46 protein-coding genes are annotated in these 48898 nt (G+C 45.9%); 34 read left to right on the top strand and 12 right to left on the bottom strand.

The window, feature by feature from the left end; genetic code table 11:
• Positions 1-696: 696 nt before the first annotated feature.
• Positions 697-1824, bottom strand: coding sequence for a tRNA epoxyqueuosine(34) reductase QueG (queG, locus tag R7O13_RS22615; protein ID WP_213868912.1), 1128 nt, complete (start codon positions 1822-1824; stop codon positions 697-699).
• Positions 1825-2100: 276 nt separating this feature from the next.
• Between queG and tsaE the strand changes: the two genes are divergently transcribed.
• The 8 genes from tsaE (at position 2101) to hflC (ending at position 11248) form a co-directional block, all read left to right on the top strand.
• The gene (gene tsaE, locus R7O13_RS22610; RefSeq protein ID WP_005381372.1) at positions 2101-2565 is read left to right on the top strand and encodes a tRNA (adenosine(37)-N6)-threonylcarbamoyltransferase complex ATPase subunit type 1 TsaE; all 465 of its coding nucleotides are present in this window, start codon (positions 2101-2103) and stop codon (positions 2563-2565) included.
• Complete coding sequence (locus tag R7O13_RS22605; RefSeq protein ID WP_318304740.1) at positions 2559-4268, top strand: N-acetylmuramoyl-L-alanine amidase; 1710 nt, start codon at positions 2559-2561, stop codon at positions 4266-4268. The genes tsaE and R7O13_RS22605 overlap by 7 nt, the downstream gene beginning before the upstream one ends.
• Before the next feature lie 18 nt (positions 4269-4286).
• Positions 4287-6299 carry a DNA mismatch repair endonuclease MutL gene (mutL, locus tag R7O13_RS22600; protein ID WP_213904072.1) on the top strand — a complete coding sequence of 671 codons (2013 nt, stop codon included), beginning with the start codon at positions 4287-4289 and terminating at the stop codon, positions 6297-6299.
• Positions 6296-7228, top strand: coding sequence for a tRNA (adenosine(37)-N6)-dimethylallyltransferase MiaA (miaA, locus tag R7O13_RS22595; RefSeq protein WP_005395375.1), 933 nt, complete (start codon positions 6296-6298; stop codon positions 7226-7228). Before mutL ends, miaA begins: the two co-directional genes overlap by 4 nt.
• 194 nt (positions 7229-7422) lie before the next feature.
• The gene (gene hfq / locus R7O13_RS22590; protein WP_005381379.1) at positions 7423-7686 is read left to right on the top strand and encodes an RNA chaperone Hfq; all 264 of its coding nucleotides are present in this window, start codon (positions 7423-7425) and stop codon (positions 7684-7686) included.
• A gap of 38 nt (positions 7687-7724) precedes the next feature.
• Positions 7725-9014: a ribosome rescue GTPase HflX gene (hflX, locus tag R7O13_RS22585; protein ID WP_005381380.1), complete on the top strand. Its 1290-nt coding sequence runs from the start codon at positions 7725-7727 to the stop codon at positions 9012-9014.
• Between the two features lie 45 nt (positions 9015-9059).
• The gene (gene hflK / locus R7O13_RS22580; RefSeq protein WP_005381381.1) at positions 9060-10265 is read left to right on the top strand and encodes an FtsH protease activity modulator HflK; all 1206 of its coding nucleotides are present in this window, start codon (positions 9060-9062) and stop codon (positions 10263-10265) included.
• 2 nt (positions 10266-10267) lie between these two features.
• Complete coding sequence (hflC, locus tag R7O13_RS22575; RefSeq protein WP_005381382.1) at positions 10268-11248, top strand: protease modulator HflC; 981 nt, start codon at positions 10268-10270, stop codon at positions 11246-11248.
• 63 nt (positions 11249-11311) lie between these two features.
• On the opposite strand, the gene R7O13_RS22570 is transcribed toward hflC, so the two are convergent.
• Positions 11312-11497, bottom strand: coding sequence for a DUF2065 domain-containing protein (locus R7O13_RS22570; RefSeq protein ID WP_005381383.1), 186 nt, complete (start codon positions 11495-11497; stop codon positions 11312-11314).
• Positions 11498-11669: 172 nt separating this feature from the next.
• Here R7O13_RS22570 and R7O13_RS22565 point away from each other — a divergent pair, with 172 nt between their 5' ends.
• Positions 11670-12986 (top strand): adenylosuccinate synthase, encoded by a 1317-nt coding sequence (locus tag R7O13_RS22565; protein WP_005381385.1) that lies wholly within the window; start codon positions 11670-11672, stop codon positions 12984-12986.
• 216 nt (positions 12987-13202) lie between these two features.
• Positions 13203-13838, top strand: a complete 636-nt coding sequence (motX, locus tag R7O13_RS22560) for a flagellar protein MotX (protein WP_005381388.1) — start codon at positions 13203-13205, stop codon at positions 13836-13838.
• A gap of 80 nt (positions 13839-13918) precedes the next feature.
• Here the strand turns inward: motX and hmpA are convergent, their stop codons facing one another.
• Positions 13919-15103, bottom strand: a complete 1185-nt coding sequence (gene hmpA / locus R7O13_RS22555; protein WP_318304738.1) for an NO-inducible flavohemoprotein — start codon at positions 15101-15103, stop codon at positions 13919-13921.
• A 157-nt stretch (positions 15104-15260) separates the two neighbouring features.
• Here hmpA and nsrR point away from each other — a divergent pair, with 157 nt between their 5' ends.
• From nsrR to trpS, 5 genes are all read left to right on the top strand, one after another.
• Positions 15261-15686 (top strand): nitric oxide-sensing transcriptional repressor NsrR, encoded by a 426-nt coding sequence (gene nsrR / locus R7O13_RS22550; protein ID WP_213870389.1) that lies wholly within the window; start codon positions 15261-15263, stop codon positions 15684-15686.
• A gap of 115 nt (positions 15687-15801) precedes the next feature.
• Positions 15802-18309, top strand: a complete 2508-nt coding sequence (gene rnr, locus R7O13_RS22545; protein ID WP_017821742.1) for a ribonuclease R — start codon at positions 15802-15804, stop codon at positions 18307-18309.
• A 67-nt stretch (positions 18310-18376) separates the two neighbouring features.
• Positions 18377-19120, top strand: a complete 744-nt coding sequence (gene rlmB, locus R7O13_RS22540) for a 23S rRNA (guanosine(2251)-2'-O)-methyltransferase RlmB (protein WP_047103967.1) — start codon at positions 18377-18379, stop codon at positions 19118-19120.
• 110 nt (positions 19121-19230) lie between these two features.
• On the top strand, positions 19231-19917 hold the full coding sequence (locus R7O13_RS22535; protein WP_005382834.1) for a phosphoglycolate phosphatase: 687 nt from the start codon (positions 19231-19233) through the stop codon (positions 19915-19917).
• Between the two features lie 116 nt (positions 19918-20033).
• On the top strand, positions 20034-21050 hold the full coding sequence (trpS, locus tag R7O13_RS22530) for a tryptophan--tRNA ligase (protein ID WP_005381398.1): 1017 nt from the start codon (positions 20034-20036) through the stop codon (positions 21048-21050).
• A 56-nt stretch (positions 21051-21106) separates the two neighbouring features.
• Here trpS and R7O13_RS22525 read toward each other — a convergent pair whose 3' ends face one another.
• A complete protein-coding gene (locus R7O13_RS22525) occupies positions 21107-21481 on the bottom strand; it encodes a hypothetical protein (protein WP_064354374.1) in 375 nt (124 codons plus the stop codon).
• Between the two features lie 544 nt (positions 21482-22025).
• Here R7O13_RS22525 and R7O13_RS22520 point away from each other — a divergent pair.
• From R7O13_RS22520 to R7O13_RS22495, 6 genes are all read left to right on the top strand, one after another.
• The gene (locus R7O13_RS22520) at positions 22026-24980 is read left to right on the top strand and encodes an ExeM/NucH family extracellular endonuclease (RefSeq protein WP_262592680.1); all 2955 of its coding nucleotides are present in this window, start codon (positions 22026-22028) and stop codon (positions 24978-24980) included.
• 189 nt (positions 24981-25169) lie between these two features.
• Positions 25170-25757: an aminodeoxychorismate/anthranilate synthase component II gene (locus R7O13_RS22515; protein ID WP_318304741.1), complete on the top strand. Its 588-nt coding sequence runs from the start codon at positions 25170-25172 to the stop codon at positions 25755-25757.
• 361 nt (positions 25758-26118) lie between these two features.
• Positions 26119-27330: an aspartate aminotransferase family protein gene (locus R7O13_RS22510; protein WP_005381420.1), complete on the top strand. Its 1212-nt coding sequence runs from the start codon at positions 26119-26121 to the stop codon at positions 27328-27330.
• 109 nt (positions 27331-27439) lie between these two features.
• A complete protein-coding gene (astA, locus tag R7O13_RS22505; RefSeq protein WP_005381422.1) occupies positions 27440-28459 on the top strand; it encodes an arginine N-succinyltransferase in 1020 nt (339 codons plus the stop codon).
• A 28-nt stretch (positions 28460-28487) separates the two neighbouring features.
• Positions 28488-29945 (top strand): succinylglutamate-semialdehyde dehydrogenase, encoded by a 1458-nt coding sequence (astD, locus tag R7O13_RS22500; protein ID WP_025768787.1) that lies wholly within the window; start codon positions 28488-28490, stop codon positions 29943-29945.
• A 248-nt stretch (positions 29946-30193) separates the two neighbouring features.
• Positions 30194-30985, top strand: coding sequence for a DUF1338 domain-containing protein (locus R7O13_RS22495; RefSeq protein ID WP_318304732.1), 792 nt, complete (start codon positions 30194-30196; stop codon positions 30983-30985).
• Positions 30986-31121: 136 nt separating this feature from the next.
• Here the strand turns inward: R7O13_RS22495 and crp are convergent, their stop codons facing one another.
• The 6 genes from crp to R7O13_RS22465 form a co-directional block, all read right to left on the bottom strand.
• Positions 31122-31754, bottom strand: a complete 633-nt coding sequence (gene crp / locus R7O13_RS22490) for a cAMP-activated global transcriptional regulator CRP (RefSeq protein ID WP_005381432.1) — start codon at positions 31752-31754, stop codon at positions 31122-31124.
• A gap of 240 nt (positions 31755-31994) precedes the next feature.
• Entirely contained in the window at positions 31995-32864 is an 870-nt protein-coding gene (locus tag R7O13_RS22485; RefSeq protein ID WP_005381434.1) for a phosphoribulokinase, read from the bottom strand.
• 125 nt (positions 32865-32989) lie between these two features.
• Positions 32990-33202, bottom strand: a complete 213-nt coding sequence (locus R7O13_RS22480; RefSeq protein ID WP_005382815.1) for a YheU family protein — start codon at positions 33200-33202, stop codon at positions 32990-32992.
• Between the two features lie 33 nt (positions 33203-33235).
• Complete coding sequence (locus R7O13_RS22475) at positions 33236-34243, bottom strand: hydrolase (protein WP_318304730.1); 1008 nt, start codon at positions 34241-34243, stop codon at positions 33236-33238.
• An 87-nt stretch (positions 34244-34330) separates the two neighbouring features.
• Complete coding sequence (locus R7O13_RS22470; RefSeq protein WP_005382813.1) at positions 34331-34819, bottom strand: TIGR02444 family protein; 489 nt, start codon at positions 34817-34819, stop codon at positions 34331-34333.
• Complete coding sequence (locus R7O13_RS22465; RefSeq protein ID WP_053307381.1) at positions 34816-36735, bottom strand: ABC transporter ATP-binding protein; 1920 nt, start codon at positions 36733-36735, stop codon at positions 34816-34818. The genes R7O13_RS22470 and R7O13_RS22465 overlap by 4 nt, the downstream gene beginning before the upstream one ends.
• A gap of 209 nt (positions 36736-36944) precedes the next feature.
• On the opposite strand from R7O13_RS22465, the gene kefG reads away from it, so the two are divergent.
• The 5 genes from kefG to R7O13_RS22440 all read left to right on the top strand — a co-directional run bounded on the left by kefG (position 36945) and on the right by R7O13_RS22440 (position 41269).
• Complete coding sequence (gene kefG, locus R7O13_RS22460; protein ID WP_005381444.1) at positions 36945-37538, top strand: glutathione-regulated potassium-efflux system ancillary protein KefG; 594 nt, start codon at positions 36945-36947, stop codon at positions 37536-37538.
• Positions 37522-39318, top strand: coding sequence for a glutathione-regulated potassium-efflux system protein KefB (kefB, locus tag R7O13_RS22455; RefSeq protein ID WP_017633740.1), 1797 nt, complete (start codon positions 37522-37524; stop codon positions 39316-39318). Before kefG ends, kefB begins: the two co-directional genes overlap by 17 nt.
• A gap of 33 nt (positions 39319-39351) precedes the next feature.
• Complete coding sequence (locus R7O13_RS22450) at positions 39352-39552, top strand: YheV family putative zinc ribbon protein (protein ID WP_005381449.1); 201 nt, start codon at positions 39352-39354, stop codon at positions 39550-39552.
• 92 nt (positions 39553-39644) lie between these two features.
• The gene (gene slyD, locus R7O13_RS22445) at positions 39645-40196 is read left to right on the top strand and encodes a peptidylprolyl isomerase (RefSeq protein WP_005381451.1); all 552 of its coding nucleotides are present in this window, start codon (positions 39645-39647) and stop codon (positions 40194-40196) included.
• 131 nt (positions 40197-40327) lie between these two features.
• Positions 40328-41269: an isoaspartyl peptidase/L-asparaginase family protein gene (locus tag R7O13_RS22440; RefSeq protein ID WP_031812779.1), complete on the top strand. Its 942-nt coding sequence runs from the start codon at positions 40328-40330 to the stop codon at positions 41267-41269.
• An 83-nt stretch (positions 41270-41352) separates the two neighbouring features.
• Here the strand turns inward: R7O13_RS22440 and R7O13_RS22435 are convergent, their stop codons facing one another.
• Positions 41353-41580 (bottom strand): SlyX family protein, encoded by a 228-nt coding sequence (locus R7O13_RS22435; RefSeq protein ID WP_005381455.1) that lies wholly within the window; start codon positions 41578-41580, stop codon positions 41353-41355.
• A complete protein-coding gene (locus R7O13_RS22430) occupies positions 41577-42563 on the bottom strand; it encodes a WD40 repeat domain-containing protein (protein ID WP_017633742.1) in 987 nt (328 codons plus the stop codon). Before R7O13_RS22430 ends, R7O13_RS22435 begins: the two co-directional genes overlap by 4 nt.
• A gap of 128 nt (positions 42564-42691) precedes the next feature.
• Here R7O13_RS22430 and fkpA point away from each other — a divergent pair, with 128 nt between their 5' ends.
• From fkpA to fusA, 8 genes are all read left to right on the top strand, one after another.
• Positions 42692-43474 (top strand): FKBP-type peptidyl-prolyl cis-trans isomerase, encoded by a 783-nt coding sequence (fkpA, locus tag R7O13_RS22425; RefSeq protein ID WP_017821751.1) that lies wholly within the window; start codon positions 42692-42694, stop codon positions 43472-43474.
• Positions 43475-43617: 143 nt separating this feature from the next.
• Positions 43618-44340, top strand: a complete 723-nt coding sequence (locus R7O13_RS22420) for a transcriptional regulator (RefSeq protein ID WP_005382804.1) — start codon at positions 43618-43620, stop codon at positions 44338-44340.
• The gene (tusD, locus tag R7O13_RS22415; protein WP_017821752.1) at positions 44337-44732 is read left to right on the top strand and encodes a sulfurtransferase complex subunit TusD; all 396 of its coding nucleotides are present in this window, start codon (positions 44337-44339) and stop codon (positions 44730-44732) included. The genes R7O13_RS22420 and tusD overlap by 4 nt, the downstream gene beginning before the upstream one ends.
• On the top strand, positions 44729-45085 hold the full coding sequence (gene tusC / locus R7O13_RS22410; protein WP_206958490.1) for a sulfurtransferase complex subunit TusC: 357 nt from the start codon (positions 44729-44731) through the stop codon (positions 45083-45085). Before tusD ends, tusC begins: the two co-directional genes overlap by 4 nt.
• 7 nt (positions 45086-45092) lie before the next feature.
• Positions 45093-45368 (top strand): sulfurtransferase complex subunit TusB, encoded by a 276-nt coding sequence (gene tusB / locus R7O13_RS22405; RefSeq protein ID WP_005382799.1) that lies wholly within the window; start codon positions 45093-45095, stop codon positions 45366-45368.
• A gap of 177 nt (positions 45369-45545) precedes the next feature.
• Positions 45546-45920, top strand: a complete 375-nt coding sequence (gene rpsL / locus R7O13_RS22400; RefSeq protein ID WP_004399892.1) for a 30S ribosomal protein S12 — start codon at positions 45546-45548, stop codon at positions 45918-45920.
• Between the two features lie 101 nt (positions 45921-46021).
• Complete coding sequence (gene rpsG / locus R7O13_RS22395) at positions 46022-46492, top strand: 30S ribosomal protein S7 (RefSeq protein ID WP_005382796.1); 471 nt, start codon at positions 46022-46024, stop codon at positions 46490-46492.
• A 75-nt stretch (positions 46493-46567) separates the two neighbouring features.
• The gene (gene fusA, locus R7O13_RS22390) at positions 46568-48667 is read left to right on the top strand and encodes an elongation factor G (RefSeq protein ID WP_005382794.1); all 2100 of its coding nucleotides are present in this window, start codon (positions 46568-46570) and stop codon (positions 48665-48667) included.
• Positions 48668-48898: the final 231 nt, after the last annotated feature.

Genomic DNA, 48898 nt, shown 5'->3' with positions numbered 1-48898 from the left:
GCGGGGTGGAGCAGCTTGGTAGCTCGTCGGGCTCATAACCCGAAGGTCGTCGGTTCAAATCCGGCCCCCGCAACCAAATACAAGACGATAGATTGAGTACTTATTTAGTATACAATTGTTAAGTCGTCTACGGATGCGCCGCTTGATTCAACGCCTGCTTCTCGCAACCAATCACATCGCTCTTTTCATAATGCTGCGAAGCATGAATCCCCAAAAGCTAAACTTTTATCCGCATCATATGATGTCGGACGATTTCGTTTGTGTTTAAAACACGATATGAATCGGCTGACGTACAAGTATGATGAGGCTTCGCGTGTTTTATCTACTTTAATTAACAGAGTTATCCACATACGTCGTTCTGTGGATAAGTTGGTTGATAAAGTGTTTTTAGCTTGACTTTTTATGATGGGGAAGAAAGATCTTTTCTCTAAAGTGAAGTTGAAACAACAAAGAAATATCAATTAAATCGTTGTTATATAAAGAAAAAATAAGTTTTTTGTCGGATCGAGTACGTTAAAATACGATCATTAACTGGTATTTTTTTGATCCTAGTCATTTCTCCGAGCTGTGTTTAACTTTTTTCTGCTAGCTTGTTTTTCTTGAATCTCAAATTTTTTTCCACATTACAAAATTGAGAACAAGGTCATGAATTGAACATGCAAAAGTACTTTCAATCTCTTGCATATAGACTACGCTCTATGCGTCTCTCGGCAGTCCCTTCTCGACTATCCTTATTAAGCGTTGCTTTTTCGTCTCTATAGATGAATTACTCTCAGTGGGGAGTTGATTCAGTTGCTCTGTCAAAGCCCATTTAATGTGCTCATCAAGTAATTTATTTTCACCTTGCCGACTTTCCAGCGCATCTATGATTCGCTGACTATATTCTGCATTACCAAGTGCGACAGCGATGTTACGTAGCCACTGTATATGACCAATACGACGGATAGCGGAGCCTTCCATATTTTTTAGAAAAGTCGCTTCATCCCAGTTAAACATGTCGACGAGGTCAGGGTTTTTGAAACTGTCACGACGGTGGAAATCATCTTGCTCCGTTATGTCGGCGTAGCGGTTCCATGGGCAAACCAATTGACAGTCGTCACAACCATAAATGCGGTTACCCATTGGCTTTCGAAACTCTTCAGGAATCACGCCATCGAACTCGATGGTGAGATAAGAGATACAACGCCTGGCATCGACAATTTTGTCTTCAACGATGGCTTGTGTTGGGCATGATGTAATGCATGCTTTGCATTTACCGCACTGATCAACACTTGGCTCATCTACGGGTAGTGGTAAGTCGATAAGTAGTTCACCTAAAAAGAACCACGATCCACAGTCTTGATCTAAAATCAGGGAATGTTTCCCGGTCCAACCTAAGCCCGCTTTTTGGGCGAGAGGTCGCTCTAATATTGGTGCGGAATCAACGAAAGGTCGGTAACCATATTGACCAACCTCTTGTTCAATAAGTTTGCCGAGCTTATTTAGCTGCTTTCTGACGAGCTTGTGATAATCGCGCCCTAGTGCGTAGCGGCTAATATAGGCATGACTTTTATTCGCGAGGTTCGAAGCGAATTGAGCCTCTGGTGGCAGATAGTCCATCCGGACGCTGATAACACGAACGGTTCCCGGGAGTAGCTCATGGGGTCTAGCACGCATCATACCGTGACGAGCCATCCAATCCATGGAGCCGTGATAGCCTGCATCAAGCCATTTTTGTAGTGCTGCTTCATGTTCACTCAGATCAACGTCGCAGATCCCAACTTTTTGGAAGCCGAGTTCTTTTCCCCAAACTTTGATTTGTTGTGCGAGTTGTTCGTAGTTCATGTTAACCACCGGAATAAAGGGGGGCGGATCTTAACGGATCTCTGGCTTTGGTGCTACCCAGTTAGGTACGTTTTTGATGTTGTGAATACTGCTTATTGAAGTCATTTGCATATATTCTAAATCTAGGTCGATACTAAGATGATTAAGATACCGTTTATTGGATACTTTTTTCGCACATATGACATTTGAAAGCTTGTCTCTCAAAACCAACACGGTTTACTATTCCTGTTCTTTTGATTTTTATATAGTCAACGATCATTAGTTAGAGAAGCATCAATGAGCACGAAACAATTCAATTTAAAAGATGAGCATGAAACGGTTGCACTAGGCACCGCTTTGGCTCAGCTTTGTTCCCAGCAAACCACAATTTATCTGCATGGTGATTTGGGTGCAGGTAAAACAACCTTTAGTCGTGGTTTTGTCCGTGCTCTTGGTCATCAAGGTAACGTGAAAAGTCCAACTTATACTCTAGTCGAACCGTACCAGTTGGATCAGTGGCAAGTATATCACTTCGACCTTTATCGTCTTGCGGATCCTGAAGAGCTTGAGTTTATGGGGATTCGAGACTATTTCACAGACGATGCGATTTGCTTGGTTGAATGGCCTGAAAAAGGGCATGGCTTACTGCCACAACCGGATCTTGATGTAAACATTCGCTACCAAGGTGAGCAACGTGTAGCCGAACTAACAGCTAATAATGATTATGGTGTGCAGTTACTCAGTCGATTGGAGCTATGTTGAGTTTTTCAAATTTTAGAGTAGTGGCGACGTTTGTCGCCGCTTTTCTCCTTCTCATCCCCAATTTAGCATTTGCTAACGTCGTTAAGAGTTTTCGAGTTTGGCCTTCACCTGATGAAACACGTGTTGTCATCGATTTAGGCTCGGAAGCTGACTATTCCTATTTCTCTTTATCAGGGCCGGATCGCCTTGTCGTGGATTTAAAAAGCACGACGATGCAGGCCAAACTGCCTGTTACTGTTACGGATAGCCCTGTTTTAAAACTGGTACGAAAAAGCTCGCCTCCAGAGAAGGGCACTTATCGTTTGGTGTTTGAACTAAAAAAGAGCGTTCAAGCGGAATTATTTAAATTAAGCCCAACACCAGGTGGGCAGTATGGTCACCGCTTGGTGATTGATTTACCGCACGGTAAGAAGGCATCGACCTCTAAACCGAGTAAGCCAGCGGCGGCCAGCAAAGACATGAGTTCAGTTCAACGAGCTCAAGAAGTGTTAATTGTTATCGATCCTGGTCACGGTGGGGAAGACCCTGGCTCTATTGGCCCTTCACGTCGTAAGTACGAGAAAGATGCGGTATTGAGTATCTCAAGAAAAATTGCTGCTCAGCTCGATGCGACTCCTGGTATTAAAACGCGCATGACTCGTACGGGAGATTATTTTGTAAACTTAAACCGTCGTGTCGCGATTGCTCGTGAAAATGATGCGCACTTGCTGATTTCCATTCACGCAGATGCGTTTACTTCACCGAAGCCTCGCGGTGGATCGGTCTTCGTACTAAATACTCGTCGTGCAAATACCGAAATTGCTCGTTGGGTCGAGAACCATGAGAAACAGTCTGAGTTATTGGGCGGCTCGGGTAATGCGTTCTTCACGAAGACAAAAGATCGTAACGTGAACCAAACTTTGTTGGACTTGCAGTTTAGTCATTCACAAAAAGAAGGCTATAAGTTGGCAACAGAAATCCTAGGTGAGATGGGACGTGTTGCGCACCTGCATAACACCAAACCGATCAACACCAGCCTTGCGGTTTTACGCTCTCCACAGATTCCGTCTGTGCTAGTGGAAACGGGCTTTATTTCTAACCCAACAGAAGAGCGTTTACTGTTTCAACGAGCGCACCAAGATAAGTTAGCTCAGGCTATCACTAAGGCGGTCGTCAAGTACTTAAAAGATAACCCACCAGAGGGTACGGTGTTCTCGCCTTCAGCGAAGCCAATGGTACATATTGTAAAGCGTGGCGAGTCATTATCGGTGATCGCGAACAAATATGGGCTTAGCTCTAAAGCGCTGATGTCGGCAAACAACTTGAAGTCGACAGGCTTGGCAATTGGTCAGAAGCTCAACATTCCTTCTGCTGGTACGATTAAAGTGCCAAGTAAACCGATTACTGTTGAGACAGAAACCATTACGCACAAGGTTAAGTCTGGTGAGTTCTTAGGTAAGATTGCGAATCACTATAAAGTGAAGGTTTCAGATATCCGCCGAGAGAATAACTTGAAGTCAGATACCTTGTGGGTAGGGCAAAAGTTGAAGATAACGGTCGCGGTAAAAGATAAACCGATTCGTAAGCACAAGGTTTCTCGGGGTGAGTTCCTTGGCAAAATAGCGTCCAAATACGGCGTTAGCGTATCGAGCATTCGTAAAGCGAATAACTTACGCTCTGATCAGCTAGCGGTTGGGCAAGTCCTGATCATTCCAAACAAGTAGGTGAGCTTCTAACTCATTATGACGATTAAAATTTTGCCAGCCAGACTTGCAAACCAAATCGCCGCAGGGGAAGTGGTCGAAAGACCTGCTTCTGTGATTAAAGAGCTGGTTGAAAATAGTCTTGATTCTGGCGCAACTCGAATCGATATCGATATCGAGAAAGGAGGCGCAAAGCTGATTCGTGTTCGTGATAACGGAAAAGGTATCGCGAAAGATGAACTCGGCTTAGCGCTCAGTCGTCATGCGACATCTAAGATACATACCTTAGATGATCTCGAAGCCATTATGAGTCTAGGTTTTCGCGGTGAAGCGTTAGCCAGTATTAGCTCAGTCTCGCGTTTGACGCTCACGTCGCGTCCTGCGGCACAAGAAGAAGCCTGGAGTGCCTACTCCGAAGGGCGTGATATGCAGGTGAAGCTTAAGCCAGCAGCGCACCCGATTGGCACTACCGTTGAGGTGTTGGACTTATTTTTTAATACTCCAGCGCGTCGCAAGTTTCTTCGTACGGAGAAAACCGAATTTGCTCATATTGATGAGTTATTGAAACGCATTGCGTTAAGCCGCTTTGATGTCACCATCAATGTGCGTCATAACGGCAAGATCATCCGTCAATATCGCGCGGCGAAAAATCAGCTTCAAACCGAAAAGCGTATTGCTGCTGTCTGCGGTAATGCGTTTGTGCGGCATATGCTCAGAATCGAGCTTGAGCATCAAGGGTTAAAGTTACATGGGTGGATTACCACACCAGAGGGAGCAAGGCAGCAAAGCGATTTACAATATTGCTATGTGAATGGCCGAATGATGCGTGACAAATTAATCAATCACGCGATTCGTCAAAGTTATGAAATGAGCTTAAAGCCAGATCAGTTTGCTGCGTATGTGCTCTTTATTGAGCTAGATCCGCACCAAGTAGATGTGAATGTTCACCCTGCTAAGCATGAAGTGCGTTTCCACCAAGCTCGTTTGGTGCATGATTTCATCTATCAAGCTTTGACGGATGCACTTTCACAAAGCGCCGTGATTGATAAACCACAGGTGAATGAATCGGCATTTCATCGCGTGGAACCGACTGAGTCCGAAGAGATTGAGCATTCGCCAGAGCCTGAAAAAGTACAAGAGCCAGCATCTTCACCAGTACCAGAACGGGTTTATCAAGCGATAGAGAGTACACCGGCTTATCCTGGACGCAGTGATTATGAAGTGAAGCCTCGTAATAGCGGTCCTAGTGAAACCTCCGTGCGAGAGGCGCGCGTAGTGGAGTCATTCAAACGTAATGATTGGGTGGAATCCAAACCTGCACCAAAGCCAAGTCACAGTAAAGAGCGCCACGTAGAACCAGCGCCAACTAAACAAGAAGTACGCGCTTATCACGAGCTGTTGAAAACGCCAGAGTTTGAGGCTCAGGCAGTCACTCCAATAGCGCCCCAAACGATAACTTCGCACACATCAATGCCATCGATTACTGCATTAGGCAAAGCGCTGATGGTGGTCGATGAACAATTTGTTTTGATGAGCAGTGACAGTGGGGCGGCGTTAGTCTCGTTACCTAGAGCAGAATTTTATCGTATAAAAGGCCAGCTCACTCCAAGCGATGGTGCACTTAAGGCACAACCTCTGCTTGTTCCTCTATCTATTAAGTTAGAGGCCGAATTAGTGAGACTGGCCCAAGATTATCAACAAGATTTGGCATTGCTTGGTATTCAATTGAAAGCGAGAAACGAGCACGCCTTAATGGTGATGGGCGTCCCAGCTCCGCTGCGTCAACAAAACTTACAAAATTTAGTACCAGATCTGTTATCTTACGCGCAATCTTGTGTGAACGAAGGTATAGCAGCGGCTCAGATGCTGTCTGAGTTGATAGATTGGCTCGCATTACAGGTCACGACAGTGAAGAGTCACTATACTTTTTCTGAAGCCATTCAAATTATTGCGGAACTTGAACAGCTAAGACATGGTCAATTGCCATTAGAAGATACAAAATTCGTATCCGCTGTTGATTTCTCTGCCACGATAGCCAAATTAAAACCATGACAGATAAACTACCTTTGGCGCTATTTTTAATGGGGCCAACTGCATCAGGCAAAACTGAGCTGGCGATTCGTCTTCGTCAAAAATTTCCGGTTGAGATCATCAGTGTTGATTCTGCTTTGATCTACAAAGGGATGGATATCGGTACGGCGAAACCGGATGAAAAAGAGTTAAGTTTGGCGCCTCATCGCTTGATAGATATTTTGGATCCAAGTGAATCTTACTCTGTCGCCGACTTTCGTCGAGATGCATTGAAAGCGATGGATGATATTGTTGCAGAAGGAAAAATCCCACTTCTTGTGGGTGGAACAATGCTGTATTACAAGGCGTTACTTGAAGGTTTATCACCACTTCCTGCTGCAAATCCTGAAATTCGTCAGCAAATTGAACAAGAGGCATTGACTAAAGGTTGGTCAGTGTTGCACGATGAACTCAAAGAGGTTGATCCTGTGTCAGCTGCGAGAATCCATCCCAATGATCCCCAACGTTTATCTCGGGCATTGGAAGTTTTTCGCATTTCAGGTAAAACTTTGACTGAATTGACTCAAACGAAAGGTGAAAGCCTACCATACCGAGTCAAGCAGTTTGCAATAGCTCCCAAGGATAGGGCAGAACTTCACCGTCGGATTGAACTCCGTTTCGAGAAGATGATGGAAGCGGGCTTTGAAGAAGAAATGAAAGCGTTACATTCGCGAAAAGATCTTCACCCCGATCTTCCTTCCATACGATGCGTCGGTTACCGACAGATGTGGGAGTATTTAGATGGGGAGTGTACACGTGACGAAGCGGTATTTCGTGGCGTATGCGCGACTCGTCAATTGGCCAAGCGTCAAATCACCTGGTTACGCAGCTGGGATGATTTAACTTGGTTGGATAGCGAGAACATTGAACAGGCATTAGAAACGATGTCGGAAGCAATAGCATCTGATTGACATAGCTGTGTATAATGTGATCGTTTTTGCGTGAACGCACTCTCAAAGGATCTGTTGTTGGCAGTTTTTATACTATGCTGCTAATTACTTAGAGTGCATTTTTGATTCGTTTAGCTCAGATGCAAAAGCCGTATCTTTTGCATTGCACCACTAGCTAAATAATTACAACTACAAATTAAATAAGGAAAATAAAAATGGCTAAGGGGCAATCTCTACAAGACCCATTTCTAAACGCGCTACGTCGTGAGCGTATCCCGGTATCTATCTACCTTGTGAATGGTATTAAACTACAAGGTCAGATCGAATCATTCGATCAATTTGTGATCCTGCTGAAGAATACTGTTAACCAAATGGTGTACAAGCACGCGATCTCAACAGTTGTGCCGGCTCGTCCAGTGAGCCATCACAGCGGTGAACGTCCACAAGGTGAGCGTCCACAAGAGAAATCAGAAGATTAATTCTTCATCGAGTATTTTTAAAATAAGGAGTTGATTGCTTGTTTGACCGTTATGAATCCGGTGAGCGAGCCGTACTTGTTCATATCAACTTCACGCAAGAAGGTGAATGGGAAGATCTGGCTGAGTTCGAAATGCTGGTTTCTTCTGCTGGGGTAGAGGCGCTACAAGTGGTAACTGGTAGTCGTCAATCCCCACACCCGAAATACTATGTCGGAGAGGGTAAGGCCCAAGAGATTGCTACAGCGGTACAATCAACGGGTGCCGAAATTGTGATTTTTAATCACGCCCTCTCTCCTGCCCAAGAACGTAACCTCGAAGCACTGTGCCAATGTCGAGTTCTCGACCGCACTGGTCTTATTCTCGATATCTTTGCTCAACGAGCTCGAACACACGAAGGTAAGCTACAGGTAGAGCTGGCTCAACTTCGTCATATCTCTACTCGTTTGATTCGTGGTTGGACGCACCTTGAAAGGCAGAAAGGTGGTATCGGTTTACGTGGCCCGGGTGAAACCCAGCTGGAAACCGACCGTCGCTTATTGCGTGACAGAATCAAAGCCATCCTGCGACGCTTAGACAAAGTAGCGAAGCAGCGTGAACAAGGGCGCCGCGCCCGAAATCGAGCTGAAATCCCAACGGTTTCACTTGTGGGTTACACCAACGCGGGTAAGTCGACACTCTTCAACCGTATTACAGAAGCTGGCGTGTACGCGGCTGATCAATTATTTGCTACTTTGGACCCGACTTTACGTAAGATAGAGTTAGCAGATGTTGGTCCTGCCATCTTGGCAGACACGGTTGGTTTTATTCGACATTTGCCACACGACTTGGTTGCGGCCTTCAAGGCAACCTTGCAGGAAACGCAAGAAGCTGACATTTTGTTACATGTTGTTGATGCCAGTGATGAGCGTTTTCGTGAGAATATTCAAGCTGTTCATGAAGTACTAGAAGAGATCGACGCGCATGAAGTGCCGACTCTGGTTGTCATGAACAAAATCGACAATCTAGATTCGCAGAAACCACGCATAGAACGAGACGAGGAAGGCGTACCTCGCGCAGTTTGGGTTTCAGCAATGGATGGGTTGGGCATTGATGTCCTGTTTGAGGCGCTGACGGAACGTCTGGCGTCACAAATGGTCGAGCATCAGTTGCGAATTCCTCCACAGTATCAAGGACGATTCCGTAGTACCTTCTTCCAAATGAAGTGTATTCAACGTGAGGAATATGACCAGGATGGTAACTTGTTGATCGATATTCGAATGCAGCAAGTAGATTGGTCTAGACTTGAAAAAAGAGAAGGGGCAGTTTTGACTGGCTTTATAGTCACTTAAAGGACTGCTACAGTATAACGTCATATCAAATGATGGAGCTTTCTAATGGCGTGGAATGAGCCTGGAAATAACAACGGCAACAATGGCCGCGATAATGACCCTTGGGGTAATAATAATCGTGGTGGCCAGCGTCCTGGTGGCCGAGATCAAGGTCCGCCAGATTTAGATGAAGTGTTCAACAAACTGAGTCAAAAGCTGGGCGGCAAGTTTGGTAAAAAAGGCGGCGGTGGTTCTCCAATCGGCGGCGGTGGTGGTAGTGCAATTGGCTTTGGCGTGATTGCTCTGATTGCTGTTGCAGTTTGGTTCTTCGCTGGTTTTTACACCATCGGTGAAGCAGAGCGTGGTGTTGTACTGCGTTTAGGTAAATACGATCGTATCGTAGACCCAGGTCTTAACTGGCGTCCTCGCTTTATTGATGAGTACGAAGCGGTAAACGTACAAGCGATTCGTTCACTACGTGCATCTGGTCTAATGCTGACTAAAGATGAAAACGTTGTAACAGTTGCGATGGATGTTCAGTACCGAGTGACTGACCCATACAAATACTTGTACCGTGTAACCAATGCAGACGACAGCTTGCGTCAAGCAACGGATTCTGCACTACGTGCAGTAATTGGTGACTCATTGATGGATAGCATTCTAACCAGTGGTCGTCAGCAAATTCGTCAAACTACGCAAGAAACACTGAACCAAATCATTGATAGCTATGATATGGGTCTGGTACTTGTTGATGTGAACTTCCAGTCTGCTCGTCCACCAGAGCAAGTGAAAGATGCGTTTGATGATGCAATCGCAGCACGTGAGGATGAAGAGCGTTTCATTCGTGAAGCTGAAGCATACAAGAACGAAATCTTGCCTAAGGCAACGGGTCGTGCAGAGCGTTTGAAGAAAGAAGCACAAGGTTACAATGAGCGTGTCACTAACGAGGCTCTTGGTCAGGTAGCACAGTTCGAAAAACTACTACCAGAATACCAGGCAGCGCCTGGTGTAACGCGTGATCGTCTGTACATTGACGCAATGGAAGAGGTGTACTCAAGCACTTCGAAAGTGTTGATTGACTCGGAATCAAGCGGCAATCTTCTTTACCTTCCAATCGATAAGTTGGCGGGACAAGAGGGCAAAGCAGATACCAAACGTAAATCGAAGTCATCTTCAACCTATGATCAAATTCAACTTGAGTCTGATCGTACACAAGAAGACACTTCGAACTCGCAGTCTCGTTCAACAGGTTCACGTCAAGGGAGATACTAAGAATGCGTAAGTTAATGATCCCTGTACTGGTAATCGCACTGGCATTAATGTTGATGTCTTTGTTTGTGATTCCTGAAGGTGAGCGCGGTATCGTGGTTCGATTTGGTCGTGTCTTGAAAGACAATAACGACATCACTCGAATTTACGAGCCTGGTCTGCATTTCAAGATGCCTTTGTTTGACCGTGTGAAACAACTTGATGCACGTATCCAAACAATGGATGGTCGTGCAGACCGTTTCGTAACGTCTGAGAAAAAAGACGTTATCATTGATACCTACGTGAAGTGGCGTATTGAAGATTTTGGTCGCTACTACCTCGCGACAGGCGGTGGTAACTCGCTAACGGCAGAGGCACTACTTGAGCGTAAAGTGACGGACGTGCTTCGTTCTGAAATCGGTGCTCGTGAAATCAAACAGATCGTATCTGGTCCACGTAACGATGATGTGCTACCAGAAGACGCAAGTGCTGATGTTGTCGCAACTGAAGCGGCTCGTGAAGCGCTTGAGATTGATGGTGAACGCGACCTAATCATGTCTGAAGTATTGAAAGACACGCGTGAAAGCGCAATGAAAGACTTGGGTGTTCGTGTCGTTGATTTCCGAATGAAGAAAATCAACCTGCCTGATGAAATCAGTGAGTCTATCTACCGTCGCATGCGTGCGGAGCGTGAGTCCGTTGCTCGTAAGCACCGTTCTCAAGGTCGTGAAAAAGCGGAAGTTATTCGTGCTCAAGCAGAACTAGAAGTAGCAACTATTCTAGCTGAAGCTGATAAAACTGCGCGTGTGACACGAGGTGAGGCGGATGCTGAAGCTGCGAAGATTTATGCTGAAGCATACAACAAAGACCCTGAGTTCTTTAGCTTCCTACGTTCGCTACGTGCGTATGAGAAGTCCTTCAGCTCTAAGAGCGATATTCTGGTGCTTGATCCGAAGAGTGAGTTCTTCCAATACATGAACCAGTCGAAGGGCAGCATGGAGAAATAATCTCCGCGTCTCATTGAAATAAAAGGCTCCTTAGGGAGCCTTTTTTGTATCTGATGCTAAGTGCTAGCTCATCATGATGGCGATGACGGCTCCAGCAACTACTAGGCAGCCACCGATGCGTCGTAGCTGATTGTTGGGTTGTTCACTTAATTGAGCCACCATATTCCGCCAACCGTTAGGAGCAATCAGTGGCCCAATGCCTTCCACGATCAAGACGAGCCCAATCGCCAACCATATGGATTCAGACATAGCGCTTTCCAGTCGAATAGAGAAAGCTAAATACTATCAGTGATATGCTGATTTCAAAATGAACAAAGCGGCAAGATGACATTCTGGTAGCAACTCTGTGAACAAAAAATGACTGCAAGAAGCGTGATTCGGTGCTAGAATCCATTTTTAACTAGCAATCAGACTTGGAAAGATGGGAAATAACGTAGTCGTTCTAGGCACCCAATGGGGTGACGAAGGTAAAGGTAAAATCGTAGACCTTTTAACTGAAGATGCAAAATACGTGGTACGCTACCAAGGCGGTCACAACGCAGGTCACACTCTCGTAATTGACGGTGAAAAAACCGTTCTTCACTTAATTCCATCAGGTATCCTTCGCGATAACGTAAAATGTGTTATCGGTAACGGTGTTGTACTATCACCTGAAGCTCTACTTAAAGAAATGAAGCCTCTTGAAGAGCGCGGTATTCCAGTACGCGAGCGTCTTTTCATTTCTGAAGCATGTCCGCTAATTCTTCCTTACCACGTTGCAATGGACCAAGCTCGCGAAATCGCTCGCGGTAAAAAAGCTATCGGTACTACTGGTCGTGGTATCGGTCCAGCATACGAAGATAAAGTTGCTCGTCGCGGTCTACGCGTTGGCGACCTATTCGATATGGCGACTTTCGCAGAGAAGCTAAAAGAAGTCATGGAGTTCCATAACTTCCAACTAGTTAACTTCTACAAAGCGGAACCAGTAAGCTACGAAGAAGTACTTGAGCAAGCTAAAGGCTACGCTGAACTACTAACGTCAATGGTTATCGACGTAACTGACGAACTAGACGCAGCACGTAAGCGCGGCGACAAGATCATGTTCGAAGGTGCACAAGGTACACTACTTGATATCGACCACGGTACTTACCCGTACGTAACGTCTTCTAACACGACTGCTGGTGGTGTTGCTGCAGGTTCTGGTTTTGGTCCTCGTCACATCGGTTACATCTTGGGTATCGCAAAAGCGTACTGTACTCGCGTTGGTGCTGGTCCATTCCCGACTGAACTATACGACGGTTTAGATAAGCAAGATCCAATTGGTAAGCACTTAGGTGAAGTTGGCCACGAGTTCGGTGCGACAACTGGTCGTCTACGTCGTACAGGTTGGTTCGATGCTGTTGCTATGCGTCGTGCAATCCAAATCAACTCTGTATCTGGTTTCTGTCTAACTAAACTAGACGTACTAGATGGTCTAGAAGAGCTAAAAATCTGTACTGGTTACAAGATGGAAGATGGCTCCGTGCTAGAAGTTTCTCCGATGGCTGCTGAAGCATTCGAAAAAGCAACGCCAATCTACGAAACAATGCCTGGTTGGTCTGAGAACACATTTGGTGCTAAGTCACTAGATGCTCTACCACAAGCCGCTCTTGACTACATCAAGCGTATTGAAGAGCTAACTGGCGTTCCAGTAGACATCATCTCTACAGGTCCTGACCGTAACGAAACTATCATCAAAGTTCACCCATTCGAAGCTTAATTGATAGCCGTTAAAGATTGCAAAAGCCGACCTTATGGTCGGCTTTTTTGTATCTGAACAAAAACAGCGTGACTCTCATATGGCAAGCTTTTGCCGCTGAGCCTAAATCAGAGGCAAAAATTGTCTAAAGCTTAGCTGTTTTTTGCCGATAAGGTTATCAAGCAGAGGAGATCCTTCACCGATCTTTGGTTTCTTAGATACCTTAAGGGTACGTTTATGAAGTTACGAACAGTGGCTGCTTCACTGTTGTTGACCTTGGTTGCTACCACAGTGAAAGCCAATGTTGCTGATGTGGGGGCACCAGTTCCGATCTATACCGAAGCAGAGCTGATAAAGCTTATTGAGCAAAATAAGCACTTACAACGTGTGCGCGCTGATAACTGCCAGCTGGTGGAGGATATCGTAGCTCGTGCGACTCGAATTAACTTACCCGCTTATGAGTTTCTATACGGAGATATGTTGGCTTGGGGTGTGTGTGTCGAGCAAGATGTCGAACTGGGTCTTTACTACATCGAAAATGCAGCACATCAGGGGTTACCTGCTGCACTAGAGCAGATTGGCCGATACTATTCGCGTGGCACTTTAGTACAGCAAGATAAAGAACGTGCAATTCCATATTTGCGAGAAGCTGCGTCAATGGGAAACCTAAACGCGCGTATTCATCTGGCCGAGTTGCTTTTACGTGATTATGGCAGTCCACTCGATTACGAAGATGCGTATCGTTGGTTATATAACTCTGTCACAGCAGATAAGCGGCAGCATAAGCGCATAACTGTATTGAGAAACGGCCTTGAACAGCGCATGCCACAAAACGTTATTGCTCGAGCTAAACGGCGAGACACCTTTTGGTAACGCTTCAATATTGCAAACAACTGCATACAACAAAGCCCACGTCACGTGGGCTTTGTTGTTTTCCCGATAGCTGATAGCGCTTAAACCACTTTGTGTGGACCGAAGCATTCGTAATGGAATTGCTCTTGTGGTACGCCAAGTTCTAATAGCTGTTTCGCTACGTGCTGCATAAATCCTACAGGGCCACAGAAGTACACCTGCACGTTATCTTGCTTTAATGCTGCTTCAATTTCATACAGATTGACAAAGCCCGTGAAGTGGAAGTCTTCACCTAGCTTGTCTTCTGTCGTTGGTTGGTTATACCAAACGAGCGCGTTCATATTTTCTTTTTCTGCAACGAGTTGGTTTACGTGTTGCTTGAAAGCATGCTGTTGGCCATTTTCGGTTGCATGAACCCAAGTTACAGGTGCTTGATGTGCTGAGAGACTTTCTAGCATTGACAGCGTTGGAGTAAGTCCCACACCCGCAGAAATTAGAACAACGGGTGTTTGTGGTTCGGCATCCATAAAGAAGTCACCGGCAGGGGCCGCAAGCTGCACTTTTTCGCCAATGTTCAGGCTATCGTGCAGGTAGTTCGACACTTTTCCGCCTTCTTCACGTTTTACCGAGATACGGTAAGTGTTCTCTTGGACCGCAGAAGACAGACTATATTGGCGAATTTCTTGGTTTTCTAACTGGTCACTGTTGATGTAGATGCCAAGGTATTGTCCCGGTTTATACGGCGCCACTTTTTGACCATCGGTTGGCTTGAGCACAAAGCTGCAAATGTGTTCGCTCTCAATCTTTTTATCGACTAATTCAAATTCGCGTAGACCGCGCCAGCCGCCTTCCAAAGCTTCATTTTGTTGGTAAATTTGTTCTTCGCGCTGAATAAATACATTCGCAAGTACGCCGTAAGCCTCAGCCCAAGCATCCAACACCTCTTGACCTGGATTAAAAAGCTCATCGATTGTCGCAAGTAAATGCTTACCAACGATTTGGTACTGATCTTCTGTGATCAAAAAGCTCGTGTGCTTATGCGCAATTTTCTCTACTGCGCCAAGCAGAGCTGGCAAATTTTCAATATTGGCAGCATAGGCACAGATAGCGTTGAATAATGCTTCACGCTGATCGCCGTTACGCTGGTTACTCATGTTAAAAATATCTTTCAACTCAGGGTTATGAGTAAACATACGCTCGTAAAAGTGCGCGGTCAGTTTTGGTCCTGTTTCGGCGATGAGTGGTGCGGTCGCTTTGACGATCTCGATAGTTTGATTGCTGAGCATAAGGGCTTCCTACTTTAAGTTGTATTTATAATGCATGTTTAAAGTTGTATCTCAAATGTATCTTTCGATCAAGAAAAGATTTACACTTTTATCGATAGCTCAAGTTTGGGGTTTTAGCATCACCAGCGGGTTATTGAGTCGCACTTTGGGAGAGAATATGCAGTTAACTAGTTTCACTGATTATGCGTTGAGAACCTTAATTTTCTTGGCTTCGTTGCCGGAAGATGAGTTAACCAGCATTACCGAAGTGACGGATTTATTTGGTGTGTCGCGCAACCATATGGTTAAAGTTATCAATCGGTTAGGACAGTTGGGTTATGTCCATACCGTGCGCGGAAAAAACGGTGGTATCCGGCTGATGAAGCCAGCATCTGAAATCACAGTCGGTGGTGTTGTGCGCGATTTAGAGCCGTTAGATTTAGTCAACTGTGGTGTGGATTTTTGCCATATTACCCCTGCTTGCCGCCTCAAAGATAAATTGGCGAAAGCAAAAAATGCCTTTCTGGCGGAGTTGGATAACTGCACGATTGAATCCTTGCTCAGTGACAATTCTGAACTTTTGATCTTGCTGGCTCGTCCTTAACTCATTTGCATGCCTAGAGTCGATCTCGATCATTCTTTTTTCAAAGCAATTCTGTAGCTTATCGAGAGACTCAGATATACTAGCCATATACCTTCCTTGCTAGATAGGCGTGCCTATGTCAGACAATATTCCAAACGATCCTTTTGCAGATCGTGAATCCAAAAATTACGAAAATCCAATTCCAAGCCGAGAGTTTATCATCGAGTTTCTAGAGCAAGCGGGCGTTCCAATGAATCGTAACGACTTGTTTGAGGCACTAAAGCTTGAGGGCGAAGAGCAATACGAAGGGTTGCGTCGTCGGCTACGTGCGATGGAGCGAGATGGCCAACTGGTGTTTACCCGCCGTCAGTGCTATGCATTGCCTGAAAAACTTGAAATGGTGAAAGGTTACGTGATTGGTCATCGTGATGGCCATGGTTGGGTACGTCCAGAAGGCAGCGTCGGCAAGGATGATGATATTCTGTTACCGCACCATCAGATGAAGAACATCATCCACGGTGATTTTGTCTTAGTGCAACCTACAGACAACAGCAAGCGCGGCCGCCGTGAAGGACGTTTGGTGCGTGTGCTAGAGGAGCGTAATGATCAAATCGTCGGTCGTTTCTTCCTTGAATATGGATACTCCTACGTTGTCCCAGATGACTCGCGTATCAGCCAAGATATCCTGATCCCAAATGAGCACAAAGCGGGTGCACGCATGGGTAACGTAGTCGTAATTGAAATTACTGATCGTGGCTCACGCTCACGCGGCATGATGGGTAAAGTGGTTGAAGTCCTTGGTGAAAACATGGCACCAGGTATGGAAACACAAATTGCGATTCGTACACACCAAATCCCTCACGAATGGCCAGAAGCCGTCGATAAACAAATCGAAAACTTAGGCGAAGAAGTACCAGAAGAAGCGAAAGTTGGTCGTGTGGATCTACGTGATTTGCCACTAGTGACCATTGACGGCGAAGACGCACGAGACTTTGATGATGCCGTTTACTGTGAAAAGAACAAAGAAGGTGGTTGGCGTTTATGGGTAGCGATTGCTGACGTCAGTTACTACGTTCGTCCTGACTCTGCGTTGGATAAAGAAGCGATCAATCGTGGTAACTCAGTATATTTCCCTTCGCAAGTTGTGCCAATGTTGCCAGAAGTACTGTCGAACGGTCTATGTTCGCTTAACCCGCAAGTAGATCGCTTGTGTATGGTGTGCGAAATGACCATTTCCGATACAGGTAAGCTGTCTGGTTACAAGCATTACGAGGCGGTGATGAACTCGCACGCTCGTCTCACATATAGCAAAGTGAGCGCGATTCTAGAAGGGGATGAAGAACTACGTGAGCGCTACCAGCCGCTTGTTTCTCATCTAGAAGAGTTGCACAAGATGTACAAAGTGCTGAAAGAAGCACGAGATCAACGCGGTGCAATCGAATTTGAAACCGTTGAAACCAAATTTATTTTCAATGCGGAACGTAAAATCGAAAGCATTGAGCCAGTAATTCGTAATGACGCGCATAAGATCATCGAAGAATGTATGATTTTAGCCAACATTGCTTCGGCATCGCTGGTAGAAAAAGCGAAAGAGCCCGCGCTTTATCGTATCCACGAATCTCCAGGTGAATTACGTCTGCAAGGTTTCCGTGACTTCTTAAGTGAACTTGGTCTTGAGCTAAAAGGTGGTTTAGAGCCTTCACCAACGGACTATGCTGATCTCGCACGTCAAATCTCCGGGCGTCAAGATCAAGAGTTGATTCAGACCATGCTGCTACGCTCAATGAAGCAAGCGGTATACAACGCAGATAACGCGGGGCACTTTGGGTTGGCATTGAAACGCTATGCACACTTTACGTCGCCAATTCGTCGTTACCCTGACTTGTTACTTCACCGTGCAATCAAGTATCTGATTGCTAAAGAAGAAGGTCGTAATCAAGATCGCTGGACACCAACAGGTGGCTATCATTACTCGTTTGACGACATGGATTTTTACGGCGAACAATGTTCGATGACAGAGCGCCGTGCTGATGATGCAACACGTGATGTTGCGGATTGGCTGAAGTGTGAATATATGCAAGACCACGTCGGTGACGAACTAGACGGTGTTATTGCTAATGTCACTAGCTTTGGCTTCTTTGTACGTTTAACGGATTTGCACATCGATGGTTTGGTACATATTTCTACCCTTGCGAACGACTACTATCAATTTGACCCGATTGGTCAACGACTTATTGGTGAAAGTTTCGGTAACATCTACCGCTTAGGTGATGCAGTAAAAGTAAAAGTACTGGCTGTTAACCTCGATGATAAGCAAATTGACTTTGAATTGGTCGAAACAAGTCGTAAGCTACGCGGCGAAGGTAAGACTGCGAAGAAACGCGCAGCGGAAGCAAAACGCAAAGCGAAAGATAAAAAACGCGCTGCGACTCGCTCTTCATCGAAGGAAGGTGGCGCGGCTCGTGCAGTTCCTGCGATAGAGCCAACTAAACGCCCAGAAGAAACGGGCGCAACGAGTAAGCGTAATGGCCCAAAACGTGGTGACGCCGAAGGCAACGAGAAGCCTAAAGTGAAAAAAGCACGTAAAAAGAAGCCGCACAGTAAGCCGAAGAAAACCAAGCGCACTAAAAAAGAAGCGCAGTAGGTTGAAGCGCCAACTTAGTTCAAACTTGGTTGGCGCAGGCAATACGACCAGAACAACAGGTTAAACAATGAGTAACGAATTTATCTACGGCATTCACGCAGTGAAGGCGGTATTGGAGCGCGAACCAGAGCGTTTTATCGAGGCGTACGTTTTAAAAGGTCGTCAAGATGATCGCCTAATGCCAATCCTAAATGATCTTCAGGTTTGTGGTGTTTCTATTCAGCAGATGACACGTAAAACCTTGGATGACAAAGCACGCGGTGCAAATCACCAAGGCATCATCGCTCGTGTGAAACCAGCGAAGCAGCTGAATGAGAACGATATAGATGACATCCTTGCAAAGCACGAATCACCACTGCTATTAGTGTTAGACGGAGTGACCGATCCACACAATCTTGGTGCGTGTTTACGTAACGCAGATGCGGCAGGTGCTGCGGCGATCATCGTACCGAAAGATCGTTCTGCGCCAATGAATGCGACGGTAAGTAAAGTCGCTTGTGGTGCAGCTGAAGTCGTACCATTGATCCGAGTGACTAACTTGGCTCGTACTATGCGTACATTGCAAGAGAAAGGCATCTGGTTTGTTGGTACTGCGGGTGAAGCAACGCATGACATCTACCAAGCCAAACTGACTGGACCCCTTGCTATCGTAATGGGGGCAGAAGGTGACGGTATGCGTCGTCTGACTCGTGAAACCTGCGACGATTTGATTAAGATCCCAATGGCTGGTAGCGTTTCAAGCTTGAACGTATCTGTGGCATCCGGCATCTGTTTGTTTGAGGCAGTTCGTCAGCGTATTGCTGCAAAGTAACGACGAAACAAACAGTTACTGTAGAATCAGACATAATGATAAAAACAAAGGATGGGGTGCCATCCTTTGTCGTTTTCACCGATTTATAAATAAAAATCCTCAGGGAAGTTATGACTCAACAAGACATTAAATTCATCGCCTTCGATCTAGATGGCACTTTGCTTGATAGCGTGCCAGATCTAGCTGTCGCGGCAGACCAAGCAGTACAGGCGCTTGGCTTTCCATCGGTTTCAGAAGAACAAGTTCGTGATTACGTGGGTAACGGCGCAGACGTGCTTATTGGTCGCTCATTAAGCCAAAGCCTGACCATCAACCCAGAGCTGAGTGAAGAGCTTCGTGCTAAAGCGCGTGTATTGTTTGATGATTACTACGAGCAAAGCGGTCACAAGCTAAGTCATCTTTACCCAACGGTAAAAGAGACACTAGCAGAGCTGCACAAAGCGGGCTTTGTTATGGCGTTGGTGACTAACAAACCTTCAAAGTTTGTGCCTGACGTTTTGGAAAAGCACGACATCGCAAAATACTTCGTTGATGTCCTTGGCGGTGATGCATTCCCAGAGAAAAAACCAAACCCAGTAGCATTGAACTGGCTAATGGAAAAGCACCAAATCCAACCAAGTGAAATGCTGATGGTTGGCGACTCGAAAAACGACATTCTCGCAGCAAAGAATGCAGGCTGTGCCTCATTTGGTCTGACATATGGTTACAACCACGGTGAACCTATTTCAGCATCAAATCCAGATTTCGTCGCTGACAGTTTGGCAGAATTATTGGACGTTGTAGCGGTTTCTGCATAACGGCTACAAAAGAGCTTCCAAAATACTCGTTAATGAGTACACTGAGTAAACCGTGCACCTATTACTGCACGGTTTTTTTCATTTAATTAGATTAAGAAGTCAAAGGAATCATTCTAATGAGCAAACCCATTGTATTGAGTGGTGTTCAACCTTCAGGTGAACTAAGTATCGGTAACTACTTGGGTGCTCTACGTCAATGGCAGCAGATGCAAGACGATTATGATTGCCAATATTGTGTGGTAGACCTTCACGCGATTACGGTTCGTCAGGACCCTAAAGCGCTGCATGAAGCAACTCTAGACGCACTGGCAATTTGTCTGGCAGTTGGTGTTGACCCGAAGAAGAGCACGCTATTTGTTCAGTCACATGTACCAGAGCATGCTCAATTAGGTTGGCTTCTTAACTGCTACACTCAAATGGGTGAGCTGAGCCGTATGACTCAGTTTAAAGACAAATCGGCACGTTACGCGAATGACGTAAACGTCGGTCTATTTGACTACCCGGTGTTGATGGCGGCTGACATTTTGCTTTACGGTGCACACCAAGTACCTGTAGGCAGTGACCAGAAGCAACATCTAGAATTAGCGCGCGATATCGCAACGCGTTTCAACAATATTTACTCGCCAGAGCAGCCAATCTTCCAAGTTCCAGAGCCTTACATTCCGACAGTAAATGCGCGTGTAATGAGCCTTCAAGACGCAACGAAGAAGATGTCTAAATCTGATGACAACCGTAAGAACGTTATCACGCTGCTGGAAGAGCCTAAGTCGATCCTTAAGAAGATCAACAAAGCGCAAACCGATACCGAAACGCCACCAAGTATCCGTCATGATATCGAGAACAAGGCGGGCATTGCTAACCTAATGGGTCTGTACTCTGCGGCGACAGGCATGAGCTTCGAAGAGATTGAAGCGAAGTACCAAGGCGTAGAAATGTATGGCCCATTTAAGAAAGATGTTGGTGAGGCAGTTGTAGCAATGCTTGAGCCAATTCAAGCAGAATATCACCGTATTCGCGCTGATCGTGCTTACATGGACGAGGTAATGCAGCAAGGCGCTGAGAAAGCCTCGGCACGAGCGGCTGAAACGCTTAAGAAAGCATACGAAGCAGTAGGTTTTGTAGCTCGCCCATAGTTGCTAAGAACGAATACGAAAAGCTCCACTTTGGTGGAGCTTTTTTTATGCCTGTATTACTGAAATGGTGTGTCTTTCATACAGCGTTCCATGTCGTAATATTCAACACGTCCTCGAGCTCCTAGAAAGGCAGACTTCACAACCATGCCTCTATCAATGAAGTAACTAAGCTGTACGCATGATATATCGTAGCTGAGTTCTTTAATTCTCGCTGGAATCCAGTAGGTTCCTGGCGTTCTTAGACGCTGAGTAAAGGTAATAACACCCTCGTCACTGACTTCTAGCTCTTCAATACCATCCAGTTCATTTTTGGCTGATTCGATGATGTCTTGATTCGCCGTAGGTTGAAGTGGCTCACTGGCGGTCAACTGACACCCCGCTATCAAGCCAAGTAGGGAGAGAGCTAGCACACTGCGTTGAATTGTTTTCATTTGTCGTTCCTGGGTTTACAGCTAATGAGATCTTATTGTCTCGCGCAGGTGTTATATCTTTTGTGTATGTTTTTGGCTAGTGAGTAATGAAAAGTTATTGAATAAATCATGAAAACTTTGAAGTATGAGGGGCCTGTATAAGAGAGAACGAAGCGAGTAATAGATTCTTGGGCTTGAACAGTGATACAAGTGAAAATTAAAGCATTCTAAATTAGTGACTAATTATATTTTTTATTTGTAACAGGAACGGTTGGGTTAATAAGCCACTCAACAAGTGATGTATTTTCTACTCCTTAACATGAAGTGAAAAAGTAAACTGAGTAATCAATCTAAATTCTGACTTGTTTATCAATAGCGCTCTGTATTTATTACAAAAAATGTTTGAATGGGATGCTCTGGCATATTTTCTTATATTCACATGTGATTCATTTCACGGCTTTAATTACTCATTCTTATTTATTTCATAAATAAACCTGATAGTAGACGCAAATGGCAGGCTCTAACCAGAGCTAAGTTTGCATTTACATAAATATCAGGTATGACAATGGACACGTTAATCAAACCCTCAATACTCGCATTAACCATCGCCAGTGCACTTAGTGCAAACGCGAACGCAGAGATTATTATTTCCCAATACGTAGAAGGCGGCGCTTATAATAAAGCGGTAGAGATCGCTAATACGGGTGATACTGCGGTGACACTCACTGGCTACGAGTTGGCGAAATCATCAAACGGTGGTGGTACTTGGGGTAGCACATTCGACCTTAGCCAAGTGACGCTACAAGCTAACCAAGTGTATGTACTGGCGCATGGTGACGCGAGCGATACCATCAAAGCTGTCTCGGATATCACAGATAAAAGCGTTGCGAACTTTAACGGTGACGACCCGATCGCACTGCTTAAAGATGGTGAAGTGCACGACATCATCGGTGTGATGGGTGACGTAGATTTTGGTAAAGACACCACATTAGTTCGTAACAGTGATGCACTAACCCCTTCTGCTACTTATGATGCATCTCAGTGGACGGCATTTGAGAAAGACAACATTGACGGCCTTGGTGAGCTAAATGCGACTGAGCCACCAGCACCATTCGCTTGTGAAGTCGACGGTCAGCAACCTAACTTCACTACCATCCAAGATATTCAAGGTGAAGGCGATACGTCTCCATTCATTGATGGTTACCCATACATTACTGACGAAGATCATTTCGTAACGGGTGTCGTGACTGCTGTTACCACTGGCCTAACCAAAGGTTTCTACCTACAAGCATTAGAAAGCGACAACAACGACAAGACCTCAGAAGGCTTGTTCATTCATACTGACGCGGCAGACACGGCGCTGAAAGCTGGTGACGTTGTTTGTGTGAAAGGTAAAGTTCAAGAGTATTACAGCAATACTCAGCTTGCTTCTGATGCTAACAGCTATGTGAAAACAGGCACCTCTGAAGCCCCTCGAGTTACCGATCTTGTTATCAAAGAAGGTGAGAGACTACGTGATGCGCTTGAGCGTCATGAAGGGATGCAAGTTGAGTTAACCTCGGCAAGTGACTTGTTTGTAACTCGAAACTTCTCTTACGACTACGATTCACGTCGTAACAATATGATGCTCTCTCATGAAGCGCCATTGTTAAAGCCGACTCAATTACACGCAGCAGAGAGCGATGCGGCCGTTGAGCTAGCAAAAGACAACGCAGCAAACCGCGTATACCTAGAATCAGATGGCAAAGCACCAAACGGACAAATCCCATACTACCCAGATTTTGCTAAAGATGCAGACCAAGATGGCTCTTCAGAGCAGCACATTCGCCTTGGTTCTCGAGTAGAAGGTCTACAGGGTGTCGTGGCTTACAGCTACAACGAATACCGCCTGATTGCGACGAATGAAGTCAATAACATCAACTTCGTGACTTCAGGTGAAGGCTTCGACGTGGCTCGTAAAGATGCCCCAGCGATTGCGGACTCAGATTTGCGTATTGCAAGCTTCAACGTACTGAACTACTTCAACTCCGTGGCTGACAGTGGTCATGAAAACCCAACCGGACAAAACCGTGGTGCGACTAATCTAGACGAATTCCTGATCCAGCAAGCGAAAATCGTTGCGGCGATGAACAAGATGGACGCAGACGTTATTGGTTTGATGGAAGTGGAAAACAACGGCTTTGGTGATGGCAGTGCTATCCAAAACTTAGTTGATGCCCTAAATGCTGAGATTGATGACGCTGAAGATCATTACACGTATGTCGAAATCGAAGAGCAAGACAAATACCAAGACGAATACTTTGGCAGTGATGCGATCATGGTGGCGATTTTATATCGTGCTAACGCAGTAACGCCAAAAGACGCTGCAAAAGTGATCATCACGCCAGAGCAGCACATTGCAGAAAACACAATTACTCGTAAAGAGGGCACAGAAAGTAACCCTGCTTACGATAAGTACCAACGCCACAGTCTACTTCAGACCTTTACGGTGAAAGAGACGGGTGAAGATTTGTCTATTGTCGTAAACCACTTTAAGTCGAAAGGCTCTGAGTGTATTGAAGAGTGGATTGCCGGTGTAGAAGATTCTGAGCCAGCGGATCTGCAAGGCAACTGTAACAACTTCCGCGTTTCTGCTGCGCACGCAGTGGGTGAAGCGTTGAAAGAGGTGAAAGGCGATGTATTGCTCATGGGCGACCTCAATGCTTATGGCATGGAAGACCCACTTCTGACACTGACTGATTACTCGAAAGAGAAATACGGCCGTGACATTTATACTGCTGCTTACACAACCATTGGTGATGGTGAACTTCAAGTAGAGAAGACCAAAATTGAAAAAGGTTACGGTCTGCACAATTTAAACACGTTGCTGCACGGCACTGATACGTTTTCTTACACCTATTCGGGCGAGCTGGGTAATTTGGATCACGCATTGGCAAGCAGCAGCCTAGCGCAAAAAGTGGTAGCAATTGAAGATTGGCACATCAACTCACTAGAGAGTAACTTGTTCGAATACAGCAGCAAGTACACCGGTGATATGCCGAAGTACAAAGATGCGTTCTCTGCCTCTGACCACGATCCAGTGATCATCGCGATTGATTTACCAGATGATGACATCGATTTACCGAAAGCAGGTGACAACTTAGCTGTCGATGTCCGTTTACCACCAACGGCGGTTGTGGGCGATATTGTTACGGTGAACTTAACGCCATCCACACAAGCGGCTGCGGCAAGCAGCGATACGAAAGCTTACTCGGCTAGCCAAACTTTAGTTCAAGCTGATATTGATGCGCGTAGCGTGAATATTGAGTTTGAACAAACGCCAGAGCAAGGTAATTATCAGTTAGAAGAGAAAGTGACTGACTCGACAGGTAATATCGTGAAGTTTAGCTCTGTTCGTGATGTTTCAATGACGCAAACTGAAGCTGGAACAGAAGGGTCGAAGGATTCAGATGGTGGTTCGTTTGGTTTTGGTGCTCTATTTGCGCTGCTAGGTCTCGGTTTATTCCGCCGTCGCCGCTAAGCGAATTTACTTCCTGACAAACAGTTCCTAAATAGCTGTAAAGACCAAAGGCCAGCCTATGCTGGCCTTTTTATTCAGCAAAAACTTGCCTTTCTTGCTTGGTATAGCAAAATACCGCCCTTGATTGTCACGAACGTGGCGATTCACTACGTAAGCATTGCCAAAACGGATTGGAGCAACCGACCCTTTATGTTGTTGATCATCGATAACTACGACTCTTTTACCTACAACCTTTACCAATACTTCTGCGAGCTTGGTGCAGACGTAAAGGTGGTGCGTAACGATGGAATCGATATCCAAGGCATTGAGGCGATCAACCCAACTCATTTGGTGATCTCGCCAGGGCCATGTACGCCGAACGAAGCAGGTATTTCACTGAAAGCGATAGAACACTTCGCTGGTAAGTTGCCGATCCTAGGAGTTTGTCTTGGTCATCAGGCGATTGCACAAGTGTTTGGAGGGGAAGTGGTACGTGCTCGACAAGTGATGCACGGTAAGACCTCGCCGATTCATCACAACGGTCGTAGTGTGTTTAAAAATCTGAATAACCCACTCACGGTAACCCGTTATCACTCTCTTGTGGTGAAAAACGGTACTTTACCCGACGTGTTTGAACTGACTGCATGGACAGAACTGCCTGACGGAAGCATGGATGAAATAATGGGTTACCAACATAAAACCTTGCCAATTGATGCGGTGCAGTTCCACCCAGAATCAATCAAAACTGAGCAAGGTCACGAGTTGCTTGCGAACTTTTTAGCACGCAAAGCGATCTGATCGCGATCACTTTTCTTAACAAATCATTCATCTTTTTGCTGAGGTGAGCGGATTGCAAAACTATGCGGTTCTCTCGAGTCTCTTTGTCTATTCATGTCTTTTTAAACCTTCTATCCCCTGTATTACATAACATTTATAAAAAATCACTTCTCTATTTTACTTTCTTGATGCATAAATAGTCATAAGCAGTGATTAATGGAAGTTACTTTCGAGAACGAAAAGAATAAATCACTATTGAAATGGTTAATTAAATGTAAATACAATGCCGCAATAGCTTAAATGCAAAACATTATTTGCTGGCAAAGAGAGCCGGTTAAATTCGCTTATCTGCTACGCATGCGGTATCAAGAAGGAATGTGCAATGACAACGGAAATTAAAGTAGAGCGCGGTTTATTCGATGAGGTAATGGTACCTTGCTATAACCCGATGGAAATGATCCCTGTTAAAGGTGAAGGTTCACGTGTTTGGGATCAGGAAGGTAATGAATACATCGACTTTGCTGGTGGTATTGCAGTGAGCTGTCTTGGCCATTGTCATCCAGTAATGGTAAACGCACTAACAGAGCAAGCTAACAAGCTTTGGCACTTAAGTAACGTTATGACGAACGAACCAGCCCTTCGTCTGGCGAAAAAGCTAACAGAAGTGAGTTTTGCTGAGCGAGTGTTCTTTGCTAACTCTGGCGCAGAAGCAAACGAAGCCGCTTTGAAGCTGGCACGTCGTTATGCAGCAGACGTTCATGGCACTGAGAAATCTGAAATCATTGCATTCAAACAAGGTTTCCACGGTCGTACATTCTTTACCGTAACGGTTGGTGGTCAAGCGGCATACTCTGACGGCTTCGGTCCTAAGCCAGGCGACGTGACACACCTTCCTTACAACGATATCGAAGCTTTACAAGCACACATGTCTGATCGTACTTGTGCGGTCATGATGGAGCCACTACAAGGTGAAGGCGGCATCGTGCCACCAACGCCTGAGTTCGCTCAAGCGGTTCGCGAGCTGTGTGACAAACACAACGCCTTACTGATCTTCGATGAAGTGCAAACTGGTAATGGCCGTACAGGTAACTTCTACGCTTACCAAGGTTTAGGTATCACGCCAGATATTCTAAGTACTGCGAAATCACTTGGTGGCGGTTTCCCGATCGGTGCAATGCTAACGACAGCAAAATTGGCAGAGCACATGAAAGTGGGCACTCACGGTTCTACATATGGCGGTAACCCACTAGCGTGTGCGGTTGCAGAAGCGGTTGTAAATGAAGTTACTAAGCCAGAGGTGTTGGCTGGTGTGCTAGAACGCGAAGCAATGTTCCGTGAAGGTCTAGAGAAGATCAACGCGAAGTACAACATCTTCTCAGAAGTGCGCGGTCAAGGCCTATTACTTGGCGCTGCACTAAATGAAGAATGGCAAGGCCGTGCGCGTGACGTGCTGGTTGCTGCAGGTAAACAAGGTCTCATGGTATTGGTTGCGGGTGCCAATGTCGTACGTTTCACACCATCACTCGTTATCACACAACAAGAAATTGAAGAAGGCTTGGCGAAACTGGATAAAGCGATCGCGACTTTAGTTTAAGCGCGATATCAGTTTAAACGTCAACGCAGACACCCCCGTCAAGGATCTCTGATGGGGGAATTGTTCCTACAATATAGTTAGGATCTTCTTGCATCTGGAGGGAGTATTGATGCTAGTAGTTCGCCCTATCGCGATGTCGGATTACGACGCACTGCACACTTGTGCGGTGGAGTCTGGTCACGGATTTACATCTCTACCGGTTAACGAAGAACTGTTAACCAATCGAATCAAACATTCAGAGTACAGCTTTGGTAAGCCAGATGTGGCAGAACCAGGCGATGAAGGCTACCTGATGGTTGGCTTTGACTCTGAAACGGGTGAGGTTGCGGGTACCACCGGAATCGAAGCATCTATCGGCTGGGATGTCCCATTTTACTCATATCACATTAGTAAAGTTGTGCACTCGTCGCCAAAGCTTGGCGTTAACAACGTCGTTAAACTGCTTACTTTTGGTAATAACTACACGGGTAACAGCGAAATTTGTACCTTGTTCTTGCGTGAGAAATTCCGCCAAGGTCTGAATGGTCGTCTAATGTCGAAGTGTCGTTTCCTAATGATGGCAGAGCACCCAGAGCGCTTCTCTGAAACGATCTTTGCGGAGATGCGTGGCGTTTCAGACGACGAGGGTAATTCACCATTCTGGCAATGGCTTCAAGAGCATTTCTTCTCTATCGATTTCACTCTTGCAGATTACCTGACAGGTATCGGCAAGAAAGGCTTTATCGCCGACTTGATGCCGAAACTGCCTATTTACATCAATCTGCTCAGCCCAGAAGCGCAAGCCGTGATTGGTCAAGTACATGACAACACGCGTCCAGCGCTGAAGCTGCTTGAGCGTGAAGGTTTTACCAACCGAGGCTACGTCGACATCTTCGACGGTGGCCCAACGGTTGAGTGTGATCTGCGTAATATTGAGTCGGTACGTCATTCATTCCGCGCGCAAGTCAAAATCTCTGAACATTCCAGCACACAAGACTTCTTGATGTGTAATTCATCTTTCGAGAACTTCCGTGCGACAGTCACTAAAGCGGCGTATGACGCAGAAACACAAAGCGTGATGATTGCACCAGACGTTGCGGATGCACTTTCGGTTGAAGAAGGGGATTTCGTCCGCCTTCTTCCGCAGTAACAGACGACAGAATTTAAGGATAGAAACAATGACACATTGGATTGCAGGTGAATGGGTACAAGGTCAGGGTGAAGCATTTACGTCTCTGTCGCCGTACAACCAAGAAGTGATCTGGCAAGGCAAAGGTGCAACGGCAGAGCAGGTGAACCAGGCGGTATCTGCAGCGCGTGAAGCGTTTATTGACTGGAAAAAGCGCCCATTTTCAGAGCGTGAGGCAATCGTGTTGGCTTTTGCGGAGAAAGTAAAAGAGAACAGCGAAAAAATCGCCGAAGTCATTGCCAAAGAAACTGGTAAGCCAATTTGGGAAACGCGCACTGAAGCAGCGGCAATGGCAGGTAAAATTGCCATTTCGATTCGCGCTTATCATGACCGCACTGGTGAGGCGAGCCGTGAAGCAGCAGGCAACCAAATCGTATTGCGCCACCGCCCATTGGGCGTGATGGCGGTGTTTGGTCCTTACAACTTCCCAGGCCACCTACCAAATGGTCACATTGTGCCTGCGCTACTGGCTGGTAACACGGTAGTCTTCAAACCGTCTGAGCAAACGCCATGGACGGGTGAATTGGCAATGAAGCTATGGGAAGAAGCCGGTCTGCCGAAAGGCGTGATTAACCTTGTTCAAGGCGCGAAAGAAACTGGTATCGCGCTCGCTGACGCAAAAGGCATCGATGGCGTACTGTTTACGGGTAGCGCAAATACGGGGCATGTATTACACCGTCAATTTGCGGGTCAACCGGGCAAGATGCTCGCACTAGAAATGGGTGGTAATAACCCGATGGTGATCTCTGATAAATATGGTGATTTGGATGCCACGGTTTACACCATCATCCAGTCAGCGTTTATCAGTGCTGGGCAGCGTTGTACGTGTGCTCGTCGTTTGTATGTGCCATTGGGTGAAAAAGGCGATGCGCTTATCACCAAACTCGTTGAAGCGACACGCAATATTCGCGTAGACCAACCATTTGCAGAACCTGCGCCATTTATGGGACCGCAAATTTCGGTCGCGGCAGCCAAGTTTATTCTTGATGCACAAGCTAATCTACAGTCTCTTGGCGGTGAAAGCTTGATTGAAGCGAAAGCAGGAGAGGCGGCGTTTGTTTCTCCAGGCATCATTGATGTAACGAACATTGCTGAGTTACCAGATGAAGAGTACTTCGGCCCACTTCTGCAAGTGGTGCGCTACGAAGGATTAGACAAAGCCGTGGCGCTAGCAAACGATACGCGCTTTGGCTTATCTGCTGGTTTGGTTTCAACCGACGACCAAGAATGGGAATACTTCGTTGACCACATTCGTGCAGGAATCGTGAACCGTAACCGCCAGCTTACTGGGGCAAGCGGTGATGCGCCATTTGGTGGTCCGGGGGCGTCGGGTAACTTGCGCCCAAGCGCTTACTACGCAGCAGATTACTGTGCGTACCCAATGGCATCAATGGAAGGTCAAGAAACTGTCTTGCCTGCAACATTGAGTCCAGGTGTAGTGCTATAAGTTTTAATAATAGAGTCGCAACTATGCATTGCGGCTCACCTTGCCGGCGCATCATTTAGGTATGGGTTGTAGTGATCGTTGGCAGAACACGAAAAGTGAGCAAAGACTCGGAAAAGCGTGTTGACTGACTGGCATTTACCGTCACAGGTTGATGGTTGCTCGTTCATTATTCTGGACAACTTTTGTTGTGAACGAGCAGCCAACTTCCGCTTACCTTTAAACTCTACATCTCGTAACAAGGAGTCGTTATGACGCCCGATGTGTTATTTGAATCGCTATGGCAAGATTACATTCAACGTCTTTGCCCTTCGGCGGCTAAAGTGCATCAGCTGCTTCAAGAAGATGAGCCTCTGATTAATGATCATATAGCTTTACGTACCTTCAATATCGCGCCTCTTGGTATTGAAACTCTAGCTAAGCCATTTGTAGCTATTGGTTACAAGGCGTGTGGTGATTACGTTTTCGAAAGCAAAAAGCTGGTTGCTAAGCACTATGAGCACCCAGATCCGAAGCAACCTAAAGTATTTATTAGTGAGCTAAAAGTTGAAGAGTGCTCGCCTGAGCTACAAGAGATTGTGAAAAATTTGGTGGCACAAATCGATGCTGACAAGCTGAAAGATAGCGCATTCTTACATGGTGGGCGCTTGTGGGATTTAAGCTTTGCTGATTACCAAACGTTGGCTAAAGAAAGTGAGTACGCATCTTGGCTTGCGGCGCATGGTTACGGAGCAAACCACTTCACGGTGAGCGTTAACCAGCTCAATGAATATGAAGAAGTGAAGCAGGTAAACGATCATCTGCGTACCGCTGGGTTTACCATTAATGAAAATGGTGGTGAAGTGAAGGGCACTCCTGAGGTGTTGCTAGAGCAGTCATCGACCATGGCAGATAAAGTAGCGGTTCGTTTTAGCGAAGGCACTGAAATTATCCCTGGCGGGTTTTATGAATTTGCTAAGCGCTATCCGATGGAAAATGGTGATTTGTACCCAGGTTTCGTGGCCGCTTCAGCTGACAAAATCTTTGAAAGTACGAATGGCTAAGTTTTAGGGTTAACCTGTTAAGCTTACTCATTAGTGTTCGCTGCACCCTATCTCATTTGGTCATGAGTAAATAAAAAGCCACCAATGTTGCCATTGGTGGCTTTTATAATTTTGTTCGTGTCACTCTAGTTCGAGATTAACGAGTACCGTAAACCACGATGGTTTTACCGTGAGCAGAGATTAGGTTCTGCTCTTCTAGCATCTTCAAGATACGACCTACTGTCTCACGAGAACAGCCAACAATTTGACCGATTTCTTGACGAGTGATCTTGATTTGCATGCCGTCTGGGTGAGTCATTGCGTCTGGTTGTTTTGCAAGGTTCAGAAGCGTCTGAGCGATACGACCAGTTACGTCTAGGAACGCCAGGTCACCCACTTTTTGGCTAGTTACTTGAAGACGACGAGCCATCTGCGCAGAAAGACGCATTAGGATGTCTGGGTTTACTTGGATAAGCTGACGGAACTTCTTGAAAGAAATTTCAGCAACTTCACAAGGAGATTTAGCACGAACCCAAGCTGTGCGCTCTTGGTCTTCCTCGAATAGACCAAGTTCACCAATAAAGTCTCCTTGGTTTAGGTAAGAAAGGATCATCTCCTTACCTTCTTCGTCTTTGATAAGAACCGCAACAGAACCTTTAACGATGTAGTACAAAGTTTCTGCCTTTTCGCCCGCGTGAATTAGCGTGCTCTTTGAAGGGTACTTATGAATATGACAGTGTGAAAGAAACCACTCTAATGTTGGGTCGGTTTGAGGTTTACCTAGAACCATAATATCTCACTTCCTCTGCAGGGTACGCTTGCGCTATCCATATTTTAGCTAAGCCTGAATTAGGCCTACTAGAATAAGAGCACTTTTTATATGCTGCAAGCTCTCTTGTGTTTCGGTAAGAAATAGTATCCTTTTTCGAAAACGATTTCTTGATTTTAATCGTGCCATGATTGAGATTTTGTAAGCAAAACTGTGCACATGATCACGGTATGAAAAGTAAACATCTTCGCAGGCAGGTTTTTAGCCAATTTTCCCTGTTTCGATGAGCTGTTGTAGGATAGGCCGAACTATGAGCTCCATTGCAAAGCTCATCTTACCGCCGGGTACGACAATCGTGTTGTGGCGTGACATGAATGAGCCATCAATCATGGCCAGCAGATATGGGAAGTCGACATTCTTGATACCGCGTAGGCGAATCACCACAAAACTCTCATCCAAACTAGGGATGCCTTTTGCATTAAGTGGGTTGGAAGTATCAACGGTCGGTACGCGCTGGAAGTTGATGTGAGTACGAGAAAACTGCGGAGTGATATAGTTGAGGTAATCGTCCATGGATCGCACGATTGAGTCCATTACCGCTTCACGCGAATGGCCGCGATCGCGAGTGTCACGTACGAATTTTTGTATCCACTCTAAGTTCACAATCGGCACCATGCCGATTAAGAAATCCACATGTTGAGCAACATTAACATCGCCATCGACCACGCCACCATGTAACCCTTCATAAAACAGCACGTCGCTGTTTTCGGGTAAGTCTTGCCACGGTGTAAACGTGCCTGGCATTTGATTGTAGGGAACCGCTTCGTCAAACGTGTGCAGATAACGGCGCACGCTGCCAGTGCCGTCATGCCCGAACTTACGGAAAAACTCTTCTAATCCCGGGAAGTCATTAGCTTGTGGGCCAAAGTAGCTAATGTGTCGACCTTGCTCGCGGGCTTTGCGAATTTCGATGTCCATTTCTGGGCGAGTAAAGCGATGGAAGCTATCGCCTTCAACCCATGCGGGTTTAACGTTCATCATATTGAACATTTTACGGAAGGCTTCAGATGTAGTGGTCGTGCCGGCACCGGACGAACCAGTAACCGCAATAATTGGGTGTTTAGCTGACATGACAAACCTTGTCGAAAATTACTTACCTGTAATGTGCAGTAGAGTTACTACTGCACGGTCGATATCCCACTATAGCACGTAACAATACCTTGTCATCGAGTGGGATACGGTAAAATGTGAAGGGTCTAAAATTTTGTTTTATGTTGAATATCGACGGTTTCGTGTAGCTCAGAGAACACGATAACCGCTTCACCTTTTTCCAATTGAGCTTTAACTTGATCAATTTTGTCTTGCAAAGAAACCTCGACGGTTCCGTAATCCGTTCCTTCGCGTAAGACGAATTCACGAATTAAGTTTTCCAATGTTTCCGGCGCAATGTCTTGCCATGGAATGATCATAAATACCTCTAACTTTTATGATGAGCGGCTAGTTTACTGCGTTCGTTGCTTGGATACAGCAGAAAGGTAATCTGCGGCGATACTTTCGTAATACCCGGGCAGCGCTTCCTCCAACCAAAACTTAGGTTTTAACGCCGTTCCTGTTAGGAAGCCAACATGGCCACCGTGTTCAAAGAGACGGTAATCAATGTTATCTGGCAAAACAAACTTCGGTATCACATCATCGGTCATGAACGGATCGTCTTTGGCATGGATGATCAGTGTGGGTAGCGTGATTTGCTGTAGTTTACTTAAGCCAGAACATTGATCGTAATAATCTTGTGCGTCTTTAAAACCGTGCAGTGGTGCCGTGATCAAATCATCGAATTCATACAATCTTGTGACACGTTTTATTGAGTTGTAGGACAGCGCAAGCTCGCCGTGCAATAGATGATGCTTTTGTAACGCGTTACGTTTCAGTGAAGAAAGCAGATAACGGCGATACACTTTCGAAAAGCCTTGTTCAATACGGTTCGCACACGCCGCTAGGTCTAAAGGCGCTGAGATAATAGTCGCTGCATTCAAAATAGGGTGGTCTTTATATTGGGCTAAATAATTCGCCAACATGTTACCGCCAAGAGAAATACCAACTGCAACTTTGGGATTATCAGGAAAACGTTGTTCAAGGTGCTCTAGGAAGTAACGAGCATCCGTCACTTCACCCGAGTGGTAAGCTCGTGCTTTTTTGTTTGGTTTACCGCTGCAGCCACGAAAATGCATCATCACCGACAGCCATCCAGATTGAGCAAATGCATTCATTAGCCCATTGGCATAAGGGCTATAGAAGCACCCCTCTAACCCATGAAATAAAACAAAAATCGGCTTTTTTTGTGCAGGCTCTTGGGTTGGGTCCTCGCTCCACGCGAGATCGAGAAAGTCGCCATCGGATGTATCGAGGGTTTGCCAAATCGGCGTAAACAACGCTTTTTTGCGAATAAAACGCGGCAAAAGCGTTTGGAGATGCGGGTTTTTGATCCCGGCGGCTGCGAAAAATTGTGTCATACCTAACTGCTCTTATGCGGTCCTTCGGTGTCCGTTGAAGAACTTATTAATATAATCCTTTATAAAGATTATAGGTATTCTACAGATTTATGGGCGTTTTGGTGGTTGAATGTTTGGCACCGGCATAGCAAAGGCTTGCTGCAAATGCTCCCCACCGAGTTGACGACAGTATCTCAACGTCAGTGGGTCACCATCATTTTTGAGTAGTGCAAGTGAGTTAATGCAGTCCACCAAATCCGCTTGTTGCTGCTTTTCTAGTTGCAGCTCAAACTGCAAGGTCTCACGATACAAAGCGTCATTGACTTGAGACTTAAGGTGGCGACGAAGGTCGCGAAAGGAGTGAAGTAAAGTTTCGCTTCTACCTAGACAGTCTTGCACCAAGGGCCAGTCTTTTTCTTGGAAAATGAGTTGCTGCTCATCGAGCCATCTGAGCAGCAGGAGTAGGTTCACGTTACCGTGGTAGTTGTTTTGCAATGATAAGCACGCCTCTTTCACTTCTCGCACACCATAAAACTGCAGACTAAACTGCCAAAGGTGTTCTAGGGTGAGTGTGTATTCAGCGTGTTGATTACTCATTGATTAAACTCTAGCTCCATCTGCTCCAACGTTTCTTGAGCAGACATCCATTCCATTTCAATTTCTTCGAGCTCAGCCTTACTAGAAGCTTGAAGTGCCAGCACTTGGTTAAGTTTAGCTTTATTTTCGGCCGCATACAGTGAGTTGTCCGCCAATTGTTCTTCAGCTTCGGCCAGTGCAGCACCTAACTTATCCATTTTATTTTCTAGTTGTGTCAGCGTTTTGCGAATTGGCGCAGTCTGCTTACGAAATTCTGCATCGCGACGTTTTTGCTCTTTTTTCGCTGCCGCGCTGTTGGCGCTATCTTTGGCTGGCTGTGCGGCTTGTGCTTCTTTGCGTTCCGCTCTTTGTTGCTCGGTTAACCACTTGTAGTAGTCGTTTAAGTCACCATCGAACGGCGCAACTTGACGATCATGCACCAAGTACAAGTCATCGGTTGTAGCACGCAATAGGTAACGGTCGTGCGAAACAATCACCATTGCACCTTCGAACGTTTGCAGTGCCATCGTCAATGCTTGGCGCATGTCCAAGTCTAAGTGGTTGGTCGGTTCATCAAGTAGCAACAGGTTTGGCTTTTGCCACACAATTAAAGCCAATACCAAACGGGCTTTTTCGCCACCAGAAAACGGCGCAACTTTTTCTAGTGCTTTGTCACCTTGGAAGCCAAAGCTACCTAGGTAATCACGTAGCTGCTGTTCGGTTTGATCGGGTGCGATTTGCATCATGTGTTGCAGCGGCGTTTCTTCAGGGTGAAGCGTTTCTAACTGGTGCTGAGCGAAGTAACCAATTTTCACGCCTTGTGAGTAAGTTAGGTCACCACCTTGCGCGTTAAGTTCACCAGAGAGCAGCTTGATTAAGGTCGATTTACCCGCACCATTACGGCCGAGTAGACCAATACGACTGCCAGGAACCAAGTTCAAGCGGATCTTCTCTAAGATGAGGTTGTCACCGTAACCTGCAGATACTTCATCCATCATCATGATTGGGTTTGGCAGCGCAGCTGGCTCACGGAATTGAAAGCTAAATGGGTTATCGAATTGAGCTGGCAGTACTTTTTCCATGCGCTCCAAAGCTTTGATACGGCTTTGGGCTTGGCGTGCTTTTGATGCTTTATAACGGAAGCGGTCGATGTAGCTTTGCATGTGCGACATCTGCTTCTGTTGCTTTTCAAACATCGCTTGTTGTAACACCATCTTTTGTGCGCGTTGGTTTTCGAATGACGAGTAGTTACCCGTGTATTCGTTCAGCTGCTGATTCTCGATGTGAATGATGCGACCAACAATTGGATCAAGGAAGTCTCGGTCGTGCGAGATCAGAATCAGCGTGCCAGGGTAGTTTTGTAGCCAACGCTCTAACCACATTACCGCGTCCAAATCCAAGTGGTTGGTTGGTTCGTCGAGTAGCAGTAGATCAGAACGACACAATAGCGCTTGAGCCAAGTTAAGACGCATACGCCAACCACCCGAGAATTGGGTCAAACTCCAACTCATTTGCTCTTGGCTGAACCCTAAACCATCGAGCAGTTCTGCCGCGCGAGCGCGAATGCTGTAACCACCAATGGTTTCAATTTTACCGTGTATCTCGGCAACTAGGGTTCCGTTGTCCTGCGTTTCTGCTTCTGCTAACTGCTTTTCGAGAGCGCGGTATTCGCGATCACCATCAATGACGTATTCCAGTGCAGTGCGCTCTAGCGCAGGCGTTTCCTGTGCGACCCAGGCCAACTCCCAGTGTTGAGGCTGGCTAAATGAGCCAGCATCAATTGACAGTTCATCTTTCAGTAGGGCAAACAGCGTTGATTTACCGCAGCCGTTTTTGCCCACAAGACCGACTTTATCGCCAGGGTGAATAGTCGCAGAAGCTTGGTCTAAAAGAGGTTTACCGCCACGCAGTAACTGAATATCAGAGAAGGTAATCATAAAGTTTTCATTCACTTTGCGCAGTGCGCGTTGCTTGGTTACATAGCGAAGTGGTTTCAATCGTTTTTAAAGCCACTTGGGTATATATCTAGCGGTGAATAGTAGGGGTATTGGCCGGAAAAGTCGATTGATTCGCTTTAATTGCATTATGCTGTACAAAAAAGTATAACAATTTGATAACGGATAAAAATAACCACAAGGACGACCATTTGGCTGTTGCACCGTCTATTCTCCCAAAAGTTCTGGTCATTTATGCTCATCCAGAGCCACATAACTCGATTGCCAATCAAGTGATGATAAAAAAAGCTCAGTCGCTTGATCACGTCACTGTGCACGATCTTTACGGTGTTTACCCTGATTTCTTTATTGATGTGAATTACGAACATGAGTTGTTGCTCGCTCACGATGTGATTGTATTTCACCACCCACTTTATATGTATTCATGTCCAGCCCTATTAAAAGAGTGGCTAGACCGAGTGTTAGGTAAAGGCTTTGCGTTTGGCGGAGGTGCGGCGCTAGAAGGAAAATACTGGCGCAGTGTCATTACAACAGGTGGTAAAGAAGAAGCCTTCAGCGCGAAGGGGTACAACAAATACCCACTTGAGCAAATCTTGCAACCGTTTGAACTGACGGCAGCCCTATGCCAAATGCACTGGATTGAACCTCTGGTGTTGTATTGGTCAAGAAATGTTTCGGATATTGAACGCTACGAACATGCTGAGTTATACCGTGGATGGCTGAGTAACCCACTTGAAAACTGGCAAGCGGCAGATCGAGGAGGTCAGTATGGCGATCACCAGTGAGTTTCTTCAAAGCAGTGTGGTCTTTCTTTCGGCTGCGGTTATTGCGGTGCCGATTGCTCAGCGGCTTGGGCTTGGCTCGGTTTTAGGTTATTTACTCGCTGGTGTGTTGATTGGCCCATGGGGGCTTGGCTTAATTAGCGACGTTGATGCCATTTTGCATTTTGCCGAGCTTGGGGTTGTGTTGTTACTGTTTTTGATAGGGCTGGAATTAAACCCTAAAAAATTGTGGCAGATGCGAGGGCCGATTTTAGGTTTAGGCGGTGCGCAGGTTGTGGTCACGACCGCCGTGATTGGTAGTGTCGTCAGTATGTTTGGCGTAAGCATGCAAGTGAGTTTAGTGATCGGGATGGGGTTGGCGCTGTCCTCGACGGCGATTGCACTTAAAGTCATTGAAGAGCAAGGGCTTAATGGTACCGAAACGGGGCAATCTGGTTTTGCGGTGCTGCTCTTTCAAGATATTGCAGTGATCCCGATGCTGGCGATGTTGCCCTTGCTAGCAGGCGGGCATAGTGGTGGAAGTTGGTTGGATGTCTTCACTATTTTAGGCAGTGTGGTAGCACTGTTGATTGGAGGTCACTTTTTACTACGTCCGTTATTTCGTTTTGTCGTGATGAGTGGTGTTCGTGAGCTCTTTACCGTTGCTGCACTTTTAGTCGTGCTTGGCATTTCGGTCGTGATGCAAAAGCTCGGCCTTTCGATGGCATTGGGGACTTTTTTAGCAGGCGTTTTGCTGGCAGAGAGTGAGTATCGCCATGAGTTGGAAATCGCTATCGAGCCATTTAAAGGTCTGTTGTTGGGGTTATTCTTTATTGCGGTGGGCATGGCGGTAAACTTGGGGTTATTGGCATTACATCCTTTAGAGATTCTCGGTGCGGTGGTGGCTTTGGTCGTGGTTAAGGGTTTGGTTTTGTATGCATTGGCGAGAGCTGCCCGTGTCGGAGCCAAAGCGAGAAGCCGTATGGCTGCAATTTTGAGCCAAGGCGGTGAGTTTGCCTTTGTCATATTTACCGCGGCGAGCCAAGAGGGCATTTTGTCCAAAGAGCAAGTGGCGTTTCTGTTGGTGGTGGTCAGTCTATCCATGGTGACGACTCCTCTTTTGCTGATGGGACAAAAGAAGTGGTTTGCTCATACCCTGAATCAAGAAGAAGAGGGCATGACCACGAAAGTCGTGGATCGCCGACCACGCGTTATCATTGCAGGCTTTGGACGTTTCGGTCAGATCGTCGGACGTTTAATGTATGCGAATAAAATCAAAGTGACAGTATTAGAAAGTGATGCCAGCCAAATCCACCTATTACGTAAGTATGGTTACAAAGTGTTTTATGGCGATGCTACACAAATTGACCTATTGAGGGCTGCTGGCGCTGATAAAGCGGAAGCATTGATTATTTGTACTGATTCACCTGATGAGGTGATGGCCATCGTGGACATTTGTCGCGTGCACTTCCCGAAACTTAAGTTGTTAGCCCGAGCAAGAAGCCGTGTCGAGGCTTACCAGTTAATGAGTCATGGTGTAGAGAATTACTCTCGTGAAACATTTTTAGGGGCGCTAGATCTCGGTCGCCAAGCGCTCGTAGAACTGGGTATGCATCCTTATCAAGCAAAGCGGGCAGAAGCACATTTTCGCAAGTTGGATAATGCTATGCTTAAGGACTTATTGCCTCAACACAATGAAGATAAGAAATTAGCTCAAAGGGCGAAAGAGGCACGCAAAGAGCTAGAAGAAATATTTGGTCGTGAAATGGAGAGCGACCATCAGTCACCTAATCATTGGAAGTAGTACTTGAGCCAAGACTCAAGCTAAGGAAATAGCGTGAAAATCAAGAAACGTTTTATTGCCGGCGCTAGCTGCCCAAATTGCAGCCAGCAAGATACCCTGCGCTGGTGGATTGAAAATAACATCGAGTTAGTTGAGTGTGTCGAGTGTGAGTTTACAGAGCAGCGCAAACCACAATCTGTAGAGAAAAATAAACACTCAGATCAGGAAATGATCGGAATTTTTAAGCCGGAGTAATTGAACTTCGATAATTGATCCCCATAATACACCCAGATATCTCAGTACTTAACCCCATTCAGGTTAAGTCAATTAATCTCCCTGGAGTTAGTATGAAAATTGAAAAGAACGTTGTTGCAAGCCTTGCATACAAAGTAATGATGGAAGACGGTGTCGTTGTTGATCAATCAACAGCAGAAGCACCTCTAGATTACCTTCACGGTCACAACAACCTAATCACAGGTCTTGAAAAAGAACTTGAAGGTAAAGTGGCTGGCGACAAGTTCTCAGTAACGGTAGCTCCTGAAGAAGCTTACGGTGAGCACAACGATGCGCTAGTACAGCGCGTTCCTGCGGACGTATTCCAAGGCGTTGAGCAAATCGAAGTTGGCATGCGCTTCCTAGCTGACACTGACCAAGGTCCAATCCCTGTTGAAGTAACAGAAGTTGACGGCAACGAAGTGGTTGTTGACGGTAACCATATGTTAGCTGGTCAAACACTAACTTTCGAAGTAGAAGTTATGTCTACACGTGAAGCAACAGCAGAAGAGATCGAACACGGTCACATCCACCAAGGTGGTGGCTGTTGTGGTGGTCACGATCATGACCACGATCACGAAGAAGAAGGCGGCTGCTGTGGCGGCGGTAGCTGTGGTTCTCACTAATCATAAGCTCCTTCACTAGATAATCTTATCTAGCAAAGCTTTGAAAAGCGCAAGTTGAGTTTTCAACTTGCGCTTTTTGTTTATCTAAGGTGTAGTGCCAACCATACAAGGAATAACAGTTGGACAAAGTGATGACGAAACCTTTCTCGATTGCCATTCATGGTGGTGCGGGCACCATCTTGCGTGAACAGATGAGCGATGAGCTGCAACAATCCATCTTGGCGGATTTAGAAGCTGCGGTAAAAGCGGGACATCAAATTCTAGACACGGGCGGTGAAGCCTTAGATGCCGTCGTAGCGGCAGTGAAAGTATTGGAAGACTCTCCTAACTTTAATGCGGGTAAAGGCTCAGTGCTGACCAACAACGAAATGGTTGAAATGGACGCTTCTGTGATGGATGGGCGAAACCTTGCAGCAGGCGCGGTCGCTGGGGTTCGTCATATCAGAAACCCAATTGAGCTCGCTCGTGACGTGATGCGAAACAGCAATCATGTGCTGTTGGTGGGTGAGGGCGCAGAGAAGTTTGCTTTTGAGCAAGGCCATGAGTATACCGAGCAAGATTACTTCTTTACTGATCGCCGTTATGAGCAGTTGCTGTCTATGCGTGAGAAAGGACTGTTTGCTTTGTCGGAATCTCGTTACCCAGATGACCGTAAGCACGGTACGGTTGGTGCGGTAGCGTTAGATCAACAAGGCAACTTAGCCGCTGCCACCAGTACGGGTGGCGTGACGAATAAGAAATACAACCGAGTCGGAGATTCGGCTCTTATTGGTTGTGGTACGGTGGCCGAAAATGGCGTCGTGGCAGTTTCCACTACGGGTGTCGGCGAGTTCTTTATTCGTAAACGTGTTGCGGAAGACGTTGCAGCACGTATGCGTTACTTACAAGAAGATATTCATACGGCTTGTGAACACATTATCCAAGGTGATCTCAAACAGATGGGCGGAGAGGGCGGTTTGATTGCCATTGATGCTAAAGGTGAGATGCACTTTGCGATGAACAGTTCTGGCATGTACCGAGCAGGCATTAATACGCAAGGCGAGCTGAGCGTTAAAATCTACGCCGACGAATAGCTTCCTCTTGAGTACCTTCTTAAGTAATTAATACAACAAAGCCCAGAACATGTTCTGGGCTTTATGCTATTTGAGCCTGCATTTTAATAATGCGGTGGTGGGGTTTCTTCTGACGGATCGGCTAAATTCGACGAGTCCATATTTTTTACTTTACCTACCACATATTTCATCTGATCGAGCATCTTGGTAATTTGCAGTTGTTGCTGCGATAAAGCGCCGTTCAGATCTTCAATAGTCTGTTCTTGGAACGCAAGCTGACATTCTAAGTCATTAATGCGTGCTTCCAATTGCTGAATGATTTTTTCTGTCATGATCCGTTCTCTAACTGCCAAGCTTGGGCAATACCTGCTGAAGTAGCAGTAATTACGCGTTGTTTTGAATCAAAGGCTGCATCATACACGACCGCACGGGGAGGGCGAGTGTCTTTTTTGGGCTCCACTTCAAATCCACTCATTCGTTTTCCGGTTTGAGTATCCCATATCGACACACGGCCAGAAGGGCTTCCTGTGACTAGTTGAGTCCCGTCGTCAGAAAATCGTGCGGTAGAGAAAATTAATTGGCGTGACCAACTGCTCAACTGTGTGACTTCTTGTCCAGTTTTTAAATTCCAAACAATCGCTTGGTTTCCGCCATCAGATGTCATTGCTAATTTTCCATCTCTTTGCAGGGCCACGCGAACAATTCGTTGTTCATGTTCGAAGGTTCGTAGTACTTGTCCGGTTTCGGTATCCCACAGATACGCTTTATAGTCATTACCTCCGGTTAGGGCGAAGCGCCCATTAGGAGAAATGGCCACGGAATTGACTTTTTCACGATGCGCAAGGAACTCCATGCGACGCCCGGTGACTAAGTTGACATAAATTGCTTTACCGTTGGATAACCCAAGCAGAACTTGTTCACCATTACTGGTGATATCAACGTCGCGAATGAGCGCATCAGAGATAGACCAAAGGCCTTCGGATTGCGTCCAGCCTAGGTCCCAAACTGCGAAGTTCATTTGGCTTGCTGTAATTGCGTAGCGACCATTGTCAGATATGCGGATATGGGAAACCACATTGGCATCGGCATCGAGTTCACCCAGATTGGCTAGTTGTTCATTTTGCTCTAGGTCCCACAACATCAAATGACGTTGTTGAGAATAGAGCAGAGCAAACCGTCCATCTCTGCTAAGTGCGAAGCTCGTCGCACCTTGAGGTTCTATCGGCCAACGCTGCACTTCACGCTCGGCGAAAAAGCAACCATTTAACGTGGTGATGACAATTAAATATAGGAATAAATGAAAAATTCTTTGCATCACATCTAATAATCCGGTTTGTGTCTTAAGACATATAGCTAGTATATTGGTATAACGATTGTCTTCACTAGTCTCATAGAAGATTTGTGCACAACAACCAATGGCAGAGCCATTATTGGGAGAATTTAATGAAATCAGTTTTAAAAGTGTCGCTACTTGCTGCAACAGTTATGCTAGCGGTAGGTTGTCAGAAAGAAGAAACTAAAACAGAAACCGCACCTCAAGCAGAACAAGTTCAAGCAGAAACCGGTAAAGCGGTTCACTTTAAAACCGACGACGACAAAGCGGCATACGCAATCGGTGTTTCATTTGCTAACTACCTAAGCACAAGCATCGACAAGCCAAGCGAAATCGGCATTAATCTTAACAAAGATTTGGTACTAAAAGGTATCGAAGACGTCTTCAAAGGCAATGCTGAATTGAATGAAGAAGAAACACGTGCAGCACTAGAATCTCTAGACAAGCGTGTTGCAGAAAAGATGCAAGCACAAGCGGCTGAGAAAGCAGCTGAAGCGAAAAAAGCTGGCGATGATTTCCGTGCTGAGTTTGAGAAGCAAGAAGGCGTAGTGAAGACAGATACAGGTCTTCTATACCAAGTAATGACACCAGCTGAAGGTGAGAAGCCAAAAGACACTGATACGGTTCAAGTACACTACAAAGGTACTCTGATCGACGGTACTCAGTTTGACAGCTCCTACGATCGTGGTGAGCCTGCAACGTTCCCACTTAACCGTGTAATCCCAGGTTGGACAGAGGGTGTTCAGCTAATGCCTGTGGGTTCTAAATTCAAATTCGTTATCCCGCCAGAGCTAGCATACGGTGACCAAGACACACCAAGCATTCCTGCTAACTCAACGCTAGTATTTGAAGTTGAGCTGCTAAAAGTTGAGAACGACAACGCAGAGCAATAACAATAAGCTGCGATAAGTTATTGAAAAAGGTCCGTTTAACGGGCCTTTTTTGTTCTAGGTCACTAGTTGGTGAGTTTGCTAGGTTGCTTTTCAAATTTTCTGATAAACTTACACCAATTTGTTGATTTTTCGCTCGAAGGCTTATGACAACTACAGAAACAATAAACGCGGAGATGTTGCTCGAAATGGAATCCGTTAACGTGATGCCGTTTACCGAGCACGACAAAATCATTTTAAGATCTTATGAGGCGGTGGTTGATGGTATCGCCAGCCTGATAGGTCCATTTTGTGAAATCGTTCTTCACTCTCTAGAAGACTTAAATACCTCTGCAATTAAAATCGCTAACGGTGAAAATACGGGGCGCCAAGTCGGCTCACCAATCACTGATTTAGCGCTTAAGATGCTAAAAGACATCGAAGGCTCGGAGCGCAACTTCTCACGTTCGTACTTTACCCGTGCAAAAGGTGGCGTGTTGATGAAGTCGATTACTGTCGCCATTCGTAATGGCGAAAATCGCGTGATTGGTTTGTTGTGTATCAACGTCAACTTGGATGCGCCTTTCTCGCAAGTTCTTCAGTCTTTCATGCCGACGCAAGAAGCGAAAGAAGCGGCTTCCTCGGTCAACTTTGCTAGTGACGTAGAAGAGCTGGTGGACCAAACTGTTGAACGCACCATCGAAGAGATCAATGCGGATAAATCCGTGTCTAACAACACCAAAAATCGCCAGATCGTGATGGAGTTGTACGACAAAGGTATCTTCGATATAAAAGATGCCATCAACCGTGTTGCGGATCGCCTTAATATTTCAAAACACACCGTTTACTTGTACATTCGTCAACGTAAAACCGAGGATGATGAAAGGTGAGCAAACTGACTTACACGTTAGTGGTGAATGGTCCCGTTTATGGCAGCCAGTCAGCGCGCAGTGCTTATCAGTTCGCCAAAGCGGTGATAGAGCAAGGCCATCAGCTAGTGAGCGTCTTCTTTTATCAAGATGGTGTGACTAATGGTACTGCTTTGAGTGTGCCAGCTAACGATGAATTTGATCTCAATAAGGCGTGGCAGTCTTTGGCTAAAGAGCATGGTGTTCGCCTAGAAACTTGTGTCGCGGCCGCTTTGCGTCGCGGGATTGTAAGTGAAGAAGAAGCGAATCAACATGGTTTGGTTCAGAACAATCTAGCCGATGGTTTTGAACAAGCAGGCTTAGGTAGCCTAGCTGAAGCGATGTTAACCCAAGACAGAGTGGTACAGTTTTGAGTCAGTTAACTTATCTATTTCGTAGTGCGCCACATGGCAGTGCAGCTGGTCGTGAAGGTGTGGATGCACTGTTAGCCGCGTCGGCTTACTGTGAAGATATCAGCGTCATTTTCATGGGTGACGGGGTATACCAGCTTCTACTCGGACAAGACCCCAACAATATTTTGAGTAAAGATTACGCGCCGATGTTAAAGCTTTTCGATTTATACGACATCGAACAAGTCTTTGTGTGTTCAGAGTCGTTAACCCAGCGAGGTTTGGCGCAAGCGGATTTAGTCATTGAAGCCCAAGCGTTAAGCTCAGAACAGCTCAAAGATAAGGTACAACACGCTGGCAAGCTACTGTCTTTTTGAGGAAGTTATGTTACACATCATAAAAACAGTCTCTGCTCTAGAAGACGCCATGCCTTTATGCAGTGAACAGGATGACATCTTACTTATAGAAGATGCAGTGTACGCTGCTAACTCGCAACATAAAGCATTTTCCCATCTAAAAAACCGCAGCGTATTTGTATTAGAGAGCGATGCGCAAGCTCGCGGTATTGCAAATCGTATCAGTCCATCGCTGACGATTGTGAATTACTCAGGCTTCGTTGAACTAACAGCAAAACAGGATAAATCCCTAACTTGGGATTGAACAAGATTTGCTGTCGACAAAGCTTTACGGATGAATTGTTCTAATTGAACAAAAAAGATCCGTATATTTCTTGACACACCTCTCACTGCTGCATAGAATTTTGCGTCCCTAACTGCATTGGCAGTTGGGGATAGATTTTTCACAAAGCTTACTTTCAAGTAAATCAGGAGCTAGTTAATGGCAACTATTAACCAGTTGGTACGTAAGCCACGTGCAAAGCAAGTTGTTAAAAGCAACGTGCCTGCACTAGAAGCGTGCCCACAAAAACGTGGTGTATGTACTCGTGTTTACACTACTACACCTAAAAAACCTAACTCAGCACTTCGTAAAGTTTGTCGTGTACGTCTGACAAACGGCTTCGAAGTTACATCGTACATCGGCGGTGAAGGTCACAACCTTCAAGAGCACTCAGTTGTTCTAATCCGTGGTGGTCGTGTTAAAGACCTTCCAGGTGTGCGTTACCACACTGTTCGCGGCGCACTAGACTGTGCTGGCGTAAATGACCGTAAACAAGGTCGTTCTAAGTACGGTGTGAAGCGTCCTAAGTCTTAATGGATTCCGTTAAGTAAGGCCAAACACTAAATTATTTTTAATTTTTTGAAAAAACTGAAAAGTTTTGGATAAAACCTGAAGAAGACAACGGAGATAAATCCATGCCACGTCGTCGCGTCATTGGTCAGCGTAAGATCCTTCCAGATCCAAAATTCAAATCTGAATTGCTGGCAAAATTCGTTAACATCCTAATGGTTGACGGTAAAAAATCTACTGCAGAGAAAATCGTTTACACTGCACTAGATGCTATGGCTGAAAAGTCTGGTAAAGACCACTTAGCTATTTTTGAAGAAGCTCTTGAAAACGTTCGCCCAGCGGTAGAGGTTAAATCTCGCCGTGTTGGTGGTTCAACTTACCAAGTACCTGTAGAAGTACGTCCGGTTCGCCGTAACGCACTTGCTATGCGTTGGTTGGTTGAAGCTGCGCGCAAGCGTGGTGAAAAATCTATGGCTCAACGCCTAGCTGCTGAAATGCTAGACGCGTCTGAGAACAAAGGTACTGCGGTTAAGAAACGTGAAGACGTTCACCGCATGGCTGACGCAAACAAAGCGTTCGCTCATTACCGTTGGTAATACCTTCTGTGCTGCGAGGTTCTCTCGCAGCACTTTTCTATACTCTAAGGTACACCTTAGTAAGAGGATACAATCGTGGCTCGTAAAACTCCTATTGAGCTATACCGTAATATCGGTATCTGTGCTCACGTAGATGCAGGAAAAACAACCACAACTGAGCGTATTCTGTTCTACACTGGCCTTTCTCACAAAATCGGCGAAGTTCACGATGGTGCAGCAACCATGGACTGGATGGAGCAGGAGCAGGAGCGTGGTATCACTATCACATCCGCTGCGACTACTACATTCTGGCGTGGTATGGAAGCACAGTTCCCTGAGCATCGCGTAAACATCATTGATACCCCTGGACACGTTGACTTTACTATCGAAGTAGAGCGTTCTCTTCGTGTACTTGATGGTGCTGTGGTTGTGTTCTGTGGCTCATCTGGTGTTGAACCTCAGTCTGAAACTGTATGGCGTCAAGCAGACAAATACCACGTCCCACGTTTGGTATTTGTAAACAAGATGGACCGTGCGGGCGCAGACTTCCTACGCGTTGTGAACCAAATTAAGAATCGTCTTGGTGCGACTCCTGTTCCAATCCAGCTGAACGTTGGTGCGGAAGATGAGTTCAGAGGTGTCATCGACCTTATCAAGATGAAAATGATCAACTGGAATGATGCCGATCAAGGCACTTCGTTTACTTACGAAGACATCCCGGCTGACATGATTGAACTTGCTGAAGAGTGGCGCAACCACATGGTTGAATCCGCTGCTGAAGCTAGCGAAGAGCTGATGGACAAGTACCTTGAAGAAGGTGAATTGACTGAAGCTGAGCTCAAACAAGCTCTACGTACTCGCACACTAAATAACGAAATCGTACTGGCTACTTGTGGTAGTGCGTTCAAGAACAAAGGTGTTCAAGCGGTACTGGATGCAGTAGTTGAGTTCTTGCCATCGCCTGTTGACGTACCTGCAATTAAAGGTGTCGACGAAAGAGAAAATGAAGTTGAGCGTCATGCTGACGACAACGAACCTTTCTCAGCGCTAGCGTTTAAGATTGCGACTGACCCATTCGTGGGCACGCTAACTTTCATGCGTGTTTACTCCGGTGTTGTAAACTCGGGTGACGCTGTTTACAACTCAGTAAAAGAGAAGAAAGAGCGTTTCGGTCGTATCGTTCAGATGCATGCGAATAAGCGTGAAGAAGTGAAAGAAGTTCGCGCTGGTGATATTGCAGCTGCTATCGGTCTGAAAGACGTAACAACAGGTGACACACTGTGTGATCAGAACCACAAAGTGATTCTAGAGCGCATGGAGTTCCCTGAACCAGTTATTCAGATTGCTGTAGAGCCTCGTTCTAAGGCAGACCAAGAGAAAATGGCTATCGCGCTAGGTAAACTAGCAGCGGAAGATCCATCATTCCGCGTGGAAACGGACGACGAATCAGGTCAGACTCTGATCTCCGGTATGGGTGAACTTCACCTAGACATTATCGTTGATCGTATGAAGCGTGAATTCAGCGTTGATTGTAACGTTGGTAAACCTCAGGTTGCTTACCGTGAAACCATTCGTGGTAAAGCGGAAGTTGAAGGTAAGTTTGTTCGTCAATCAGGTGGTCGTGGTCAATACGGTCATGTTTGGGTCAAACTTGAGCCTTCTGAGCCTGGTGAAGGTTTCGTATTCGTAGACGAAATCGTGGGCGGTGTGATTCCTAAGGAATACATCAGTTCGGTATCGAAAGGTATCGAAGAGCAAATGAATAGTGGTGTTCTAGCGGGTTACCCTGTACTAGATATTAAAGCTACACTATTTGATGGTTCTTACCACGATGTAGACTCAAGCGAGATGGCGTTTAAGATCGCTGGCTCGATGGCATTCAAGAAAGGTGCACTAGAAGCACAACCTGTGATTCTAGAACCTATGATGAATGTCGAAGTAACCACTCCGGAAGACTGGATGGGTGACGTTGTTGGTGACCTAAACCGTCGTCGCGGTATCATTGAAGGCATGGACGAAGGTGTGGCTGGTCTTAAGATCATCCGTGCTCAAGTACCACTATCCGAAATGTTCGGTTACGCAACTGATCTACGTTCTGCAACTCAAGGCCGTGCGTCTTACTCTATGGAGTTTCACGAGTACGCTGAAGTGCCGAAAAACTTCGCAGATAAAATTATTGCAGAGCGTGGTTACTAATTGACGATTGAACTGCAAAAAGTTTACGACTTTTTGCGAGATCAGGGCGTCCAAATATTGCGCTAACGGGCGTTGGCGCATAAAATAACAATTTCTGGCGCGTCGTCGATCAATAATGATCACGACGAATCATAACTAGGAAGGAACACGATCGTGTCTAAAGAAAAATTTGAACGTACGAAACCGCACGTTAACGTTGGTACTATCGGCCACGTTGACCACGGTAAAACA

It is taken from the genome of Vibrio sp. Y176, assembly GCF_033438945.1.
Note: the sequence above shows the minus strand (reverse complement) of the source record. Positions and strands in the feature narration are given on the sequence as shown.

Bases quoted from the DNA above. Each gene is read 5' to 3' on its own strand.
- queG (WP_213868912.1), bottom strand. From the start codon at position 1,824: ATGAACTACGAACAACTCGCACAACAAATCAAAGTTTGGGGAAAAGAA.
- R7O13_RS22570 (WP_005381383.1), bottom strand. From the start codon at position 11,497: ATGTCTGAATCCATATGGTTGGCGATTGGGCTCGTCTTGATCGTGGAA.
- R7O13_RS22515 (WP_318304741.1), top strand. From the start codon at position 25,170: ATGTTGTTGATCATCGATAACTACGACTCTTTTACCTACAACCTTTAC.
- R7O13_RS22485 (WP_005381434.1), bottom strand. From the start codon at position 32,864: ATGTCAGCTAAACACCCAATTATTGCGGTTACTGGTTCGTCCGGTGCC.
- hflK (WP_005381381.1), top strand. From the start codon at position 9,060: ATGGCGTGGAATGAGCCTGGAAATAACAACGGCAACAATGGCCGCGAT.
- rpsL (WP_004399892.1), top strand. From the start codon at position 45,546: ATGGCAACTATTAACCAGTTGGTACGTAAGCCACGTGCAAAGCAAGTT.
- miaA (WP_005395375.1), top strand. From the start codon at position 6,296: ATGACAGATAAACTACCTTTGGCGCTATTTTTAATGGGGCCAACTGCA.
- trpS (WP_005381398.1), top strand. From the start codon at position 20,034: ATGAGCAAACCCATTGTATTGAGTGGTGTTCAACCTTCAGGTGAACTA.
- R7O13_RS22480 (WP_005382815.1), bottom strand. From the start codon at position 33,202: ATGATCATTCCATGGCAAGACATTGCGCCGGAAACATTGGAAAACTTA.
- R7O13_RS22475 (WP_318304730.1), bottom strand. From the start codon at position 34,243: ATGACACAATTTTTCGCAGCCGCCGGGATCAAAAACCCGCATCTCCAA.
- rlmB (WP_047103967.1), top strand. From the start codon at position 18,377: ATGAGTAACGAATTTATCTACGGCATTCACGCAGTGAAGGCGGTATTG.
- R7O13_RS22520 (WP_262592680.1), top strand. From the start codon at position 22,026: ATGGACACGTTAATCAAACCCTCAATACTCGCATTAACCATCGCCAGT.
- hfq (WP_005381379.1), top strand. From the start codon at position 7,423: ATGGCTAAGGGGCAATCTCTACAAGACCCATTTCTAAACGCGCTACGT.
- crp (WP_005381432.1), bottom strand. From the start codon at position 31,754: ATGGTTCTAGGTAAACCTCAAACCGACCCAACATTAGAGTGGTTTCTT.
- tusB (WP_005382799.1), top strand. From the start codon at position 45,093: ATGTTACACATCATAAAAACAGTCTCTGCTCTAGAAGACGCCATGCCT.
- R7O13_RS22470 (WP_005382813.1), bottom strand. From the start codon at position 34,819: ATGAGTAATCAACACGCTGAATACACACTCACCCTAGAACACCTTTGG.
- R7O13_RS22525 (WP_064354374.1), bottom strand. From the start codon at position 21,481: ATGAAAACAATTCAACGCAGTGTGCTAGCTCTCTCCCTACTTGGCTTG.
- R7O13_RS22605 (WP_318304740.1), top strand. From the start codon at position 2,559: ATGTTGAGTTTTTCAAATTTTAGAGTAGTGGCGACGTTTGTCGCCGCT.
- mutL (WP_213904072.1), top strand. From the start codon at position 4,287: ATGACGATTAAAATTTTGCCAGCCAGACTTGCAAACCAAATCGCCGCA.
- R7O13_RS22495 (WP_318304732.1), top strand. From the start codon at position 30,194: ATGACGCCCGATGTGTTATTTGAATCGCTATGGCAAGATTACATTCAA.
- R7O13_RS22465 (WP_053307381.1), bottom strand. From the start codon at position 36,735: ATGATTACCTTCTCTGATATTCAGTTACTGCGTGGCGGTAAACCTCTT.
- R7O13_RS22420 (WP_005382804.1), top strand. From the start codon at position 43,618: ATGACAACTACAGAAACAATAAACGCGGAGATGTTGCTCGAAATGGAA.
- R7O13_RS22430 (WP_017633742.1), bottom strand. From the start codon at position 42,563: ATGCAAAGAATTTTTCATTTATTCCTATATTTAATTGTCATCACCACG.
- fkpA (WP_017821751.1), top strand. From the start codon at position 42,692: ATGAAATCAGTTTTAAAAGTGTCGCTACTTGCTGCAACAGTTATGCTA.
- hflC (WP_005381382.1), top strand. From the start codon at position 10,268: ATGCGTAAGTTAATGATCCCTGTACTGGTAATCGCACTGGCATTAATG.
- R7O13_RS22440 (WP_031812779.1), top strand. From the start codon at position 40,328: ATGACGAAACCTTTCTCGATTGCCATTCATGGTGGTGCGGGCACCATC.
- slyD (WP_005381451.1), top strand. From the start codon at position 39,645: ATGAAAATTGAAAAGAACGTTGTTGCAAGCCTTGCATACAAAGTAATG.
- nsrR (WP_213870389.1), top strand. From the start codon at position 15,261: ATGCAGTTAACTAGTTTCACTGATTATGCGTTGAGAACCTTAATTTTC.
- kefB (WP_017633740.1), top strand. From the start codon at position 37,522: ATGGCGATCACCAGTGAGTTTCTTCAAAGCAGTGTGGTCTTTCTTTCG.
- rpsG (WP_005382796.1), top strand. From the start codon at position 46,022: ATGCCACGTCGTCGCGTCATTGGTCAGCGTAAGATCCTTCCAGATCCA.
- astD (WP_025768787.1), top strand. From the start codon at position 28,488: ATGACACATTGGATTGCAGGTGAATGGGTACAAGGTCAGGGTGAAGCA.
- astA (WP_005381422.1), top strand. From the start codon at position 27,440: ATGCTAGTAGTTCGCCCTATCGCGATGTCGGATTACGACGCACTGCAC.
- rnr (WP_017821742.1), top strand. From the start codon at position 15,802: ATGTCAGACAATATTCCAAACGATCCTTTTGCAGATCGTGAATCCAAA.
- R7O13_RS22510 (WP_005381420.1), top strand. From the start codon at position 26,119: ATGACAACGGAAATTAAAGTAGAGCGCGGTTTATTCGATGAGGTAATG.
- R7O13_RS22565 (WP_005381385.1), top strand. From the start codon at position 11,670: ATGGGAAATAACGTAGTCGTTCTAGGCACCCAATGGGGTGACGAAGGT.
- tsaE (WP_005381372.1), top strand. From the start codon at position 2,101: ATGAGCACGAAACAATTCAATTTAAAAGATGAGCATGAAACGGTTGCA.
- hmpA (WP_318304738.1), bottom strand. From the start codon at position 15,103: ATGCTCAGCAATCAAACTATCGAGATCGTCAAAGCGACCGCACCACTC.
- R7O13_RS22435 (WP_005381455.1), bottom strand. From the start codon at position 41,580: ATGACAGAAAAAATCATTCAGCAATTGGAAGCACGCATTAATGACTTA.
- motX (WP_005381388.1), top strand. From the start codon at position 13,203: ATGAAGTTACGAACAGTGGCTGCTTCACTGTTGTTGACCTTGGTTGCT.
- R7O13_RS22535 (WP_005382834.1), top strand. From the start codon at position 19,231: ATGACTCAACAAGACATTAAATTCATCGCCTTCGATCTAGATGGCACT.